This is a genomic window from Embleya sp. NBC_00888, from assembly GCF_045207655.1.
In the GTDB taxonomy this organism is placed as follows: Bacteria; Actinomycetota; Actinomycetes; order Streptomycetales; family Streptomycetaceae; genus Embleya.
In genome coordinates, this window is the sequence record NZ_CP108784.1 from 230685 (window position 1) to 288355 (window position 57671).

Here is a 57671-nt window from a genome sequence, read left to right on the forward strand (position 1 = left end):
GACCTGGATTGGGACCTGCTGCTGCGCGCGCACCGGGAGAAGCCGTTCGGGGATCGGGCCCGGTTGGCGCTGCTCGGTCATTCCGACTGTCCGCCGGAGGCACCGCCCGAGCTGCTGCGCGGCTTGACCCGATGGGACCAGCGGATCGTCGCCGCCCTGTACGCGGGCGTCACCACGGCGGCGGAAGTCGTCCGGCACGCCGCCCCGGCCTGGGGAATGCTCGGATTCATCGAGCGCCTCTCGCACCCCATCGACCGGGCGCCATGGGCAGGTTCGTCCTCCCCGTTCCTGTACGCGCTGCTCGACCTCGACCCGGCGGGCCTGCTCGGCGACGACGTCGACGCGTGGCTGCGGCTGCTGCGCATCGGTCCCCGGTTCGCCGGGACGATCGCCGAAATGATCGATCTGGCCCGGCAGCCGGGCCACGTCCCGGAGTTGGTGCCGAGGACGAGGACGCAGGCACGGCCGAAGGGCAACCCCGGGGCTCTGCTGCTCCTGCTGGCTCCGCCGTCGACGGCTCTGGAGGTCGTCGAACACCTCGGCTACGGTGAGTTCGTCGAAGCCGTGGAGGGGCGGCGTGTCCCACTGCATCCGGAGTTGGCGGCGGTCGCCGAGCGTCGGAGGGTGCCGCAACGGCCCCCGTCCTGGCGCGAACCGCCGGTGGAGCAACTCGAACTGCCCACCCGCGAACGGTGCCTGGCCAAGCTCCGGGAACACCCGCTCGACCTCGACGAGTCGCCGCGCTCGCGGCCCGGCGCCCGCTGGGTCTGGCCGGCGCTGGGCCTGCGCCTGATCGACGGCCGCGACCTGGTCGAGATCGGCCACCCGGCGGCGGCGGTCCTCACTCTCGTGGATCGTAGCCGGGTGACCGTCCCCGAGGCGCACGCGACCGCCACCGAGGCGATCCGCAACCTGGTTACGGGGCCGATGTCGGCACCCGACGCGGCCGACGCCTGGACCGTCGCCCTCACCTTGCTCGACGGCTTCGCCGGAACCGTCCCCGAACTGCTCACCACTGCCCGGGCCTCCACTTCAAGATGCCCTACTGCGTGATCACAGGTCTGTGACCGCCATCCGCCGCGTCGCCCCACGCGGTGAAGGCAACGCGTTCGCACGGTCACGCAGGGGGCGGCCGGCCCGATCCGAGACGCTCGAGCTCACAGGCGCCGCGCCGGTTCGTCCCGGGCCCAGTCGCAGACCGACCAGGGTGTGTGTGGTCTCCCTCCGTTCGGGATGAGCGAAGCCGCGCTCGGCGGGGCGCAGTAGTCCGGGCCGGCCGGCGTCGCGGCGGACTTCGAGGAGTCCGACTTCGTGGTCTTGTTGCCGCTCGAAGCGCTCGGCGTCTTCGCGGGTGAGGTGGCTCCCGCCGATGATTGGCTCGGCGAGGGATCCGAGTCGTCCCCGCTGCATCCGACACCGCCGACCAGGACGGTCGGTATCGCTGCCGTTGCGGCCATCTGTCGTTTCTGGATGGGGGCAGACTGGCACACGGTGGCACCGCCGGGCCACGAACCGCGGCTGCCGCTCCGCTGCGCGTCGCGGTCTGCTGCTACCCGGTCGGGTGGGGCAGTGGTGACGAGGCGGAGGCATGCATGCCGTGGCAGTCCGACGACACCACCCCCCGAGCCTCGGGCGGACTCTGGGCGCGCCGACCGTCGAGGCGGATCGTCCACGGCTCGACGCCGTCCACTCGAAGATGCGTCTCGCTCCACGGATCACGCGCGAGCATGGCACGCACGGTGTCCTGCGATTCGGCCTCGACGACGAGCACCACGCGATGCTCGTCGCCGAGTGGTCCGCCCAACACGACGACACCCGACTTCACGAGCTCGTCCATAAAGGATGCGTGGGCGGGCCAGTCGGACTGCTCCTGCATGGGGCGGGACGGATCCCACTGAGGACCGGAGCGGCGGAGGAAGACGAGGAACACAGCCACACTCGGACTCTACCGATGAGTCCGATGTGTTCAGTCGTTGTCGATGAGGTTGAGGCCGTGGTCGAGGTGGGCGTGGAATGTGGGCCGGGCGCCGGTCGGACCGCTCAGGACGAACTCGTAGGCGGCGTCGTCGGGGTCCAAGAGGTGTCCGCGGACTTCCGCTTCGTACCAGCCGGGTGGTACGGCAATGCGACGATGCCGGGGATGGTCGGGTGTCCACTTCGTGAGGTAGCCCAGGCCACACAGCAGCAGCTCTCCCGACCGGACGTGCAGAACCCACCCGGCGGATGTCACCTTGGGGTCCTGCCACGGTGAAGGGCTCCGGGCGTGGCGTACGAGCACGGTGTAGAAGCCGGGATCGATGTTCTGCGCGGGAATCGCGATGCCGTCACGTACGACCCGATCGCCCTGCTCACTCGTGCTGAACAACTGCAGCAGATTCCTGCCGACGACGAGGTATACGGAACGCCACTCCGGCAAGCTCGACCCGGGCGAGACGCCGACCGCGGCCTGCGCCCGCGAGGCGTGGGAGGAGACCGGCGTCATCGTCGACCCCGACCACCTCAGGCTCGCCCATACCGTCCACCACCACCAGGGCGACGGCGCCCCCGACCGCATCGGCTTCTTCTTCGAAGCCACCGCGTGGGAACACGAACCGGTCAACAGGGAAGCCGACAAATGCCTGCGCCTGGCGTGGTTCGCCGTCCACGACCTCCCTGACGACCTCATCCCCTACCCGGAGGCCGGCCTGCGCGCATACCTCGACGGCGACCCCGGCATCACCGTGCACGGCCGGCCGGACGACACCGAACGCGTTCGACGGACTGAATCACCGACCCGAGAGTGATTCGCACCGACAGCCGATGCGCGGGACTCTCCCGATCGACCGGCAGGCTTTGTGTGCCGCAACTGTGAACGGACGCCCCGAGCCACGGAGTTCGAGCTGCCCACGACGCGCAGGCCCTGACGCATCGTGGGCCGCCGGTTCGGGACGTTCGGTCGTTCAGTGCCCGGTGAGCACGATGACGGCGTCGGCGCCGAGGGTCCGCGTGATCCACTCGTGCGGTTACGGGAGGGCACGCGTCCGCAACGCGGCGCGGGTGGCGACTCGATCGGCGGCATCGACCGGGAGGGAAACCGGCTTCGAGGCCACCCGTACGGGTGAGCGGCTTCTACCCGCCGGCGACGGATGCGGCGGCCACGTCCAGGAGTTCGCCGAGTGTGCCGTGGAACTCCGGGGCGAGGTGCACCGCGACCGCCCACGCGTCGACCGACCTCCCGAGCCGCGCGCGCAGCAGGGCGCCGAGTTCCGCCGTCACCGGGTGGTCGACCTCGAACCGGGCAAACAATCGCAACGTGTACGGCACGAACCGGCATTCGTCGACGACATCGCGCACGGTCAGCCGCCCGTCCCGCAGATGCGCCTCCGGCCAGCCGCCGCCGTCCTCGATGCGGGTCCCGCGCCGCAGCCCCGCCACGCTCAGTTCGCGTGGGCAGTCGGGGTGGCGCAGCGCGCCCATCAGCGCGTGCGTCGGCAGCGGATCGAACGCCTGCTCGTGCTCCGCCGCGATCAGCGCGTCCCACGGCAGTGGGTCCCACTCCTCCAACACTTCCGCCGGAGCGTCCTCGCTGCGCAGCGCGGCGATCATCCGGTCGCGCGCGGTCGGCCCGGTGATCCAGGCCCGCAGGAGTGCCGGCCCGTCGGGCGCGGCGAGCGCCTGACGCGCGACGGTGTCCGCCCCACCCGGTACGGGGGTCCCCCAGCTGCCGCGGAGCGTGCGGAGGTCGGTCTCCGCGATCAGCGTCGCGACCTCGTCCCGCCCGGCGCGTTCCCACAGTACGACCAACGCCCGCAGCCTGCCGACCTCGGTGCGGGGGATGCCCTGCCTGATCGTCTCGCGCAGTACGCGCGGTTGGCCGGACAACGCCGCGAGCCGGAACCGCTCGTCGCGCCCCCCCACTTCGTAGCGCCGCAGGTCGGCCAGCACGTCCTCGGCCACCGGCACCGCGCCCGCACGGCCCGCGCGGTCGACGCCGGCGAGGACGCGGGCCCGCTGTGCGCCGGTGATCGGCCCGTACCGGAAGAGGGCCGCGTTGACGTCCGGGTCGTCCAGGTCGAGGAGTTCCGCGACCGCGTCGGCGGGTTGCTCGACGAGCGCGGCCTGGCCGAGGGCCGCCGTCTTGCCGTGCGTGTCCCGGATCCGCCGGCGCAGCCCGGTGTCGGCGGCGCTCGGCATGAGCAACTGCTGTGCGGCGCGCGGGTCCAGGATCGCCACGAGCGCGTCCCGGACGTCGGGTGCCGCGTGCGCGAACAGGACGAGGAACGCGAAGTCGCCCGGGGCGGGCGCGGTGGCGGCAGGGACGGCCGCCCTCGGCGGAGCCGGCTCGCCGGTCGAGGCGAGGACCGAGGCGACCAGGTCGACCGGCGTGCCCCGGGTGTTCCCGTGGCCCCGGCACAGCGCCGTCCACGCGGCGGGGGAGGCGCCCAGTCGCGCGGCGAGGCCGGCCAGCGCCGCGCGTACCGCGGGCACGTCGGTGGGCAGGCACTCGAACACCACGTGTGCGGGAGCCGCTTCGGCCAGCACCCGCACGGGGTCCAGGGCCCCGGCCCGCAGGCCCTTGGCCAGACCGTCGGCCCACTCCCCGCCGACCGGGTCCACCTCCGACGCAGTGAATACCTCGAGCGGCGGCACTCGGGGCGACACGTCGAAGACGGTGTACGGGTCCTCGCGCACCGCCGCGGCGTACAGGTCGTCGGGGCAGTCGGCGCGCACGGTCAACGCCGAGAGCGCGGGCCCCACGAACGGCCGACGGGCGTGCTCACCGCGGACCAGCTCCCAGTCGACCTCCGGGAGTTCGGCGAAGGCGGCGACAGCGCGGCCGGCGTACCCGTGGCCGAGACGGTCGACGCGCACGCGCGCGGCGTCGGCCGGACGCCTCTCCCACTCGCCGGCCGCGCGCCGTACGCCCGGCAGCAGCCGGTCGAGCGCGGTCGGCGACGCGGCGGCCTCCGCCGCGTCGCCCCACCGGCCCGCGAGCTTCGGATGCCCGAGAGCGTCGCGCTCGGCAGCCGCGACGGCGAACTCCGCGACCACGTCGTCGCCGACCCGGCGCAGCCGCCGGCAACCCTCGAGCAGCACCGCGGGCGGCAGATCGGGGCCGAGGGCGAGCAGCGTGCGGGCGAGCACCTCGGGGAACGGCGCCCGCAGCGCGGCGATCGGCCAATCGTCCGGAAGCCGATTGTCCGGACCGTCGGAGAGCAACTCCTCGACCAGGCATGCCGGCCGGTACCACCGCCTGTCGGACGCGTCCGCTGCGTCCAGCACCGCCGCGCGCACCGCGTCGGCCTCGGCGTCACCGGCCCGGCCCGCCCGCGAGTACAGCAAGGCGGACACCTCCGGCTCGCCCAGCCGCGCGAGCGCCAGACGCACCGCGAGGGAGGTGTGCGTGTTCCCCGCCAGCGCCTCCCACAGCCGGACCTCACCCGAGGCCAACACGGCGTCGGCCAACTCCGCCGGCATCGGTTCGTCCGCGCGAAGCCCAGCCTCGACCCGCCCCGCAAACCGGTCGACCAACGCCGAGTGACACACCGGATCGGCGGCCCGGAACACCACCACCAGCGACGCCGCGTCCGCGCCATGCGCCAAGACCCCCACGTCCCCCGCCCTTTCCTCCTCCGCCCGCACGACCGAGAGCGACCGCCGTGCTCGGGCCACCCGGCAATCCGCCCTCAGCGTGCCACAGCCCCCACGCTCCCTGCGTTTGCCCGCCGGGCCGCCCAACCGGGAACGCCCGCCGTGGCCGGGCCACGCGGCGATCCGCCCTCAGTGCCACCGCCGGCTGCGAGCCGTGACCCTGCTTCCGGCGAGCGAGCACGTACAACACGCCCCGGGCTGATCCGACGGACCCCGATCAGGGGGCCTGTCCGCCGAAGTCGGTGGCGTGGTCGGCAGCCCAGGCGGCGAAGTCGCGGGCCGGGCGGCCGATGACGTCGCGGATGGTGTCGGTGACCGGTGCGGGGTGGTCGACAAGGGCGGCGAGGCGGCGGATTCGGGTCTCGACGACCTCCGCGTCGGCCCACCGGCCCAGGCGCATCGCGCGGTAGTCGTCCGGTGGTTGCGTCAACATCGAGACCGACCGGGCCGAGGACATCCGATGAGCTCGGCCTGCCGGCGCGCGGTGAGGGATTCGGGCCCGGTCAGGGTGTGGACGGCTCCGTGATGCCCCGGCTCGGTCGAGGCGCACCGGCGACCGGCGCGATGTCGGCCTCGTGGATCAGCGCCGAGCTCGAGTCGGGAAAGGCCTCGTGGACCACGCCGTCACCGCGGATCGACTCGGCCCTCAGCAGCCGGTTGGTGGCGAACCCGCCGGAGCGCACGAAGGTGTACGGGATCGCCGAAGCGCGGACCGCCAGTTCGGCCTCGCCGTGGGACCACCGGCTGTATCTCACCCAACGGTGGCACACACGAGGACACAGCCTGGCAGTGGCCAACCCCAACCACACGTCCACGCAAGGGAGTTCCTGGAGACTCACCGCCCGGCCCGTGATCGTCCTCCCCGAAACGATCACCCTCGCCCGCGTCCTCGCACGCCGGCCACGGACACCCCGACCGAAGGCCACCCGGACGTGACCGCATTCCTCGGACACGCCGCCCACGCGCTCGGCTCCGGCCGCCTCGCCCCCGAACCCCGAAGGCCATTTCTTCTGCCGATTCGACGGGCCGCAGCACGCTGACCTGGGCTGTCTCACTTGGCCTTGTCCCTGACGTGCGAACCGGACGAGGTCAAGTGAAACGGAGGCAATGTCTCGTGCCGAGTAGCCGAGGGGAGTTTCACCCCTCGGCTCTCACAGAACCGTGCATAACAGTCTCCCGTTACACGGCTCTTGTCGTCCTGATCATCAGATCAGTGAGGCGTCCACGGTGAGGCGCCAGTGCGCGAACATGCGGGGGTATCGCCGGGCGATCTCCCGCAGTTTCGCGGTGGCCTTCCGCTTGGCCTTGAGCCGTTTGTACTTCTGGCGGATCCAGCGCACCAGGTAGGCGTTGATGCGCATCAGGAAGGGGTGCAGTTCCCACGGCCGGAAGCGGCCGAAGTAGTTGATCCAGCCCGCCACCATGGGGTTGACCCAGCGGGCGAGCTCGTTGAAGGACAGATCGGAGCGGGTGTGCAACTGCCAGGAGCGCACCTCCCGGCCGATCCTCGTCAGGGCGTCTCGGCTGACGGCCGGTTCGAACGACAGGAAGAGCCTGCCGTGTCGGTTCCGGTTTCGTCTGGCGCGGAACGTGTATCCGAGGAAGGTGAACGCCTCGTGCTCGAAAGAGCCTCGGCGGGAACCGTTCTGTCGGGTGGCCCGGGGGAATCGCACCCCCGGGCTCCCACAGATCCCGGCGTGACAGTCTCCCGTCACCGGGCTCTTACTGTCCTGGTCACCACACGCGCGGTACCGAAGGAACCCATTGCCAATGCACAAGCAGGCGAGGGTATCGCTTGACGATCCCTTGCCAGCTCTCCTGGGCCTTCTTCCTTGACCGCAGCCGTTTGTATTTCTGACGGATCCATCGCACCAAGTAGGCATTGATGCGCGTCAGGAGGGGATACAGCGCCGATCTGTAGAAAGCGCCATAATAGTTTATCCAACCCCGCACGATCGGGTTGACCTCCCGTACGAGGTCCATGAAGGTGTGACCAGTGCGTGAGTGCAGCCTCCAAGACCGCACTTCTGCGCTGATCCTGTTCAAGGCATCCTTACTGATCGCAGGCAGGAACGAGGTAAACATCCTCCCCTCCTTGTCCCGCGCTCCGCGAGCCCGGAACGTATACCCCAGGAAGGTGAACGACGTGTACTCATGCGAGCCACGCCGCGTCCCGTCCCGGCAATAGACGATCCTGGTCTTCTCCGGATGCAGCGCCAGCCCGACCTCATCCATCCGCTCCGTTAGCGCCTTGAGTACAAAACGTGCCTGGCGTTCACTGAAACAGTGCAACACTGCATCATCCACATAGCGTTCGAACCTGATGGCCGGGAACTTCCTGGCCATCCATGTATCGAAGGCGTAGTGGAGGAACAGGTTGGCGAGTACGGGTGAAACCGCAGACCCCTGAGGGGTTCCACGGTGGCGCTGCTGCAAGGTTCCGTCGGGTAGTTGCAGCGGGGCATTGAGCCACCGTCGCACATACAGCACCACCCACGGGAGGTCGGTGTTCGCCTCCACCGCTTTGACGATCAGATCCCACGGGACACTGTCAAAGAACTTCCGGATGTCGAGGTCGATCACCCAGTCGGCTTTCCAACAGCGTCGCCGGCAGACCTCGACTGCGTCCAACGCGGAGCGCCTCGGCCGGTACCCATAGGAGTCCGGATGGAAGATCGGTTCGACCTTCCGCTCCAATACCTGAGCCACTACCGTTTGCGCAATCCGGTCGCCCACAGTCGGCACCCCGAGAATCCTGGTGCCACCGCCATGCGTCTTGGCGATCTCCACCGCCTGCACGGGGGGCGGGAAATACGAACCGGAGGACATCCTGTTCCAGATCTTATACAGGTTTCCCTTGAGATCCTTCTCGAACTCCTCGATCGATACCCCGTCGACCCCCGGTGCACCCTTGTTCGCCTTGACCTTCTTGTATGCCTCCCAGACCGCCCGTTTCGAGATTTCGAACGGCTTGCCTGACGATTTCAACTCGTCCACGCGACTCCTCCCGGGCATCAGCCCGGTTGATCGAACGAACAACAGTCACGGACAGCCCGGCCCCTTCGCTCCACCCCCATTACAGGAGCTTCATCACTACTACGAACCGGTCCGCCGGCGGACCCCAACTCGGTACTCAGCTCCTTATGGTTCCTGCCACTTGGAGCGCTCCCTTTCGCCTACCCGAAGGTTGACGGCATGGGGCCCGCCTTCTCCCGTTCCATACGGAAGCGGCAGATCAGGATCACGTCGTCTACATGCCGGACACCGCCTGGCCAATAAACGGGCACCCGCCAGACTGGTCCCGGGATAACTGCAACATCCCGGTTTTGATGTCAGTTGTTCGTGTTACGACACGTCAGCAACGATTCGCTTGCGCTCGTCTTCCTGATCCCTACCTGACGCCTCACGGGCGCCTTTTCCTCATCGCTCACCACGACGGTCTTCAGCCAACGCAGCATGAGGCGGTTTCAAGCCTCCCCCCGCAGGGCGACTTCGAAGGGCCTTCCTTCATCTTCCGTACAGCACCGCGTCAAATAGCTCTACCTACATAAAGCTCCCCTTCGCGTTCGGGACACACTGCAGTACACGATCCGGGTCTTGTCCGGGTGCAAACGCAGCCCGACCTCGGCCATCCTGTCCGTGAGCGCGGTCAGGACCTCGCGGGCCTGGCGCTCGGTGACGCAGTGCAGCACCGCATCGTCCGCATAGCGTTCGAACCAGATGGTCGGGAACTCCCGGGCCATCCACGTGTCAAACGCGTAGTGCAGGAACAGGTTTGCCAGAACAGGAGAAACCGGGGCCCCTTGCGGGGTCCCACGTTCCCGTTCCACCAGGGAGCCGTCGGGCATGACGAGCGGGGCAGCGAGCCACCGCCGCACGTACAAGTTCACCCAAACGGCGTCGGTGTGCGCTTCCACCGCCTTGAGCAGCAGGTCCCAGGGCACGCTGTCGAAGAACCTGGCGATGTCGAACTCCACCACCCAGTCCCGCTTCCAGCAGCGCTCCCGGCATTTCGCCACCGCGTCCAAAGCGGACCGTCCAGTCCGGTATCCGAAGCTGTCCGGATGGAAAGCCGGCTCCACCCTCCGCATCAGATGCCGGGCCACCACGGTCTGTGCCACCCGGTCGGAGACAGCGGGAATGCCGAGCATCCTCGTGCCACCACCGTGCGGCTTGGGAATGGCCACCGCACGCACCGGCGGCGGAAAGTAGGAACCCGACGACATCCTGTTCCAGACCTTGTACAGATTGTTCTGAAGGTCTTTCTCGAAGTCGGCGATGCTCTGCCCGTCCACCCCAGGAGCGCCCTTGTTCCCCCTGACTTCCTCCCACGCCTCCTTGACTTCCCATTTCGAAATATCAAACGGCTTGACCTGAGACTTCAACTGGCCCATCGAACTCCTCCCGGAGAACATCCGGTTGATGCGATCAACACAGTCACGAACGACCCGACCCCTTCACTCCACCCCCGTTACAGGGGCTTCATCGCTACTACGAGCCGGTCCGCCGGCAGGACCCGCGTCGGTACTCGACCCCTTGCAGTGTCCGCTGCTTGGGGCACTCCCTCTCGCCCGCTACTACGCGGCGGGCAGTATCGGACCTGCCTTCTCCTGTTCCACGCGGAAGCCGCAGACCGGACTCACGTCACCTACATGCCGGACACCACCTGGCCAATAGGCGGGCACCCGCCAGGCTCATCCCGGAGTTCGTCTCACACCCCGGTTCCGATGTCATCTGTCTGTCTTTCGACACGTCAGCAGCGATTCACTTGCGTTCGTCTTCCCGGTCCCCACCTGACGCCTCTTACGACGCCTTTTCCTCATCGCTCACCACGACGGCCTTCAGCCAACGCAGCATGAGGTGGTTTGGAGCCTCCCCCGCAGGGCGACTCCGAAGGGCCACAAAACCTTCATCATCCGCACAGCACCACTCATGGAAGCTGTCCTACGACCAACTCCCTTTCATGTTCAGGACACAAGAAACGGGACACCTCCTCGCACGGCCGCAGGGTCAGCGCTGCATGTCCGCAGATTTAGACCCCGGATGACACTCGGATACCGCGAATCTCGGAACCGGCACCGAGAGGGCGACGCGTGCTCGGCCGTCCTCGCGGGTTCGGCGCGCCCCATATGCCGATTCGAACCCGCGTTCTGCTCGGCGGAGGGCTGCATCTGTAACACCTGCGCGGTCTGTGGGACGTGAAAGACACTGTCGAGTCGTTGACGGTGGTGGTCCGTCCTGCCTGGCAGACCGGACCGCGAGCTTCCTCGTCGACCCGACCGCATCCTCGGAAGCGGGTGTCTCGCTGCGACCGGGCCAAAGGCCGTGGAGCTTGCAGCGATCCCGGCGCCGAGCGGATGCCTCGCGAGCGCGTGACGACGGTGGTCGGCGGGGCCCGCCACAGAGTCCTGTCCGGGTCGGGCGGCGTTTCCGCCCGACCCGACCGGTGGCAATTCATACCTACGAGCCCTCGGCGGTCGGCGGGGCGCGCCGGACGGGTGCAAGAGGGTGGGGAGTCCGTCGAGGCGTGGGCGACCCGCTTGGTCGGCGCCGACGCTTCAGCAGGCAATGGTCCGCCGGCTCCAGGCGATGTGCTCCGCCTCAGCCACCGCTTCACGACGTACCTCGAACGGATCACGCCCGTCGGTCCGTTCGGGATAGCGGCGGGCCGGTGCGCGGCCTCGGCAAAGTACAGGGCCAAGCGGAGACGTTCGGGGCTGACGAAACGAGCGTCGAAGGTCTCCGAACTTCCGCCTTGAGGCATCTGGCTCTGGGTAAGGAACGCTCCCTCCAGCACCCGCAGATACGGAGTGGCAGGGGGCTTTCCACAATGCCAGCCGCCGGCGATGGGTGCCGTGTCCGGGCAGACTTTCGATGCCCACGGCACCCATGCCTGTCGCCCCCCACACGCGAGTCGCGAGCGTGTCGAGAACCGCGCGTTCGATCGCCTCGGCGTCTCGGCCCGTGGGGGTGCCGAAGTCGGCAAGGAGCCGCCCGCTCACGCTGCCCTGTACCGCGCCCTGCTCGACCACCGCGTGGACCCGAGCCCGGCCATGGTGCATCGCACCATGGCACTCGTGCGTGCCGCCGGCACCCGCTCCGCCGGCATCAACCCCGTCTACGCGCACACCCTCATGGTGGCCTGCTCCCACCCCCGCCACGCGCGCCTGTACGCCCGCATGGTCGTCGAGGCCGCCGACCACCGCGCCATCACCCGCCACGCGGTCCGCCTCCGACAGGTCGCCGCCGCGGACCTCGCCCGCGACGGTATCGACGACACCCTGGCCCATCACCAGGCCCTGCACACCGCCCTCGACGACCTCGCCCACCGCTGGGGCGAACCCCGACCCGCCATCACACCAAGCCCAATCCACCCAAACCCTCCTGAGTCGCCCTGCCCGCGTGTCCTGAACGAGGAACAGACCCTGATCGCCGCGCTGATCATGGACCCCACACCGCTGGACGACATCATGCGCTGGCTCCACCCCGAGGACTTCATCGACCAGACGCACACGGTCCTGTACGGATGCGTGACGGCCCTCGTCCGCCGCGGTGAGACCGTCGATCCCCTGACGGTGCTGTGGGAGGCCCAACGCCGCGGCCACCTGGCCGACGACAACCTCGATCCCGAACTTGTCCTGAACATAAGCGCATCCGGCGTCGCCGGGAGCAGCGACTACTGGGCACGGCGCGTCGTGCGCACCGCACTCCTTCGAACCGCCGTCGTCGGCGCCCGCGCCGTGCGCGCACTCGCCGACAACCCGACCCTGTCACCTCGGTCACTTGTTTGCGCAGCACGCGAAGCGCTCGCTCCGCTGGATGCGACCCGCGCCCGTTGGCACACCGCAACGCGGCTCCCCACGAAGGCTCCACGCCGTCACGCACCCGGGCGGCTTCGACCGCTGCCGACCGCTCGCCCACCACGAGTTTAACTCCCACGTCCCCACCAGCCCCGCCCCCCAGCGGGCCGAACGCGGAACATCCCTCGGCCACCGGGAGACGCCCATGACCGAAAACGCCTACCCCGTCTCATACCTGCGCCACCCACTCCACGTCGCCCAAGCGGTTGAACAGATCCGCCAAGCCCTCATCGACCCCCGTGCTGCCATCCTCACCGGCCGGTCCCCCGCCACCGGGGCACCTGGAACCGTCGCTCAACTGGCCTCGCTCCACGGCGTCCTGGCCTCCCTCGCCGCGCAGATCAGCGACGAGATCACCGCCCGCTCCGACGTCCACGCGCGCACGGCGGCCTCCCGGACCACGACCGACATGTTCGTCGACGCTTCGTAGTACGCGAGCGACGCCCTCGTCCACCTCGCCCAGGCCGTACGCCACGCCCAGGAACGGCAGGCCCTCGTCAACGGCGAACCCACACCCGAGGCCGATCCATCGCAGGCTCTTCCAGTACCTGGCCTACCGACTCACGGCCGCGACAACGGAACTGGGCCACCTCACATCGGCATTGCGCAGCGACCACCACGCGAGCGGCCACACCTACCCGTTTCCCACCAAGCGCGTGGTCGGCATCACCCCAATGGCCGGAAGCATCGTCGACGAGCAGTTCGCACTCGCCCACGCCCCCCACACGCGTGAGGCCGCTCTTCGCCGCTCGACGAGGCTCACCCCCATCTGCCCGACAACGGAACCGGGGCCGGGTGCGCACCCCGAACTCAACGAACCCCACCATTTGTTCCGAAGCGGGCACTAAGCCGTGCGGCAGGCCCTGATCTGGACTGATTTCGGGGATGCGCGAGGCACTTCGACAGCCGGTCGCCATAACGGCTGGGCGTCCATTGCACTTGGCTGAAACCGACAGTTGGGTATCCGTTGCATTTGGCGGAAACATGTCGGTTGGTTCGTCAATTGGCTGGAAGAACAGCCCCATTGTCAGCCCGGACCCCACAGCGTGCTGTCGACCCAAGCAAAAGGCCCCAGCATGCTGTTCGCCCGCTACTATTCCCCTTCAACGCCATCTGACCTGCGGTGGAGCAAGATCACCCGAACCTGCGCGCAGGGACCCGGCGCCCCAAACCCCGAGTGAAATACTTCATGGTTGGACGCAATTTCGGCATGTATCGCCGGTAGGCGAGTGCGTTGCATCACTTACTACGCACCCCGCGAATTACGGCCGATGATCGTGCCTGTCTTGATCCTTACTTACCTTCATCGCCATCCCCTGTGATTATTTTGTGTGTTCAACTTCGTTCGATATCCGCCCCGCCTGCCTTCACTGAAAGAGGTAATTTCGTGATGAAGCTCAAGCGTGCAGCAAAACTCGTGGCCGCGTCCGGTGCGCTGATCGTGGCGGTCGCCACCCCTGCAATGGCGACCATCGACTACCCCAGCGGCGGAACCTGGGACCACGGGGCCGGCACAGCCACCGTGTGGTCGCACTACCACCACCCGTCCGTCTGCCACGGCTCGACCTCGGTCGGCACCTACACCGAGCGCGCATCGGCGGGTGCCGGATCCTGGTCCTACACGAGCGCCACCGCCAAGGCGTGGGGCAACGAGACCTACTACAGGACCACCTGCAACTAGCAGTCAGCACGCGTAGCAGCCTCCGAAGGAGCCGTGCACCGCGGCCCCTTCGGAGGCATGCGCGCTTTCCCCATGGCCGGCCGATCCCTCTCATAGCCCTGTAGGACACGCATGCCGCATCGTGGCGTCAAGTTCGCGCACTTCGTCATCCTGGCGTTCTCCCCCCTGTTTTCCTTTCTGTTCCTCAAGAGCTTCGAAGAGCAGTGGACCCTGGGCTACGACACGGTCGTCCAGGTCACCGAGTCGCGGGACACCAGCACCAGCCAAGCCGTAGTGCAAGCCATCGAGACCTTCGCCCGCGACCATGACGTCACCGTGGGTCGGCAGGAGGTCGACCTGAAACAGCCGGACCGCAGCCGTGACCTCTACCTCACCGTGGCCGGCCCCCGCGCGAACTGGCTCGATGGCGGCTATCCGGCGTTCAACCCCGGACAGCCCACCAGGACCCGACCGCTCACCGACCTCTCCAATCGCGACCCGCAGGGCCTGTACTACCTCTTCGGCGATCCCAACGCCGTCGGACCCTTCCTCGAACTGCTGGAGCAGCACGGCCTCATCACACGGCACGTCGAGCCGACCTCCTTCGACCAGCTCTCCCTTGCCTACGACGGCAGCGCCCTGGTCGGATCCCTCGTCGTCGTCGCACTGGCCTGCTTCACCATGACCGGCGCCGGCGTTCTGCTCAGCGCCAAGTCCTACGGAGTGCTGCGTTTGCAGGGCATGTCCCTGCCCGCGATCCTGGCCCGCGACCTACGCCGCCTCGCGCGCTTCTGGACCACTGCCCTCGTCGTCGTGGCGGTCGCCGCAACCGGGCTGCTCGGCTGGTACAACCACCTTGCCTGGTTCGGCCTGTTCGCCATCGTCACCGCCGCAACGGCTGCGGCGTTCACCGCGCTCGTCCTCGCCGTCCACGCCGCGACTCTCGCACTGACCGCACGCATCGGTGTCCTGGCCGCCCTCAAGGGCGAGATCCCTGCCCGCGCCGCAGCCGTCGCGTCCTATCTCGTGCGTGTGCCCGCGCTCCTGCTCACCTTGGGAATCGCCGCCACGGTCCTGCAGGCCGGACAGGATCTGGTCCGCCGTGAGGACACTCTGGGCGTGTACGAGAAGGCGGGCGACGCCTCCTCCATCCGCCTCAGCGGCGCCCTCGGAGGCCCGGACGAAGTGACAAAGATGGAGGCGAAAATCGGCCCGTGGCTCCGTCAGGCCGACGCCGACGGCCGGATCGTTCTCGCCGGCCACATTGACCTTGCACGCTCAAGCGAAGCCCAGATGCTCCCTGCGAAACATCTGATGGTCGTCAACGAGACCTTCCTCGAACAGCAAAAGATCCTGGCCCCGGACGGCCACCGCTACCCCGCCACCAGAGGCCGCGACGGCCGCATCCTCCTTCTTGTCCCCGAGCACCTGGCGCCGTACACCGACAAGCTCACCACCCTGGTGCCGAGCATCGTCACCCCGTCCGATCCAGGCCGGATCACACCCGGGCAGATCGACGTTCGGCCCAGCGCAGACAGCCAGAAAATCTTCACCTACAACGCCCGCGGCGCCCGCCAAGCGGGGCGGGACCGGCCCTCGGACGCGTCCTTCCTCACCGACCCCGTCATCGTCGTCGTCCCCAACGGCACCGACTACATCACCGACATGGATTACACCGCCTACGCCTCCCAGCGCAGGATTGTCTTCCCGGACTCCGCCGACATCACCGCCGGCATCGACGCTCACGATCTGCGCGATGAAATCATCGGCACCAGCCCCGTCGCCGCCGACGCGGCCCAGGCCATCCGCGAAATCACCGCCGACTTACGCCTGAGAGTGTTCAACCTGGCCATCGCCCTCATGGTTCTGCTCGTCACCGGAATCGGCGTCGTCATCGTCCACACCCGCCACAACGCCCAGCGGATCTTCGCCCGGCACATCCACGGCTGGACATTCGCCGCGACCCACCGCACTCTCCTGGCCGCGGAAGCCGCGATCGTCGCCCTGCTCGTCTCCTGGATCCCCTACCAGGTCCACAAATCCAACCAGGGTCTCGAACGGTACAAGGCCATAGGCATCCCCCCACCCCGCGACCCCACGACCATCACCGGTCAGGACCTGACCGCCATCGCCTGCCTTGTCGCGGTCGAGATCACCGTCATCCTGCTTGTCCTGACCTTCTTCCACCGCCGTGTCGTCAAGGAAGGATCGACCGAAGCGTGATCGACCTGACCGGGCTGTCCAAGTCCTTCGGCCCCCGTACCCTGTGGCAGGACCTGACCTTCACCATCGAAACCAAGCGTCTCCTCGCTCTCACCGGCCCCAGCGGATCCGGCAAGTCCACCCTCCTCAACTGCCTCGGGCTCCTCGACACCCCCACCGTCGGCACAATTCGCCACAACGGCCAGGACATCACCAGGCTCAGCCACCGCAAAGCCCGCCTCTACCGCCGGGACACCCTCGGCTACCTCTTCCAGAGCTATGCCCTGATCGACAACGCCACCATCGCCGACAACCTCAGCCTCGCGGCCAAGCCCAGCCGCTCGCTCCGCGCCTCCCGCCCCACACTCGACCAAGCACTGGAGCAGGTCGGCCTGGCCGGCCGCGGAGACGACATCGTCCACCGCCTCTCGGGTGGTGAGCAGCAACGCGTCGCTCTCGCCCGCCTCATCGTCAAGCAACCCGCCCTCGTGCTGGCCGACGAGCCCACTGGTGCCCTCGACCCCGACAACACCCGCACGGTCATCGCCATCCTTCGCTCCCTGGCCGACACCGGCTGTGCCGTAGTGATCGCCACCCACGACCCCACCGTCCGGGACCTGTGCGACAGCGTCCTCCAAGTGGGCATCGACACCCATCCTCACCTCGTCAAGGAGAGCACCACTGCATGAATGCGCGTCTCTCCCGGCCTGTCGCCGTCGCCCTGGTTGTCGACGCCTTCGGTGCGTCCGTTGTGGTGGGCCAGGTGAGAGCCGCGCTGACGGCCTCATGGTCGAGTTCGAGACCGTTCGCGAAGGCGTGCAGGTGGGGAAGGCTGGATGCGCGGACGGCCTCGATCCACGTTGTCAACCCTGTGCCGTTGCCCGGATTGGGGACAACCCGTTTGGCGACCCCCTCACGAGAACCGCGATTTGCGTCATCTCGGGGCAGACGGCGGTGAGGTCTCGGATGAGTTCGGCATCGCTCTCGCGCAGGTTGCCGGGGCGCGTGAGGAAAAGCTGGGCGAAGCGCCTGGGCGTGGTCACGGGCCGGTCGCCTTCGGCGCGTCCTCGGGTGACAGAGCGGTGGAAAGGGTTGAACCTACCGGTGTAGCCGGCTTCCTCCGCCTGGCCTTCCTCACCCTCGCCACAGCCACAAACGACGACGGCAACTCACCACGTAGGACTCGCTCCAACCAAGGGCCATACTGCTGTCCGGTGTAGGCGTCGCAATCCACATCGAACCGGGAAGCCCTCGCTCGTTCAACCCCGCACCCCCATGCGATCCGCACCAACCTCCGCAGTCAGTACAACAGGCGAAACAGGCCGACGACCAGGACCACGCGACGAAGGCGACGTATGGCAGTCCGCGCAGCAACATCGTGGCGGCCATACGCCGCGTAAGGCCGCAGTGGCCGTGGCACCGGGTGGGCCTTTGATGGACCGCCTCCGCATCGAGGCCTCCGGTGGGTGAGTGTCGGCGGGTCTGGTGCGTTGGAGACCCCTGCGTGCACTTCCCTCCATTGCCCAGCCGACGGCCGAGTGAGTGAACTCCCCGTGTATACATCGAATGTATAGTCACGCCATGTCCATCGGCCATACCTTTCTGGGACTGCTCGAACAAGAGCCCCGCCACGTCTACGACCTCAAGCGCACGTTCGACAAGCGCTTCGGGAGCAGTCGCCCGATCTCGTACGGGCAGGTCCACGCGACGCTGTCCCGCCTGCTGCGCAACGGCCTCGTCGGGGTCGACGCCCTTGAGCCCGGCGCCGGACCCGAGCGCAAGCGCTACGCGATCACCGACGCGGGTCTGACCGACGTCGAGGAGTGGCTCGCCCGGCCCGAGAAGCCCGAGCCGTACCTCCGGAACACCCTGTACACCCTGTACACCAAGGTTGTCCTCGCCCTGCTCTCCGGTCGCGCCGCGGCCGAACTGCTGGACACCCGGCGCGCCGAGCACCTGCGGCTGATGCGCGAGCTGACCACGCGCAAGCACGCGGGTGACATCGCCGACCAACTCATCCGCGACCACGCGCTGTTCCACCTGGAGGCCGACATCCGCTGGCTCGAACCGACCCGGACAAGGCTCGACCGTCTCGCCGCGGAGGTGCAGGCGTGAACGGCACCGAGCCCGGGGCCCTGCTGGCCGCGGCGGACCTGCGCAAGACGTACGGCGCCACACCCGCGCTGAACGGCGCCTCGATCGAGATAGACGCCGGCGAGGTCGTCGCCGTGATGGGCCCGTCCGGATCGGGCAAGTCGACGCTGCTGCACTGCCTGGCGGCGATCGTCGCCCCCGATGGCGGATCGGTCCGGTACGCCGGGCAGGAGTTATCCACGATGTCCGATCGGGGCCGCAGCGCCCTGCGCCGGTCCGACTTCGGATTCGTGTTCCAGTTCGGGCAGCTCGTGCCCGAACTGACCTGCGGGGAGAACGTCGCGCTGCCGCTGCGCCTGAACGGCGTGCCGCGCCGCCAGGCGAACGCACGCGGCCGGGAGTGGCTGGAGCGGTTGGAGGTCGCCGAACTCGCCGACAGGCACCCCGGGGAGGTGTCCGGCGGCCAGGCCCAGCGGGTCGCGGTGGCCCGCGCGCTGGCCCCCGGGCCACGTGTGGTGTTCGCGGACGAGCCGACCGGCGCGCTCGACTCGCTCACCGGGGAACGTGTGATGCATCTGCTGACCTCGGCTGCCCGGGAGGGCGGCGCGGCGGTGGTGCTGGTCACCCACGAGACCCGGGTGGCCGCGTACTCCGACCGTGAGGTGGTCGTGCGCGACGGGCGCACGCCCACCGCGCGCCGTGTCCCGGCGGCGCGTCCGTGAGCCACCGGATCTCCCCCACCGCCCACCGGGGCGCGGCCTTCGGGCGGGCTCGCGCGACCGCGATGGGCGCGCGTTTCGCCGTCACCCGCGCGTCGTGGCCCCGGACGCTGCTGATGGTTGTCGGCATCGGACTCGGGACCTCGTTACTTCTGCTGGCGTCCGCACTGCCCGGCATGCTGGAAGCTCGCGAGCGGCGCGGCGCGGCGATCGTGGAAATCGCGAGCAGCCGGCTCACCGCCCCGGGCGAGAACACGCTCGTGATCGCCTACGCCAACACCGAATACCGCGACCGGGACGTGCGCGGCCGGCTGGTGCGTGCCGAAGGGTCGCGGCCACCGGTGCCACCGGGGCTGCGGGCGCTGCCCGGACCGGGCGAGATGGCCGTTTCGCCCGCGCTGGCGCGGCTGCTGGAACGGCATGATGGCGCGCTGCTGCGCGAGCGCCTGCCGTACCGGGTGGTGGCGACCATCGGCGACGACGGGCTGACCGGCCCGGCCGAGCTCTCCTACTACGCGGGCAGCGCCACGCTGGCCGTCGACGACGGCTCGCGCGTCGACGGCTTCGGCACACCACGGGGGTCCGCGAGGCTCGATCCGCTGCTGACGCTGCTCGTGGTGACCGCCCTGGTAGTGGTGCTGACGCCGGTGGCGGTGTTCGTGGCGGTCGCGTCGCGGTTCGGCGCGGACGCGCGCGAGCGGCGGCTCGGGGCCCTGCGCCTGGTCGGCGCCGACCTGTCCACCACCGGGTGGATCGCGGCCGGGGAGGCCCTCGCGGCGGCGGCGGGCGGCCTGACCGCGGGCCTGGTCCTGTTTTTGCTGGGCCGCCATGTGATCGGCTCGGTGGAGCTGTGGCGGCTGAGCGTGTTCCCCGCCGACGTGCAGCCCACCCCCGTGCTCGCGGTACTGGTCGTGGCGGCTGTGCCCCTGATAGCGGTGGCGGTGACCCGGGCGGGCCTGCGTAGGGTCGTGATCGAGCCCCTGGGTGTGGTGCGCCGGGCCCCGCGCCCGCCGCGGCGCGGGTGGCGGATCGTGCCCGGTCTCACCGGCGTCGTGCTGCTGCTGACCCTGATGAACGGCGGCGGCACGCGCGGCGGGGGCATGGCGCCGTGGCTCGCCGCCGCCGGGATCGTGCTCATGCTGGTCGGCCTCACCGCGCTGCTGCCGGGGGGTGTGAGTGCGGTCGCGGCCCGGGGCGGGCGCGGCCCGCTGCCCTGGGTGCTGGCCCGGCGCCGACTGGCCGCCGACGCGGCGGGCTCGACGCGGCTGGTCGGCGGCGTGACCGTCGCGGTGGCCGGCGCCATCGCGGTGCAGATGCTGCTGGCCGGCCTCGCCGGCACCTTCACCACACCGACCGGCCAGAACCCGGACCGCGCCGACCTGTTCGTGAGCACGAAGGGCGATCCGGCCGGTGCCACCGCGCTCGCCGCGACCGTCGGCGTACGCTCCGCGTTCACATTCACCGCAACGTCCGCGCGCGTGCGCGGGGCGGCCGGGGGCAACGAGATACCACTGGTCGTCGGCACGTGCACGGCACTTCGCGAACTCGCCGCAGTGGGCGCGTGCGCGCCGGGTGACGTGTTCACCGTGGCGTCGCCGTACGGGGAAACGCGGGTCGGGCCGGGCAGCGTGGTGGAGCTGACCATGACCGGTCGCGACGGCCCGGTGGCGTGGACCGTGCCGCGGTCGGCCACCGAGGTCGCCGCCGCGCCCGATCCGGTGCGCCAGTCGCGATACGGGCTGTTCCTGACGCCGGAGGCGCTGGGGGCCGCCGGCCGGTCGGCGGCGGGACGGCTGATCGCCTTCGTGCGCCTGGACCCCAACCGCCACGACGCCGCCGACCGGGTGCGCAACACGGCCGCCCGGATCGACCCGTCGGCGTCGATCCTTCCCGTGACCGCGACCACCGAGGATCGCATGTTCGCGAACATCCGCCGCGGGCTCCTCGCCGGGGCAACGCTGACGCTGGGCCTGGTCGCCGCCGGCATGCTCGTGTCGTCGCTGGAGCAGATGCGGGAACGACGGCGCCCGCTGGCCGCGCTTGCCGCGCTCGGCACCCCGCGCCGCACCATGGCGCTGTCGCTGATGGCCCAGGCCGCGGTGCCGATGGTGCTGGGACTGGCCCTCGCGCTGGCCGGGGGCCTCGGGCTCGGGTCGCTGCTGCTGGCGGTGTTCGGCGAACGCCCGCGCCTGGACCCGGGATTCGTCGCGTCGGTGACCGCCGCAGGCTGCGCCGCGGTCGTGGCGGTGACGGTGCTGAGCCTGCCCGCTCTGTGGCGCCTGATGCGACCCGAGGGGCTGCGCATGGAGTGACCGCCCGGAGGCGGGCCGAGTGCCGACGCCCCGCCGGAAGGTGTACGCGGCACGGGAGTCGGGGCATGGCCCCGGCACCGTGCCGTTCGCTCGCTCGCTCGCTACCTGACCGTCCCTCAGGCACCGTGTATCGCCGGGGAACCGGCGGCCGGGGGCGCTGGACTGCCGACCGCGCCGCGTTCGAGCGCGCCGCACCAGCGAGCGCCCACCCCGGCCGGCGTCCTGCGGACGCCGGCCGCGATCCACCGCCACCACCCTGGCGCTTGCCGCCACGTGCGTTGAAGAACCCGACGCGCGACCGGACTGTGTCACGTTGCGTGAGATGGCCTAGTACTCCAGACGCACTTGCCGATCTTGGTTCGAGAGTGCGGGAACCAGAGCAGCCACCGCGTGATCCAGGTGAGGTGTGTGGACTCAAAAGGATCGTGCGGTGGCTGCGGGTCACAGGATAGACCTCGACCGTTGGGCGTCGCTGTTCGGTGTGGTGATGTTGCGGGTCGGGGGTCGGTTCGTCCGAAGTGAACCCCGTTCGGCAGCGAAGGACTTCGTTGCCGGCTTGCTGTCGACGGTCGAGCGCAAGAACTGCTGGAACCTCGCCGAACATGCGGGTCACGGACGGCCCGACGCGATGCAGCGGCTGTTGCGGTCGGCCCGCTGGGACTCCGACGCGGTCCAGGGCGACCTCGTCGCCGAGCGTCTCGGGGTTCCCGACGGAATCCTGATCGTGGACGAGACCGGATTCCTGAAGAAGGGCGTTCACTCGGCCGGCGTCCAACGGCAGTACTCCGGGACCGCGGGGGCTTGTATCTGAATAACTGTCAGAGTTGATCCGCCGCGTGGACTTTGTCAGGCAGGTGGGATCGAATCTGTTCCAGGCTGCGAGCCGGCGATCCGGGCAGTGGTGTGACGACGATGCGGTGCAAGTCCAAGAGGCGGTGGCCGTCCTGGAACTGGTTGGAAAGGTTGGTGCGGGTGACGCCGAGCAGCTCCGCGAGGAGGGTGCTGGTGATCACCCTGCGGCGGCGTAACAGCGCTGCCAAAAGGCGGTGGTAGTGGTCCAGGCTGCTGGTCTGCGGGTGGAGGTAACTGCGTGGCCGGTGAAAGCGTCGTTGGAAGGCAGCCTCGGCCATGGCGTCCCAGTACGGTTCGGAAACTGCCACCAGGCGTTCGAAGTCGGACCTCGGCATGCCGGTCAGGGCCGGATCGGTGAGCATCGTGGTCAGGGCGGGGTCGATCCGGCGGGCGGTGATCGGCATCTCCGGCATTCGGGGCGGGACGGGCGCCAGGGTGTAGTTCCAGTCGCCGTGGAACGCGTCGGGCGTGATCGGCAGGGCTTGGAACTCGGCGGCGGTGACGGTCGCGCCCAGGAGGTAGCTGCCGGTGTCCAGCTCGGCGCCGATCGTCAGCCCGGTGCGGGTGGTCGTCGCGGCAATGGTCTCGATGACGACCTGGTAGCTGGTCAGCGGTCGGCCGCGCCAGTTCGCGGTGATGTGGCAGAACATCCGGTGTTCGATCTTGTTCCACTTCGACGTGCCGGGCCAATGCCGTTGCTTGAGTCAGTGAACTATCGCTGGGTGCAAGGTGATGACCTTCGCCGATGCCTTGCGGGTGGGCAGGAGCACCTGCCCTTTGGTCCGGTAGGAGTACTTTGAATCGGGCCGCTCGATCAGGCGGTCGGCCTCGCGTCTGCGTCGGGGGCCCCTGTCGAGTTTCCGGCGCGGTTTGGATGCCGGCATGGCCATGAACCGGCCGATCTTCACCGCGGTGGTCGTGGTCTGACTGACCACACTGCGCCGCACGTGCTTGAGCACCTTGAGGAAGGAGACCCGGTCCGGGTCGATGTTCCCGCCGTCGGCCTGCTCCATGATGATCCCGATCAGGCAGTGGTGGACGACCAGGTGCGCCCACGCCTCCTGGAACGCCAAGTCCGGGTCGGCCGAGCGCAAGACCTGCTGCGGGCCGCGCTGAAAAGGTCTTGACCTGGCGATATGAAGATTCCGCTTCCCACCTGTCGCGGTACGGGGCTGCGAGTTCGGCGGCCGGGTACTGCCCGGGGTCGAGCAGATCGGTCAGCGGCCGGATGACCTCGCCGCCGTCGACCCGGTACTCCACCACGCGTAGGACGACGTGGCCGGGTGCCGCGCGTTTTTGTCCCGCCGGGTTCATCCGGGCCGGATACGTGCCGTCGCCCAGGTGCTCGATCGGCCGGGTGGCGATGCACGATTTCGCTCGGATCAGCAGGTGGGCGCCGGCGTCGGTATAGGCGCGCCACAGGGCAACCCCCGCAAAGGCCCTGTCCATGACGACGAGCATGCCGCCGGCCGATGGGGCGAGCTTGATCGCCGTTTCCGGTTCGCCGTTACAGAACCCGCCCATGGCCGCACCGCCCATGGCCGCGTCGATCTGCGCGTGGGTGCCGGTCTCGGTCGACGTCACCACGCGTACCCGGGGGAAGCCCGCATCCTGGCTGCGCGCGTCCTTCATCCCGCCGAGCCGCCGCCGGTTCGCCTCCGCATCCGGAGCATCCAGTACAAAACCATCCACCGCGGCCAGACGCATCCCACGGTGGAAGGAGCCCTCCAGGCCGACGGGAGCCAACGGGCCGGCCAGCTCCCGGAAGATCGTCTCCAAGACCTGCGGGCCCAGCCGCCCACGGGCCCGCGTGAACGAGGACTTGTTCGGGATGCTTCCGCTCAACTCCGCGATACCGCCGACCAGTTGCTCCGCCACGTCATCGTAGGAGTCCTGCTGGAACAGGGCCAGGGCGAGTGTGAAATAGACCATGAACCCGGCCGGCAACGCACCGGGCTTCTTGTCACGGACGCCACATCTCTCCAACACCCCGGCGACGAGTTCGGGTGTCACCCATCGGGACACCACACCCAGCCGCACATCATCGGACAACCCCACCCACGGATGCATGCCGGGCTCAACGACCCCACTGCTCCGGCGTCACGAAACTGCCTGCCCTGCTCAAGCAACGGCATTGGGTGCCGCGCGGGAAGTGGCAGACCGTAACCATCAGGCCGGCGTCGGCGGCGAACGCGGCCAGCTCGGCCTTCCACAGCCGGTAGCGGTAGCTGTTGGAGCCGCCGGCGTCTGCGGTGATCAGCAGCCGGGACGCCGCGGGGTAGTCGTGCCGACCACGCGCCTGCCACCAGCGGCGGATCGAGGCGGCGGCGAACGCGGCGGTGTTGTGGTCGACGCCGACGTTCACCCAACCGGTATTCGCGGTCATGTCGTAGATTCCGTACGGGATCACCGTGTCCACGTGCGGGCCGGCGAAGAAGCCGTGGTCCTCGACCTCGACGGGCCGCCCGGCCGGCCGCCATTCGCGCCCGGGCATCGGCAGCTGCCCCAGCTGTTCCTTCTTCTTCGCGTCCACGCTGATCACCGGCTCGCCCGCGGCCTGGTGTTCTTTGACCTGCTCGTTGATATAGCGGAACTGCGCGTCCCGGTCGGGGTGTTGATCGCCTTCCAGGGTCTTGGCGGTGCCCTGCAGGCTGAATCCGTGCTCCTTGAGCAGCCGGCCCACCGTGGGCGCGGTGACCCGATGTCCCTGCCGGGACAGCTCGGCGGCCGGCTGCCGCAGTGACTTCGTCGTCCAGCGCAGGGGCGACATCGGATCACCACGCTCGTCCGGCTCGACCAGCGCCATCAGCGCCGGAACCAGCTCAGGGTCGACCGCCTCGGCCCACATCCGCCCGCCGCCGGGACGCCGGACACGTCCTTCGGGCAGCGGATCGACCCCGGCCTCGAGTTCGAACACGCCCTTGCGGACCGTTGTCTCGCTGACCTCGGCTATCCGCGCAACCACACCGACGCCTCCATGCCCGAGCAGCCGGGCCTCGGTCGCCAGCGCCAGACGCCGTTGACGCTCGTTCAGGTGCGGGAGCAGAACGTCGAACCGTCGCGCCAACTGGCTGCGGGCCTCGTCGGGTATGCGCATACCACATCAACGAGTTCGTCTCCGCGAAGCAACGCGTTGTTTCTTGACGGCTTCACCTGTTGCGGGCCTCGTTCCGATACGCGGCCCGCCAGGACCGGGACAAGATCGCGAAAGCTCGCAAGCGGGCGTATCAGGCGCCCCGCCGGGACGGATTCCCGTGCCTACGGCCTGTCCGCGCGCACGCTGATCTCGAACCAGGTCGTCTTGCCCCGTCCCGCGGGCGAGCTGCCCCAGGCCGTGGCGAGGGCGTCGACGATCAGCAGGCCTCGTCCCGACTCGGCCTCCACATTGCGTGCGTCGTCCTGGAGCAGCGTGGTCGGAACGGGGGGATACGGATCGCTGTCGCGTACCTCCACCCGGATCCGGTGCCGATAGGCACGCAGTCTCAGGTCCACCTCGCTGTGGGCGTGGATGAGCGCGTTGGTCACGACCTCGGAGACCAGTACCTCCAGGTCGTCGAGCATGGGTAGCAGCGACCACCGTTGCAGCACGTCCCGCAGGAAGCGGCGGGTCTGGGCGACCCCGAGCAGGTCGTGCCGTTGCACCGACATGCGGGCGACGCGCGCCGTCTCGTGCGGCCGCGCGCCTTCGAACCGCATCAGGACAAGGGCTGCGTCATCGCTGCCGGCCTCCCGCGCCGAGCCGGCGTGGACCATGGCGTCGGCCAGCACTTCGAGGTCTTCGCCGCCCTTGTCGGCGAGCAGACCGGTCAGTCGCACGACCGCGTTGTCGAACCCCAGCCGGCGTTCCTCCAGCAGGCCGTCGGTGAACAGTGCCACCACCGATCCCGGGCGCAGATCGATCGCCGTCTCCCGGTAGACGGCCCGCGTGTCGACCCCCAGCGGCGGCCCGACCGCGAGTTGCGGCTGCGCCACGTCGGGGCCGTCACCGACCAGGGGTCCCGGGTGCCCCGCGCTCGCGATGGTGGCGGCGCCGGCCGCCACGTCGACCCACATGCAGCAGCACGTCGCGAACAGGTTGGCGTCCAGGCCCGACAGCACGCTGTTGCTCCGCTCCAGCACTACGGCGGGGCCATGCCCCTCCGCGGCGTACGCCCGTACGACGCTGCGCAGTTGGCCCATCACCGCTGCGGCGGCCAGGTTGTGGCCCTCCACGTCGCCGATCACGAGCCCGATACTTCCGTCGGGCAGGTTGAGCACGTCGTACCAGTCACCACCCACCGCCACGCCCTCGGTCGCGGAGAAGTACCGGGCGGTGGTGACCGCTTCGGGTATGTGCGGCGGGCTCCCGGGCAGCAGGGTGTGCTGGATCCTGCGGGTGAGGGCGTGCTCGACCTCCTGCGACCGGGCACGGGTCAGGGACTGGGCCACCTGCTCCAACAGGAGGCTCAAAAGCGTGGTTTCCGTGGCGGACAACGGCTTCCGCGAGCCGGTGAACTCGATGGTGTAGCAACCCATCGCCCGGCCGCTGTGCAGCAGGGGGAAGTATCCGCGCGCTCCCTCGCCGGGATCCACGGTGACGCCCGGATAGGCACGCTCCACCTCTTCGCCCGAGCCGAAGATCCTGGCCCTGGCCGTGGCAACCGTGTCGGTCTCCGGAGTGCGCCGGGACAGCGGCGTCCCTTCGATGTCGCGGACCGCTTCGCGGGGCAGACCGGCTGCCCCCGCCACGTGCAGCCGCTCCCCCTCGACGACGGACAGCGCCGAGGCCCTGCCGCCGAAGGCCTGGACAACCCTGGTCTGGGCGAGTGCGAGGATGTCGGAGACCTGCGCCGCACCGGCCAGCTCCCTGGCAAGCCGCTGGATCTGGTACAGGTGGCTGCTGCGGACCGTCGCCGACGCCACGGCCTCCAGCAGCCTCGGCTCGAGGTCCGGGTCGCCTGCGGCGGGCTCCGGTCCCGCGGGGATGAACACCGGAACGGCGGGAGCCGTGACGGCCTCTTCCCCCCCGGTCAACTCCTCAAGGTCGGCGGCCAGCCGGTCTGCGACCGCCTGCATGTACTCCCGCTCCTCGGTCGTGACCGACCTCGGCGGTACCAGACGTATGCCGATGGTCCCGAACCGGTTCCGTGAGGTTCGTATCGGCGCAGAGACGACCGCCATGGAGAAGGTGATGTTGGTCGGGAACCGATGCGGCGATCGACGTACCCCCTCCCATACGTCGACCTCGTCGAAGGCCACCAGGTTCCCCGTCCGATACGACCGTGTCGTCGGCCACGAAAGGTCGTCGATGTCGAAACCGGACGGAATGCCGAAGCCCAGAGGAGAGTCCACGATCATGGACGCGGCCAGTGTCCGGCGGCTTTCCGTCGGGAGATAGGCGGCACAGGTGCTCGCTCGCAGCCGGTGATACACGTCCAGCAGGGCGGAAGCGACCAGCCCGCCCTGGCGCGTCCCCGGGTCGATGACGCCGTAAGGCGGCTGGGCAAACAGTTCCCGGTCCATGAGACCTACCGTCGCTTGGGTAAACGAAAGCCCCTCTTATTCCCTGCATAAATATTCATTCATTATCAGGTCCATTGTAGACAAGCCAGATCAGAGCGCCATAAGCATTGTCGGAGCCACCGAGGCGGACTGTGTCGAACTCTCTGAACCTCGGCTCCGGATGATCGTCGAGCATGCCCGAATCCTTCTCCTCGACCGCGGGAGGACCCTGACGCCGCGGGGCCTCCCGCTGGGATTGCGCAGGGTCGGGGACCGTCGACCCGGCGACCGCATCAACGGCCAAGCCGCTCGTGCCGGTTTCGCTTTCGGGTGCGAGTGGGGGTTGGCTCCGTGGGCTTTTTGGAGTGGGGGCTCGAGGGAGGGCTATGGCTATGGTGAGGCCGCCATGGTGGTTGGCGGTGGTGGTGATCCAGGCGGCGTGGGCTTGGACTATGGACAGGCCCAGGCCGGAGCCCTTGGACGAGCCGGGGCGGTCGGGGCGGAAGCGGCGGAAGAGTTCGAAGAGTTCGGGGATGTGGTCGGCGGGGACGATCGGGCCGGTGTTGCGGACGCGGAGGGAGCCGGCCGAGACGCCGACCGTGAAGAAGCCGCCCGCGTGGTTGTGACGTACCGCGTTCTCGACCAGGTTGGTGACCAACTGGCGCAGCAGCAGCGGGTCGCCGAACACCACGCCGACGGCCAGGTTCGCGTCCATCCGCACACCCGCCTGCTCGGCCGCGGACCGGGTCCGTCGGAGGACGTCGGCGGTCGACTCGTCCAGCGCGACCGCGGACGCCTGGACGTTGCCGCGCTCGCCCAGCGCGAGGCCGAGCAGGCCGTCGATCAGGCGCTCGGTGCGCCGATTCAGCGCCAACAACTGTTCGCGCGTCTCGACGATGTCCTGGGGCGAGTGCGGGTCGGCCAGGCCGATCTCGATCGCCGTGCGTTGGACGGTGAGGGGGTGCGCAGCTCGTGTGAGGCGTTGGCGACGAACAGTTGTCTGCTGTCGAAGGATTTCTCCGGCGATCGAGCATCCCGTCGAACGTGTCGGCGAGTTGTTCGCCGTGCTCGCGACCTTGATGGCCGCCGACGGCACGGCGGTCAAACACTGGGTTCTGGCCCGCCGCAGCGTGAACCGTCCCGACGAGATCACCCACTACATCGCCTGCTGCCCCGCCGAGACCACGTTGGACGAGCTCGTACGCGTCGCGGGCAGACGGTGGAGGAATGCTTCCGGACCGCGAAGCAGGAATGTGGCCTGGACGACTGCCAGGTCCGCCGCCACGACGGCCGGCACCGCCACATGACCCTCGCCATGGCCGCACACGCCGCACTCACCGTCGCCCGCGCCCACCACCTCGACGACACCGAGCAGAAACGGGTCCTCCGACCTCGTCCACCTCAGCCTCCCCGAGATCAGGCGCCTGATCCACCGCCTCAACCACCGCCGACCCGCCCCCGTCGACCACATCCTCCACTGGTCACACTGGCGACGACGACGCCAACACCAAGCCCGGATAAGCCACTACAACGAGGCGACCCGCTCCACCCTGACGGGCAAACACCGTTGCCCTAGGAGCCCGAGCGCCGCTGTGCGACCAGCGCGGCGATCTGTGGGCGGTTGATCTTCCCGGTGCTGCTGCGGCCGACGGAGTCGACGAAGTGGAACTCGCGCGGTGTCTTGAACCGCGCCAGACGGTCGGCCAGGTGACTGCGCAGGCGGGTGGCAGCCGGCTCGCCGCCCTCCTCGCCGCCCTTCAGCTGCACGACGGCGACGACGCGCTGCCCCCACTCGTCATCCTGCACGCCGACAACCACGGCGTCGGCGACCGACGGCTCCGTCACGAGGGCGGCTTCCACCTCGGCCGGGTAGATGTTGACGCCCCCCGAGAGGATCAGATCGGAGCGTCGGTCGCCGACGTAGAGATAGCCGTCCTCGTCGAGGTGGCCGATGTCGCCCGCGGTCCGGAACGGGTCGTGGGTGTCCGATGCCCCGGCGGGGATCGAGTCCCCGGCCGCACCGCTGTAGGTGAAATCGAAGCCACCGCTGACGTAGATGGTGCCGGGCTCGCCTGCGGGGAGCGGCCGTCCGTCGCTCCCGCGGATCTCGAGCCGGATGCCGGGTGCCGCGCGGCCTGCGGAGCCTGGTTTCTGCAACGCCTCCTCGGAAGTGATGATCGTGGCGATGCCGAACTCCGTGCACCCGTAGTACTCGGTGAGGACCGGACCCCACCACTGGATCATCCGGTGCTTCAGCTCCGGCGGGCACGGTGCTCCAGCGTGGGTGACCAGCTGGAGCGAGCGGCCTGAGAAGGAGTCGCGGATCGACTCGTCGAGGTCGAGGAGCCGATGAAACATGATCGGGACCATGAACGTGGTCGTGACGCCGAATCGGTCGATGAGCGAGAGCGTCTCGGCCGCGTCGAACCGTGTGGTGATGACGAGTTCCTGCCCCAGGTGCAGGGCGCAGAGCGCGTTCAGATTCGGTGCCGGGTGGTAGAGCGGGGCGACCACCAGGTGCACCTGGGGGAGCCCGGTGTCGGTGTCGTACTGCGCGAACCGCTGCCGAGCTCGGGCATCGGCAGCCTCGTCGGGGGTCGTCGTCGGCAGCGCCCGACGGACACCCTTGGGGCGCCCGCTCGTCCCGGAACTGTAGTACTGCACCGAGCCCGCGCTCCGCTGCGTCGGCGCAGAGGCAGGATGCCGTGCGAGCAGGTTCTCGGCCGAGAGTCCGTCCGACGCGCCTGCGACCACGACGACACGGTCGGGGGCGAGGCCGCCACCCAGGCGAGCTCCCTCGACGGCAAGCGACTCGAGGGCAGACTCGGTCACCACGGCGCGAGCCCCGGAATCCCCGATCAGGTAGGCGGCCTCGGAGGCGGTCAGGTGCCAGTTGACTGGCACGAGGTATAGGCCGATCTGCTCCGCCGCGAGCTGTGCGGCGATGAAGGTCGCACTGTTCCGCAGGACGAGGGCCACGGTCTCGCCGCGCTGCAGATCCAGGTCGTCCTGCAGCAGGCGGGACCAACGGTGGGCGTCATCGAGCAGGTCGCCGCGCGTGACGGTCTCGGACCCGAGCCGCAACGCGACGGAGTCGCGGTCGCAGGCCGCGATCTCGAAGAAGCCCCGAGCAGGCGCGGCCGCCGGTGTTGTCATGCCGACACCTCCTGGTTCGAGAGCACCAACGTCGCCGCCTCCGAGAAGAAGTGTCCGACACCCTGGACCACACTGACATTCACGTCGGGCACCTGGGCGAACGCCTCGCCCCGGAGCTGGCGGACAGCCTCCTGGATCGCGAACATCCCGTACATGCCGGTGTGGGTGTAGCGAAGGCCGCCGCCGTTGGTGTTCATCGGCAGGTGCCCGCCCGGGGCGGTGTTACCGTCGGCGACGAACGCGCCGGCCTCCCCGCGCCCGACGAAACCGAGCGCCTCGAGGCCGTACAGCGGCACGTGTGCGAACGCGTCGTAGACCATCAGGTGATCCACGTCGTTGTGGCTGATGCGCGCCTCGGTGAAGGCAGCCGCGGCCGACCGCTCGAACGTCTCGGCGCGTGTGAGGTCGGGCATCTGCGACACCAAAGGGCTGTCGGCCGCCTCGCCCGACCCCCACAGATAGACGGGGGTGCGGCGCAGTTCGCGGGCGCGCTCTGCCGACGTGACGACCAGTCCACCGCCTCCGTCGCTCACCATGCAGCACATGAGCTTGGTGAACGGCCAGGCGATCGGCGTCGATGCCAGGACCTCGTCGACGCTCGCGAGAGAGGGGCGGGCGGCTCGGGTGTTTCCGTGCGCCCACTCGCTCTGTCGAGCCGGCACGGAGGCCAGCTGCTCGAGCGTCGTCCCCGTCTCGTGGGCGTAGCGGAGGTAAGGGAGCGTGAACATCGTGGGTGGGCCGTTGACGCCGAACGGTAGCTCGAACTGACCGAGCATCCCGTCGGCCGGCATCGGACGCGGATGGCGTCCGACCACCGACCGACGGGATTCGCCGTGCAGCACGAGGACGACTTCGGCCTGTCCAGCGGCGATCGCGGCAGCAGCGTGACGCACGTGCACCAGAAACGACGTTCCGCCCACGCTCGTGCCGTCGAACCACGTCGGACGGACTCCCAACGCGTGAGCGATCTCGACCGGGTTGTGCACGGCGCTCGTGATGCCGTCGACATCGTCGAGGCTCAGGCCGGCGTCGGCGAGAGCGAGCAGCGCGGCATCGACGTGGAGGTCCAACTCGGACATGGCGGGCAGTCGTCCGAGGCTCGTTTCGGCGGCGCCGGCGATGGCGGCCACGGGGCGACTCACGCGGCGTGCCCCTCTCGGGGGGCGAACACCGGGACCACCTGGCCGCGCCGGTCCTCGAAGGCGACCTGCAGCGGCATGTCGATGACCAGATGGTCGGGCACAGCGTCGTTTCCGATGATGTTCGTCATCATGGTCGGCCCTTCCTCCAGCCGGACGATTGCGATGACGTGCGGACCGACTGCTTCGAATCCGGGGGCGGGGAGGTGGTTGACGACATAGCTCAGCAACGTCGCGCGTCCGCTCACGTCAACCCACGACACCTCGCGGGAGCCGCAGGACGGGCACGCGATGCGGGGGTAGAAGAAGTGCGTTTCACAGGAGCCGCACTGCTGGACCGCCAGGCGGCCCTCGGTCGCGGCGTCCCAGAAGGGGCGGGTGGTCGGTGTCGGCAGCGACTGCGCGGCGCCTTCGCCAGGGGTGATCCCGGACGCAAACATTGGTACCATGAGCGGTACTATACAGGTCGTTATGATACCGTCCAGTCGTTGTCGGCACTCGGCGCGACGGAGCGGAAGGAAGATTCGTGGGCACTCGAACGATCTACACGGGCGCGTTGGTCCTGGTGGGCGACCCCCGCAGCGGCAGCTTTCAGCGAGTCGACGTCGAAGTCGTCGACGGCCGGATCGGTCGGCTTGCCGAGAACCTCGGGGCCACGCCCGAAGGTGCCGATGTCGTCGATGCGTCCTGGGCTTGGATCATCCCGGGGTTCGTGGACGCGCACCACCACATGTGGCAGGCGACGATGCGCGGCCTCACGGTGGACTTCACGCTGTCGGACTACGTGTGGACGATCCGGCGCAACCACTCCGGCGTGCACCGCGCGGTCGACATCTACAACGGGACGCTCGGTGCGGCCGTGGGGCTGCTCGACTCCGGCACGACCTGCTCGGTCGACTACTCCCACAGCATCTTGACCCCTGAGCACGCCGACGCGGGCGTGGCGGCCATCAACGAGTCCGGAATCCGTGGTGTGTGGTGCTACGGGCTCTATGACCCCCACACGGCGAATCCGTACTTCACGTCTGTCGAGTCCCGTCTCGAGGACGCGCGACGCGTGCGTTCATCGTTGTTCGAGACCAGCGGCGGGCGGGTGCGCTTCGGGATCGCCCCGACCGAGATGAGCCTGAACGGCATCGAGCAGGCCGCCCAGGAAATGGTGCTCGGGCGCGAGCTGGACTGCCTGATCCACACTCACACCAACGCCCGGTGGAAGCCCGGATACCGGTCGGAGATCAAGCAGTTGGCCGAGGCTGGGCTCCTCTGGTCGCACCAGCTCCACTCGCACTGCAACACCTCCGACGCCGAGGACTTCGCAATCCTGGCCGATCATGGGGCCAAGGTCTCCTCCACCCCCGAGACCGAACTCAACATGGGGATGGGGTTCCCGATCGCCGCCGTCGCCGACCGCGCCGGTGTCGTGGCGGGGCTGGGAGCGGACATCCAGTCGAACAACTCTCCCGACATGTTCACGGCCATGCGCCTGATGCTGGCGGGGGAGCGCGCGCGGGCCAATCAGCGCGCGCTGGAGGAGAAAGGCATTTACGACATGGGCGGCCTCGAGTTGCGTGCTGCCGACGTGCTGTACTTCGCGACGCTCGGCGGAGCCATCGGTCTGGGCCTGGAGGACGAGTGCGGTTCGATCGACGTCGGCAAGGCCGCCGATCTCCTTTTCATCCGCAACACATCCCTGAACCTGACACCGGCGGTCGACCCGATGGGTGCGATCGTCATGAGCGCTCGAACCTCCGACGTCGACACCGTCCTCGTCGGCGGCGAGGTCGTGAAGCGGGACGGCGCGATGCGTGCCGACCTCGTCGAGAAGGCGATCCGAGGCCTGCAGGAGTCGGGCACCCACATCGTGAACGAGTCGCAGGCGTACGGAGGCATGATGCCTCCGCAGCCCGAGTGGTGGGGCGCCGCGACCGCAGCGACGGGCTCGCCGTCATGACCCGTCGGCGGCCTCCTTTCGAGCGCCGGGACGGCGAACCCCAGGAGACGACATGCGGTGGGTGACATGCCGGCACGGGCACGGTCTGCGGGTCGGTCTGATCGTCGACGACGCGGTGCATGTCTTGGACGACGACCGCACGCTGATCGACGTGATCTCCGCAGGCCAGGTCGCAATGGAGCGCATCGCCGAGACGGTGCGGCGATCGCCCGCGACCGTCGTCCCACTCGAGTCGATGGTGCTGCACTCCCCGATCCCGCAGCCGCCCTCCGTGCGCGACACGGTCGGCTTCCTCGACCATGTCCGCGGGTGCCGAAGGGCCTACGGCCGTGACCCGGAACTCGGCGAGGTCTGGAGCCGTGTTCCCGCCTTCTACTTCGCCAATCCGGCCACCCTGTTCGGCGCTCGCGACGACGTCGCGATCGCGCCGGGCTCACGCTGGTTCGACTTCGAGCTCGAAGTCGCAGCGGTCATCGGCACGCCCGGCTCGAACCTGGATCCTGTCGCCGCCCAGGACGCGATCGCGGGCTACATGCTCTTCTGCGACTGGACCGCCCGGGATCTGCAGCAGACCGACATGGCGCTCGGCATCGGTCAGGGCAAAGGCAAGGACTCCGGCATGACGTTCGGTCCGTGGCTCGTGACCGCCGACGAAGTCGCGAACCGGCTCGTCGACGGTCGCCTCGACCTCGAGGTGGCGGTCGAGGTCAACGGCGTCGAGATCGCCCGCGGGACGACCGGTGCGATGGACTGGACCTTCGGAGAGATCGTGTCGTTCGTGTCGCGCGGCACCCGTTTGGTCCCCGGCGACGTCATCGGGTCCGGCACGATCCCCGGCGGTTGCCTGCTGGAGCACCTCGTCGGTGACCCGGAGACCTACGACGGATGGCTGAAGCCAGGCGACACCGTCTCACTCAACGGTCGCGCCCTCGGACGCACACATCAACGCATCGTCGACGGCGCCCGCCCTCACCCGCTCTCGAGCGGCTACTGATCCCGACCGACACGAGGAACCTGTGACGAACACCTACACGCGCGGCCTGCACGAGATCGCCGCGGGAATCTGGGCCTGGCTGCTGCCCGACGGCGAGTGGGGCATGAGCAACGCGGGGCTGGTGCAGGGCGAGGGGCAGAGCTTCCTCGTCGACACCCTCTTCGACCTCACCCTCACGAGCGAGATGCTGGACGCCATGGCGGACCTGACCGCCTCCACGCCGATCCAGGGCGTCCTGAACACCCACGCCAACGGCGACCACTGCTTCGGCAACCAACTCCTCGACGACACGGCCACGGTGTACGCGACGAGCGAGACCGACCACGAGATCCAGCACGGCACGACCCCCGAACGGCTCCACATGTTGGCGACATCGGACTTCGGACCGGTCCTGTCGCCCTTCCTGCGGAGCTGTTTCGGAGCGTTCGACTTCACCGGCATCACTCTGCGAAACGCCGACACGGTCTTCGACGACTCTCTGACGGTGACAGTCGGCGGTCGCGATGTCGAGCTGTTGCGGCTGGGCCCGGCGCACACTGCCGGCGATGCCATCGCCCACGTGCCCGATGCCGGGGTGATCTTCGCCGGCGACCTCCTCTTCATCGGTGGGACGCCCATCATGTGGGCCGGCTCGCTCACGAACTGGCTGCGTGCCTGCGACCGGATGACCGCGCTCGATCCGACGGTCGTGGTGCCCGGTCACGGACCGCTCACCGACGTCGGCGGGGTCGCGGAGATGCGGGGCTACCTGGCCCACGTCAAGGACCGCATCGCCGACGGGGTGGCGGCGGGTCGACCGTGGCGCGAGACCGCCGACCGGATGGATCTGGACCGATACGCCTCCTGGCCGCAGGCCGAACGCATCGTCGTCACGACCTACCAGGCCTACCGGCAGGCTGCGGTGGACACCCCTCAGGAGGACGGCATCGACCTCTTCGGCGAGATGGCCGCCTGGCAGCAGCGCCATGCAAGGAAACGCTGACGCCCCGGCGCCGCGGCCGACGACGGATGGTTCGGCCGATCTCTCGGCAGCGAGGCGGGCCCGTGGTCTCGCGACAGTCCGACGTGCTCGACGCACTCGAAGCGGCGTTCCTGGACGAGTGTCGGCATACAGCAATGTGGCTCTGACACGAAAATAGAATTCTCCGTGCCTTCGTGGTCCGCTACCACCTCGACGAGATCGACCGCCTGCGATCCACCGCCGCCGCGTTCGACACGCGCATCGCCACGCCGTTGTCCGAGCGGGAACGCGACCTGGACCTCCTCGACACCATTCCCGGGGTCGGCCGGCTCGCGGCCGAAGTGATCCCCGCGGAGACGGGCGGGGACATGGCCCGGTTCACCACCGCCCAGCACCCCACCTCCTGGATCGGCGTCTGCCCGGGACAGAACGCATCGGCCGGGGTGAACAAGTCTGGGCGAACCCGACACGGCAACGGCAACCTCAAGCGCCTGCTCGGAGTCGCCGCCATGGCCGCGATCCGCAACAAGGACTCCTCTCCGTCGGTGTTCTTCGCCGCGTCTTCGCCCGTCGGGGCGGGAAGGCCGAGCTGCTCGGCGTCGTGATTCGCAGACTTCGGGACCCCGAGGTGCTGGCCCGGCTCTGTGCCGCACGAGGCGAGGCGTTGGAGCGGTTCGGGCATCTCTGCCGCCGTGGCCTGTCCTGATCGGGCGTCGCCGAGAGCCGGCGGGGGGAGCACATCCACTTGTGCGGTACCAAAGAAGCATCTATAGTACCAGAAATGTTACCAGCATCACGCGCTGGTCCGCGGTGTGCGCGGTGGAACGGCGGTGGCGCTCTTGGCGCCGCTCAGATCGCTGACGACCCCGCAAGGATCTGCGTCGACGTGCTCTTCATCGTCGGAAGGACCTGTCAATGACCGACACCCCATCGGTGTACGTGGTGACCGGAGGTGCCGGCGGACTCGGCGGCGCCACGGCGAAGCTCTTGGCGGAGCGCGACGTGTCCGTCGTGGTGACCGACCTGGTCGACGCCGACGAGAGCGAGCTGCGCGCGCGGCTCGGTGAGCGCGTGACGTTCGTCCGCGGCGACGTCTGCTCGGAGAGCGACCTCGGCCAGGTGCTCGACCACGCCTCCGAACGCGGCACGATCCGCGGGCTGGTCCACTGTCCGGGAAAGGGTTTCCCCCGCAGGATCGTGGACCGTGCCGGGACGCCATTCCCGCTGGACCGATTCGAGACCGCTCTGAGGCTGAATCTGGTGGGCACCTTCAACGCCCTGCGGCTGACGGCCGCACGCATGGCCACGAACGACCCCGACGAAGGCGAACGCGGGTCGATCGTCATGACCGCGTCGGTCGCCGCCTGGGACGGGCAAGTCGGACAGATCGCCTACGCCGCCGCGAAGTCCGGCATCGTCGGCATGACCCTGTGCGCCGCTCGTGACCTCGCCGACCTCGGCATCCGCGTCAACACCATCGCTCCTGGCATCTTCGATACCCCGCTGCTGGCCCGGTTCTCCCAGGACATCCGCGACGGCCTCGCGGAATCGGTCACCTTCCCGAAGCGCCTCGGTGCCCCGGAGGAGTACGCCTCACTCGCCGACCAGCTACTCCACAACCGCTACCTGAATGGCGAGGTCATCCGGCTCGACGGCGGCATCCGGATGGCGCCCCGATGAGCGCCGCCGGCGCCCCGGTCTTGTTCGAGGAGACCGACGGTGTCGCGACGATCACCCTCAACCGTCCCGCCGTGCGCAACGCCGTCGACGCCTCGATGGCGGGAGCTCTCGCCGAGATCGTCGACCACCTGGACGATCGCAGCGACCTCCGCGCAGCCATCCTCACCGGTACCGGCGGCAGCTTCTGCTCGGGCATGGACCTGAAGGCCTTCGTCCGTGGCGAGAAGTCCTCGATCCCGGGCCGCGGGTTCGCCGGATTCACCGCCCGCCCTCCTGCCATCCCCGTGATAGCCGCCGTCGAAGGTGCCGCCGTCGCCGGCGGCTGCGAGCTCGTGCTCGCCTGCGACCTGGTTGTCGCGGCCGAGTCCGCACGCTTCGGGGTGCCAGAGGTCAAGCGCGGATTGGTCGCCGTGGGCGGCGCACTCCTCAAGCTGCCGTCGAGGATCCCGTACCAGGTCGCAATGGAGTGGATCCTGACCGGCGACCTGGTCGGCGCTCGTCGCGCCCACGAGGTGGGGCTGGTCAACGCGGTGGCACCCCACGGTGAGGCACTGGCGGTCGCCCGGCGCCTGGCAGACCGCGTCGCCGCCAACGGCCCGCTGGCGCTTCGCGCCAGCAAGCAGATCGTCGCGGCGTCGTCCTCGTGGAGCCACGAAGAGGCGTACGAGCGTCAGCTCGAGATAGCGCGCCCGGTGACGGAGTCGGCGGACGCCCAGGAGGGCGCCCGTGCCTTTGCCGAGAAGCGAAGCCCCGTGTGGAGCGGTCGATGAGCGCGGGGCCGCTGGAAGGCGTGCGTGTCGTCGAGCTCGGCGGGATCGGACCGGCGCCGTTCGCGTGCATGATGCTCGCCGACCTCGGCGCCGACGTCATCAGGATCGACCGGCCGGGAGCCGAGCTCCACCCGGTGATGCACCGCAATCGCCGCTCGATCGCGCTCGATCTCAAGCCTCCGAAGGGCCGCGCGATCGCGATGCGGCTGATCGCGGCCGGCGACGTCGCCATCGAGGGCTTCCGCCCAGGGGTGGCCGAACGCTTGTGCCTTGGGCCTGACGACGTCTCGCGCGAGGCGCCGCACGTCGTGTATGGCCGGATGACCGGTTGGGGACAGGACGGCCCCTGGGCACAGCTTCCCGGGCACGACATCAACTACATCGCCCTGACCGGTGCCCTCCATGCGATCGGCCCCGCCGACGGGGACCCAGTGGTGCCACTCAACCTCATTGGCGACTTCGGCGGTGGCGGCATGCTGTTGGCCTACGGCGTCCTCGCGGCCGTCGTCAGCGCTCGCACCACAGGGCGAGGGCAGGTCGTCGACGCCGCGATGATCGACGGCTCGGCGGCCCTCATGGCGATGCTCCACGGGTACCTCGCCGAGGGGCGATGGGTCGACGAGCGTGGGGTGAACCACCTCGACGGCGGCGCTCCCTACTACCGGACGTACGCGTGCAGCGATGGTCGGCACGTGGCGGTCGGCTGCATCGAGCCACAGTTCTACGCGAGCCTGATCGAGGGGCTTGCCCTGGGCGACGATCCGGACTTCGCGGCCCAGGACGATCGCTCGCGATGGCCGTCCATGGCGCACCGCCTGCAGGCGATCTTCGGTTCGAGGCCGCGTGATGAGTGGGCCGAAGTGTTCGCCACGAGCTCGGCCTGCGTCACCCCGGTCCTGTCGATCGGTGAAGCGCCACTGCACCCGCACCACGTCGAACGGCAGACCTATACCTCGCTCGGCGACGGTCACATGGCGCGACCCGTGCCTCGCTTCGCAGGAACACCTGCCGCCGAGCCGCGCCCGGCACCCGTGGTCGGTGGCGACGGCTTGGCGCTGCTGGGGGAGCTCGGCCTCGAGGCAGCGGAGGTCCGGAGTCATCTTGAGGCGGGGGTGGTCGTGCTGCCGCCGAGCGCCACCGACGAGGGGGGACCGAGGTGACGACGGCGCGCGAGCTCGTGGCTCGTCACGTGTTCGACGGCATGACGATCGCCGTCGGGGGTTTCGGCCTCTGTGGCAACCCGTTCGACCTGATCGAGGCGGTCCGTGACTCGGGCGTGACCGGCCTGACGATCGTCTCCAACAACATGGGTACCGACGGCAAGGGCCTCGGCGTGCTCCTGGAGGGTCGGCAGGTCCGCAAGGTCGTGGCGTCCTACGTCGGTGAGAACCGCCGGTTCGCCCAGCAGTACCTCGACGGGCAGCTTGAGATCGAGTTCACCCCACAGGGCACCCTGGCCGAACGGCTCCGCGCGGGCGGGGCGGGGATTCCCGCCTTCTACACCCCGACCGGAGCCCACACGATCGTCGCCGAGGGCAAGCCGACCACACGGATGGGCGGCCGTACCGTGATCCTGGAGCACGCGATCGTCGCGGACCTCGCGCTCGTGCGCGCCCACCACGCGGACGCGGCGGGCAACTTGACGTACCGAATGACAGCGCGGAACTTCAATCCCGTCGTCGCCACTGCGGGGCGGGTCACGCTCGCGGAGGTCGACCGGGTGGTGGAGGGGTACCTCGACCCCGACCTCGTGCAGACGCCGGGGATCTACGTCGACGAGGTGGTCGTCGCGTCGGCGCGAGCGCCGGAGATCGAGCAACGGACGACGCGGCCGCGGCAGTCCGAAGGAGGCGCCCATGTGGAGGCGTGAGCAGATGGCCGCCGTCGCGGCGCGCGAGCTGGTCGACGGCGCATACGTCAATCTCGGGATCGGCATTCCGACGTTGGTGGCGAATCACGTGCCGGCGGGCATCCGGGTGACCCTGCAAAGCGAGAACGGCATGCTGGGCATGGGGAAGTTCCCGCTCGAGAGCGACGAGGACGCCGACCTCATCAACGCCGGTAAGCAGACGGTCACGATCGAACCGGGTGGCAGCTTCTTCGGGTCCGACCAGTCCTTCGCAATGATTCGCGGCGGCCACATCGACCTGGCGATCCTCGGGGCCATGCAGGTGTCGGGGTCGGGCGACCTCGCCAACTGGACGATCCCCGGTGTGCTCGTCAAGGGCATGGGCGGCGCGATGGACCTCGTGGCGGGAGCCCGGCGGGTCGTCGTCCTGACCGACCACACGACGAAGGACGGCCGGCCGAAGATCGTCGAGACCTGTGACCTGCCCCTGACCGGCCGCAGTGTCGTGAACCGGGTCGTCACCGACCTGGCCATCTTCGACGTGACGCAGGCAGGTCTGACGCTGGTCGAGCTCGCCCCCGAGGTGACGCTGGAGGAGGTCCGCGACCGCACGGGCTGCCAGTTCGACGATCTCCGAGAGGGTACGGCGCACGGCATCGACTGACGGTGCAGCCGCCCGACCACGACTCCAGGCCCAGGAAGCGGTATCGTTCGCGACCTCGGAGTACCGTGAATCGGGCCGGCCCAGTCCCGGCGACGACGCAGTGAAGTGAGGTGGACCATGCCAGGCGTCAGGTCGAACGCCCTTTCCGGGCGGCAGTCCGACGTACTCAACGCCCTTGAGGAGGCCTTCCTCGCTGAGGGCTTCCGCCATCTCACGATTGGTGACATGGCCGCCCTCGCTCGCACCTCCCGCCGCACGATCTATCACCTGGGGCAGAGCAAGGACGAGGTCGTGGTCGGCGTCGTCGACCGCTACTTCAACTCGATGGGCAAGGAGGCGCTGCGCCGCGCCCACGACACAGCGAATGTGCACGACCAGATCGAGGCCTACCTGTCAGCCTCCGTTGAGCGCAATCGTCGAGCCAGCCGTCAGTTCGTGCACGACGTCGAGAACTATCTGCCTACGAGCCACGTCTACGACCGCCATCAGGAGATCGCGATTCGGGAGCTGGAGACGATCGTGCGAAAGGCGATGGAGCGGGGAGAGGTCACCGGGGGGTCGCCGGCCTTGTGGGCCGAGATGCTCGGCGCCGTGATCCGTCATCTGCGGAACCCCGATGTGCTCGATCGAGTGGGCGCCACCCGCGGCGACGCACTCGAGTTGTTCGGGCGGTTCTGCCGCCGCGGCCTGGCCTGAGCTTGACTCTGCCGGGGATCTTGGATGGCCGGACTCGACTACCGAGGGTGCGCCAGGACTTCGGCCTGGGAATCTCGTTCTCATCCAGGAAGGTCTGGAAGGCAGTCGGCGGTCTCGGTGGAGAGGCTTCCTCGGTCACTGACCGGCCGCTGAGGCGTTCGATGTTCACGGCGATGGCCGTGAGTACGTGTTGCAGGTGGGCTTTCGGCTGTCCTCGGTAGTGGCAGCGGCGCATGCCGTGTCCGTGGGCGAACTCGTCGATGGTGCCCTCCACTCCGGAGCGGACCGCGTGGCGCGCCTCCCACTCGGGTGTCTGCTGCTCGCTGCGGACGCGGACTTGCAGGAGTTCTCGCGGAGGAAGCCCACCTTCCGGGCGCTATCGGGGGAGCTGGTGCACCGCGTGCCGGCCCTGACTGACCTGGCCTCGGGGGCAGGTGACCTGTCGGCGGTCGAAGGCGGTCGGCGCGGTCGTCCCGGGCCAGGCGCTCGCGGAAGTCGGCGAGCACACTGTGGTGGAAGCCGGGATCGTCCGGTTCCAGGGCCAGGGCATGTGAAGTCGATGCGGCGTCGGACCGCTTCCGCTATCTGACGGTCCGACAGACCGAGCAGGAACTGCGGTACACACGCCTGGCCAGTTGGGCGGGCGAGATGCCGGGGCGTCCGTCGCGCGGGTATCCGCGCGCGAAGTTTTCGTCGCATCACAGTCCGTCCAGCCGGTCTCTCACCCACATCGCCGTCGTTCGGATTGCTCGCGCGCGATCTGCGCGGTCAGAGACGGGACTTGCTCACCGGATCGGGGACGGAGCGAACTCCAACATCCCCGGCAGAGTCAAGCTGAGCCGCGATCGTGTAGCCGCTCGATAGGCGGCACCGGCAGGGACTGAACGGCATGGGATCGCATTTGATGTAGCCGCCCCTGCCGCCCTGCCGCCGTGGTCCGGCCGTGTGACGCTTCTGCCGCCGTCCTCGGAGGACCCCCGAGGGCAAGGTTCGATGACGACCTTGACCGGTACCAAAGGTGCGCTTACGATACCGAAGACAGTACCCAATGTGGGCTGGGTCACTCGATCCATCGTGATCGTCAGCGCAGTTCCGTAGCCTGCGAGCTGCTCCCCCGAGCGACTCGTGTGGTCATCGAACTGCCGCAGGACGGCGCGGACACCTGGTCCGCGCCGACGTGAAGCTGAGGGAGGAGAAGGTATGACGAGAACTCGCATCGCGGCGGTGTGCGGGGCGCTGCTGGCGCTCACGCTGTCGGCGTGTGGCAGCTCGTCGTCTCACGGTCCCACCGGGTCGACCAGCGACGACGTCATCAAGCAGGCGAAGGCCTCGACGGAGCAGGCGTTCGCAGGCACCGATCGTGCCCTGCCGACCGGCGGTCCCAAGGCGCAGGCCGGCAAGACCGTGTGGGCGCTCGCCTGCAGCACCCAGGCGGCCGGCTGCGTTGTGCCGGCCCAAGGATTCGTCGACGCCTCGAAGGCGCTCGGGTGGGACGTCAAGCTGGTCGACGGGAAGGCTGACCCGGCGGTCTACAACTCCCAACTGCGGGCCGCTGCGGCTGCGCACGTCGATGCCGTTGCCTTGTTCGGCGTCGATTGCTCCGTGGTCAAGGCCTCGATTGAGGTGGTGCATACAGCCGGCGTCAAGGTCTACGGCGGCAACGCGCTCGACTGCGACGACAAGTCCAGCAACGGTGGCAAGCCCCTGTTCGACGAGCACCTGCGGTTCAACCAGAGCCTGATCTCGTACGAGGACTACATGAGCACCTTCGTCGGCCCCACGATCGCCGACTGGGCCATTGCCAAGACCGACGGCACGGCGGAGGTCATCCTGATGCGCCAGGACGACAATGCCACCCTCCGGATGGTCGGAGACGCCCAGGCCGGCCGCCTCGCCAAGTGCGACGGATGCGTGGTCCATGAGGTGACGTTCACTTCCGTTGACCTGTTCGGCGGGAAGCTGCAGGGCAAGGCCGCCGCCGCGCTCCAGCAATTCCCGAACGCGGACGTCGTCATGGTTCCCGCCGACTCGGCGATCACCCTCGGAGTGGGGGCGGCTGTCAACCAAGCGCGCCAGGGCGGGCGTAAGGACCTGCTGCTCGCGGGCAACGAGGGTGTTGCCTCGTCGATCACCCTGATTCGCAACGGGACGCAGTCCTACGCGGTCGGCCGGCCGCTCACCTGGACCGGCTGGGCTGCGGCGGACGGCCTGAACCGGCTCTTCGCCGGCGAAAAGCCGGTCGATTCGGGCATGGGCATCGGCAGCATGGACGCCGAGCACCTCCCCCGCGGCGACGTGTACGACGGCAACCCGGCATCGTCGGGCTACCGAGAGAACTACAAGAAGATCTGGGGAGTGGCCTGAGTGGTCGACGCCACCTCCGGGAGACGGGCGAGCGCTTTGGGGATCGCCCGCCTCTCCAAGAGCTTCCCCGGCACGCGAGCCCTCGCGGACGTGAGCCTCTCGGTCGACCCCGGCCACTTCCACGCACTCGTAGGCGGCAACGGCTCAGGAAAGTCCACGCTCATCAAGATCCTCGCCGGCGTCTACAGCGCCGACCGGGGTGGGTCGCTCCACCTGGGTGACGCGAGCTTCGACGTCGAGCAACTGACGCCGCGCTGGTCCCGGGAGGCAGGCATCAGGTTCGTCCACCAGGACCTCGGCCTGTTCCCGGAGCTGACCGTGACAGAGAACGTCCTCGCCGGCAGTCCGTTCCCCCGACGGCTCGGCGGCATCGACTGGTCCGAGGCACGCCGATCGGTCCAACGACTGCTGGACGCGCTCGAGATCCCTGTCCGCGCGCGGTCTCTCGTGCGTGACCTGCGACCTGCCGACCAGACGCTCATCGCGGTGGCGCGCTGCCTGCGCGACCGCGACTCCGGCGGCGTCGGTTTGCTCGTCCTGGACGAGCCGACGACGCGCCTGCCCGCCGACGAGGTGGACGGCCTGCTTCAGCGGCTGAGTGCCTACAGCAGTCGGGGCCAGAGCATCCTCTACGTCACGCACCGGCTCGACGAGGTTCTCGGCTACGCCGACACCGTGACGGTGCTGCGCGACGGCCGCCACGTCGACACCCGCCCCGCGGCCCAGCACGATCGCGAGAGTCTGGTGGCGCACATAGCAGGACACGCGCCCGCGGAGCGACAGCGCCGGCCGCGGACTTCCTTCGGACCAGCCGTGCTCTCGGTCGAAGGCCTGCGGGGTGGTCCCCTGGAGAACGTCACCTTCGATATCCGCGCCGGGGAGGTCGTGGCCCTGGCCGGGTTGGTCGGCAGCGGCCGGACCAGCGTGATGCAGAACGTCATGGGAGCGGTCAAGCCGCGGGGAGGCTCGGTCTCAGTGAGCGGCCGACGGCTCCGGTCCGGGCACGTCGCCGAGGCGATCTCGCGTGGCCTCGCGCTCGTCCCCGAGGAGCGGGCGCGCGACGGTGCGTTCCTGTCCCTGTCGGTGACCGAGAACCTCTCGGCGTCGACGATCCGTCGGTACCGGCGCGGCGGCTGGTTGCGACGCACCGACGAGCGCAGGGATGCCGAGCGCGACATCGACACTTACGGCATCAAGGGAACGGCGGACGCACCGATCGCTCGGTTGTCGGGCGGAAACCAGCAGAAGGCCGTGCTGGCGCGGGCGATGAGGTCCGCCCCGGTCGTCCTCCTCCTGGACGAGCCGACGCAGGGGGTCGACGTCGGTGCACGGGCCGACATCTACGCCCGGATCGACGCAGCCGTCGCCGGCGGTGCGGGAGTGCTCCTTGCGACGTCCGACCTCGATGAGTTGCTCCATCTCGCCGACCGGGTGCTCGTGCTTGCCGACGGCCGCATCACAAGCGAGGCATCGGGGCCGGATATCACCCGCACATGGATCTTCGACAACGTCTACCAGCACGAAAAGGAGGCATCGACATGACATCCCAGGACGTCCGTACCACCCTCGAGATGCCGACCGAGAAGCCACCCGCCGAGGACAACGCCGTGACGACGACGAATGGATGGCGCCCGTCGCTCCTGCGCCTGACCGAGCGTTTTGGACTCGTGATGCTGCTGCTGGGCGTCGCGATCTACTTCACCGTCGATCCTGCCACGTCGGCGACGTTCCCCACGGTGTCGAATCTCCGCAACATCGTGGCCAACGAGTCGGTGCTGATCCTGACGGCGCTCGCCGCCCTGATCCCCTTGGTGGCGCATCGCTTCGACCTCTCGGTAGGAGCGATCGTGGCACTGACGTCGATCGCCGCGGCCAAGGCGACCACCTCGATGGAGCTGCCGATCCTCGTCGGCGTGGTCATCGCCGTGGCGATCGGTGCGCTGGTCGGGCTGGCGAACGGGATCCTCATCGCGTACTTCCGGGCCAACTCGCTCGTCATCACCCTCGGCATGGCCACCCTGCTCGGGGGCGTGGCGTCCGCGTGGTCCGGCCATCAGACCATCGTCGGCGTCCCCGTGACCCTCACGAACTTCGGCAACGGCCTGTGGTTCGGCGTCCCGCGGCCGGTGTACCTCGTCATCGTGGCCGCACTGGCGGTGTCCTTCCTCCTCGGGCTGACGCTCTTCGGGCGGCGTCTGTTGTCGGTGGGCGTCAACGAGACGGCGGCCCACCTCGTGGGCCTGCCGGTCCAGCGCACGGTCGCCCTGGCCTTCGTCGCCTCGGGCGCGCTTGCCGGTCTTGCGGGTGCCCTGCTCCTCGCCCGGACCGGGAGCGCGGCCTCCGGGGTCGGGGTGGGCTACCTGCTTCCGGCGCTCGCTGCGATCTTCCTGGGGTCGACCACCATCCGCCCGGGGCGCTATACCGTCGCGGGCACTCTCGTCGGCGTGTTCTTCGTCGCCATCAGCATCAACGGCTTGACCCTCGCAGGAGCGGCCGACTGGGTCGAGCCCGCGTTCAACGGCGCCGCCGTCATCGTCGCGGTAGCGGTCTCCTCGCTGCTGACCCACCGTCGCCTGACGGGTGCATCGCGATGATCGCCTCATACGAGCTCGACGCGGAGGAGACCGCGATCGTCGCCGTGGTCCGCAACTGGGTCGACCGCAAGGTCAAACCCGTGGTCCAGGAGCTGGAGCACGCCGACACCTACCCCGAGAAGCTCATCGACCAGATGAAGCAGATGGGCATCTACGGCCTGGCCATCCCCGAGCCGTGGAACGACGCCGCGGTGAGCACGCCGTGCTACGCCGCGGTCACCGAGGAGCTCGCCCGCGGATGGATGAGCCTCGCCGGTGCGATGGGCGGCCACAGCGTCGTGGCGAAGCTCCTGATCGACCACGGCACACAGGAGCAGAAGGACCACTACCTGCCACGCATGGCGACCGGTGAGATCCGCGCAACGATGGCGCTGACCGAGCCGGGAGGGGGTTCTGACCTGCAGGCCATGCGCACGACGGCCCGCAAGGAGGGCGACGACTACGTCGTCAACGGCTCCAAGACCTGGATCACGAACGCGCGGCGCTCCCAGCTCGTGGCGCTCCTGTGTCGCACAGACCCGGACGCGGAGCCCGTGCACCGGGGCATCAGCATCCTGCTGGTCGAAAAGGGTCCGGGCTTCGAGGTCTCCCGTGATCTGCCGAAGCTCGGCTACAAGGGAGTCGAGAGCTGCGAGCTCTCCTTCGACGGATACCGCACCCGGCAGAGCAGCCTGCTCGGGATCCAGGAGGGCCAAGGGTTCGCGCAGATGATGCGTGGTCTCGAGATCGGTCGCATCCAGGTCGCCTCGCGTGCGCTGGGCGTCGGCGCCGCAGCCCTCGAGGACGCGCTGCGCTACAGCCAGCAGCGCGAGAGCTTCGGCAAGCAAATCTGGGAGCACCAGTCGATCGGCAACTACCTGGCCGACATGGCCACACAGCTGACCGCAGCCCGTCAGCTCGTGCAGTACGCAGCGCGGCGCTTCGACTCCGGTGAGCGCTCCGACATGGAGGCCGGCATGGCCAAGCTCTTCGCATCCGAGGTGGCCATGAAGATCGCCCTCGACGCGGTGCGCATCCACGGCGGTTACGGCTACTCCACCGAGTACGACGTGGAACGGTACTTCCGCGACGCGCCGCTCATGATCGTCGGCGAGGGTACCAACGAGATCCAGAAGAACGTCATCGCCCGCCAACTCGTCAAACGGAACCCGGCCTGATGGGCGCGAGCAACTGCACTTGGTTGTTCGTCCCCGCCACGACCCCACAGCGGTTCGCCGGCGCCGCCGCCTCGGGTGCCGACACCGTGATCCTCGACCTCGAGGACGCCGTCGGTGTCGATGCCAAGGACTCGGCCCGTGGGTCGGCTGCGGCGTGGCTCGCGAACGGAGGCCGGGCCTGGGTGCGGGTCAACGCGACCGGCACGCCATGGCACGACGACGACGTCGCGGCACTCGCCGGGCTGCCCGGCGTGCTGGGTCTCGTGGTGCCGAAGGCCGAGGACCCGGTGGCGCTCACGGAGCTGGCCGGACGCCTGCCGGCCGGGCGGGGTTTGGTCGCGCTCGTGGAGTCCGCACTGGGCGTCCACCGGTCCGTGGAGATTGCCGAGGCCCCCGGCGTGGAGCGGCTGGCGTTCGGCTCGCTCGACTTCGCGGTCGACGTGCGGGCCGAGCACGTCGACGACGCGCTGCTGCAGGCGCGCAGCACCCTCGTGCTCGCCTCCCGCGTCGCGGGGCTGCCCGCACCGATCGACGGCGTCACGACCTCGGTCTGCGACACCGACCTCGTCGCCGCAGAGGCCCGACGGTCCCGCGCGCTCGGGTTCGGCGGGAAGCTCTGCATCCATCCTGCCCAACTGGAGGCGGTGGCGCGGGTGTTCGCGCCGACCGCAGAGCAGCTGGCGTGGGCTCGCGGCGTCGTCGAGGCAGCCGCGGCCGCAGGTGGAGGCGTGGTCGCCGGTCCCGATGGTCACATGATCGACAAGCCCGTGATCGATCGCGCACGCGCGATCCTGCGGGACTGAGCAGGAGGGGATCCCGCATGCTTCCTCTGGAGGGACTCACCGTCGTGTCGCTCGAGCAGGCCGTGGCCGCACCGTTCGCGACCCGGCATCTCGCCGACCTCGGCGCCCGCGTCATCAAGGTCGAGCGACCCGGCGCGGGCGACTTCGCCCGCGGCTACGACCGCACCGTGCACGGAGACTCCAGCTACTTCGTGTGGCTCAACCGCGGCAAGGAGTCGATCGAGCTCGACATCAAGGCGCCCGAGGACCGCGCTGTGCTCGACGCAATGATCGCCTCGGCCGACGTCGTCGTGCAAAACCTTGTGCCCGGTGCCGTGGAACGTCTCGGCCTGGACGCGGCGAGCCTCCGAGCACAGCGCCCGGAGCTGATCCACTGCTCGATCTCGGGGTACGGCACCGCGGGACCGTACCGGAGCAAGAAGGCCTACGACCTGTTGGTGCAGTGCGAGACCGGGCTGCTGATTGCCACAGGAACGCCCGACACCCCCAGCAAGGTCGGCACTTCGGTCGCCGACATCGCTACGGGGATGTACGCGTACTCCGGCGTTCTCGCCGCACTGCTGCAGCGCGCGACGCAAGGAACCGGCGCCACGATCGAGGTCGCAATGATCGATGCGCTGGGCGAGTGGATGAGCCAGCCCGCCTATCACGCGGTGCACGGAGGCGCCGAGACGCGTCGCACCGGCGCGAAGCACGCCTCGATCGCACCGTACGGCCCCTACCCCGCCGCCGATGGAAACCTCGTGTTCGTCGGGGTCCAGAACGACCGCGAGTGGGCGAGGTTCTGCGCCGATGTCCTGCACCGGCCGGAGCTCGTCACGGACCCGAGGTTCGTCGGCAATCCCGAGCGCGTGGAGAACGACGAGCAGATCACTCCGGTCATCGCCGAGACGTTCGCCGGTATCGATGCCGAGGAGATCGTCGCGCGCCTCGACGCGGCGGGCATCGCCTGCGCGCGCTTGCGGGCACCCTCCGAGCTCATGGCCCACCCACAACTCCAGGCTCGCGACCGATGGCGCGAGGTTCGGACCCCGGGTGGCGTGATTTCCGCGATGCTGCCGCCGGTGTCCATGGACGGTCAGGAGTCACGCATGGGTGACGTCCCACGCCTTGGTGAGCACAACGCGGCGCTACGCGCCGAGTTCGCAACCGGATGTACCGAGGTCTCCGCGTGAGCGAGCACCCGACCCACATAGAGCGCCGCGAGGTGCTCCGGCCAGAGCCCGCGCTCGCGCTGACCCGCCTGCTGGAGGTTGGTGAGCCCGACTTCGATCGCGACGGTCTGCCGCTGCTGTGGCACTGGCTGTACCTCCTTGAGCGGCCGGCCCAGGCCGATCTCGGCACCGACGGCCACCCCGTCAGCGGCGTGATTCCAGCGCCGCCGGAGCCGGGGCGGCGTCGCATGTGGGCAGGCGGACGGGCCACGAGCCTGGCGCCGCTGCGCCTCGGCGTCCTGACGACCCGGCGCACCGAGATCGTGTCGTCGACCGACAAGGACGGCCGCAGCGGACGGCTGACCTTCGTCGTGGTCCGCCACACGATCGAGCAGGATGACTCACCCGTCGTGGTGGAGGAGCAGGACATCGTCTACCGCGACGCCGTGGCGCCGGGGGCCTCGGCGCCGGTCGAACAGGTCGAGGACATCGGACTGGAGCCAGGGGAGTGGCGTCTGCTGATCGATCCGGCGCTGCTGTTCCGGTTCTCCGCCCTGACCTACAACGCTCATCGCATCCATTACGACCGTGACTACGCGCGCGAGGTGGAGGGGTACGCCGGGCTTGTGACGCACGGTCCGCTGCAGGCGATCGCGATGGCCGAGGCCGCGCGCGAGCGGGGAGCGGACCGACGGGTCTCGATCGACTACCGACTGGTGTCCCCGCTGTTGGACCACCAGGGGCTGGTGGTCTCGGCGATCGCCGATGGTGCGAGCTGGCACACGGGCGCGCGTGACCTTTCCGGCCGCGCGACAGCTCGCGGGCGAGTCACTCGAGGCGGGCTCGTGCAACCCTCCTGACCCCTCGACGCGCCCGGGCATCCGAGGAGATGGCACTGGGTCGGCGGCGACCTGACCGATCTGGCGATCGAGAGCTGCCGCCGCAACCTCGGCCTCGAACTGCCCCCGGCGTCGCCAAGGGCGCTGTACCGGGCCGGACATCCGATCCGCTTTGCCGCCGGTTGACGGCTGAGGCACACCGTCCGCATCGGTTGCAGGTTCGGTGCGCCGAGGCGCGGCCGTCCCGGCCTTGCCGACACTCGATCGTCGCTGGCCCCTCCGGGTGAACGAGCGCTTCGACGCGGCAGAATTCAGACGCCGGCCGGGGCACCGACCCTAGCCTGCGGGACATGGACCCCACCCCGATGCCCGACGCGCTGCGTCGGGTGATTCTGCAACGCGCCTCGGAAGCGATCGTCGACATCCGGGACGTGCTTCGTTACGGCGAACCGAACGTCACCCGCGACGCGAGAAGAATGACGTTGTATCGGGCCACCGACGCGGCGGACATCATGAACGAGATCGCCCTCCTGATCGCCGCGTTGTGGCAGACGGAAGGAGCCTCCGAATCGACGCTGCAGAGATATCTGCAAACCGATCAACAACGCGACCGCGGACCGGGCCCCCAGGCGCAGGACCGGGCGGAGCTCGCGGCCCTGTTGGCGCCGTCCGAGGACGCGGTCGACGACCCGAGCCTGCGTGTGTTGCGTGTGATGGCGGACGCGGCGGCGGACGGCCCGCGGCATCTGTCGACCCTGGCGTGCGTGTACGGCCTGCACGCCCGGCTCCACGACGATGTCGAGGCCCTCGACGACTACCTGCCGCCGCAGGTGGCGGCCATGGCCCGCAAGGTGGCCGAGGTCCTCGAGGAGCCCCGACCTGCGGTCGTGTGACACCACCCCTGTTGGGCAACGGCACGCGGACGTCCGCGCTTTCGGATGGTTTCGGGGTGGGCGACCGCCGGTCGACGGTCGCCCACCCCGGCCGATCCGCGCCGTCCACGGCGAGTCGCTTTCGGCGGGCCGGCCGGTCAGTGGGCGGTCGGTGCCGGTGTGGGGATCGGCCACCGGTGACCGCCGGCGGCCTCGCCCGCCCAGAGGTACTGCTCTTCGGCGGTGATCGTGATGCCGTGGTCCCAGCGGCGGATCCGGCCCGCGCGCTCCCATGCGTCCCAGGCGGCCTCGATCTCGTCGATCAGGCGCCGCGCTCCGCCCTGCCCCGCGCGGACCCGGCCGTCGGGCAACGTGGTCGCCACCGCCCACGATCCGGCGCCGTCGTGGACCCACACGTTCACACCGTCCTCGTCGGTGTCGGTGGCGTACACGACATCGGGGAGCGCCACGCGCAACGCCCAGAGCAGATCGCGGTCCGTGTGCAACGGCGCCACGTCCCGCGCGAGCAGGCGTTCGTCCTCCGCGGCACGTTGCGCCCGGACCTCGTCGAACTCCGGGACCACAGCGACGTCGCGGGCCGGCATGAACTGGGCCAGGCCCTGCAACCACCCCGTCGCCGAGCGGCCGTCCTTTGCGACCGTCACCGCGAAATGCCCCAACCGGCCCCAGGGGAACACCAGATCCCCACCCGGGCGCAGCTGCTCGATCCACGTCCAGGGGACGTGGTCGACGGCGTAGGTGGCGATCACGCGGTCGTACGGGGCGGTTTCGGGCCGGCCGAGGGCGCCGTCATCGAGGACGACCGTGACCGTCTCGGCGAGGCCCGCGCGGGTCAGGGTGTCTCGGGCGCTCGCGGCGAGGTCGGGGGCGGTCTCCACCGTGGTGACGCGGCCGGTGGGACCGACGCGGTGCGCGAGGAGTGCGGCGCTCCAGCCGGTACCCGCACCCAGTTCCAGGACCCGGTGGCCGAGTTCGACGTCGAGTACGTCGAGCATGCCCGCCACCACCGACGTGCACGACAGACTCGACGACGGGCGGCCGGCGGTGATCTCGGTGATCGCCGCGTCGTAAGGGCCGGCGTACACCAGGCGTACCCACGCCTGCGGATCCGTGCCGCGGTCGACGGGCACGTACGCGTGCCCGTCCCAGTCCCACAGGCGCTCCGGCGCGAACACGTGGCGTGGGTGCGCCTCGACGGCGTCGCGCACCCACGGCGCGTGCCTGGGCCACGCCCGGTGGGTGTCCATCGCCTCCAGAGCGCGGCGACGTTGCCTGTCGAGGTCGTCGGTCACGGCTTCGGTTTCCGGTGTTGGCCGTCCGGCTCCGGCTCCTCCGGGACCTGACCGTCCTTGTTCCCCGGCGGCGGCCTGCCCTTCGACGGGTCCGGATCCGGCTTGTTGTGCTCGCCCACGCCCCGCCCCTTTCCCTCACGTCACGGTGCGAAGTTCCATGATGACGCGCCGTCGGCCGGGGAGGGAACCTTTCCCGGAGGTTCGGCCGCTGCCGACGCCACCGAACCCGACGCAGCACTCCCTACACCCGCTCACTTCCCGTGTTTCCACCAAGGATTCGGGCCCGAGCTGGTCACATCGACCGGACGGGTCCTAGCCGTTGCTGGCGGCTTCGTCGATCCATTCCTGAGGGATCAGCTTCTCGCCATGGCGCCAGTTGTGGACGACGGATTCTTGGAACCAGTCTTCGGCCAGGTTGGCGTGGTCGCAGACGATGATCTGCATGTCGGGGGCGAGTTCGCGCGCGACGTCGTGGATGAGGCGGAAGAGTCTGCTGACTGCTTCGCGGTCGGTGTCGTCGCTGGGGGCGCCGGAACGCTGGTCCACTTCGGAGCGGTACCAGACCTGGGTGGGCTGGTCGAGCATCAGGATCCGTGGGACCGGGCGATGTTGGCGGACGAAGTAGCGGTGCAAGGCGAGATGGGCGACCAGGTGGTAGCCGACCCAGTTTTCCCCGCTGCCGATGCGGAAGAGGGGCGCCGGCCCTTGTTCGGTGTCGGCGACCACCGTGAGGCGACTGAGGTCCAGGCGCACGCTGCTGTCGCCGTGCTCGAGTTCCAGCCGGTTGGACCACGCGGTCATGTCCTGGCTGATGGCGACCAGGCGTGAGGTCACCTGTTCTCGCTCTTCAGCGGGGTCGAGTTCGGCCTCCAGTGTGCGGACGTGGACGAGCGCGAACTCGAACAGTTGCCCCAGGCGGTGCAGTTCCGCGTTCGCTGTCGAAGGAAGCGTGGCGAGGGTTGCGTGGATGCGGCCGCGGGTGAAGTCGTGACGCGAGTCCTGCGGAAGCTGGTCGCCTGCGGTGGTCGCCGCTGTGATGGCGCGCAGCGCTGCCTCGACGTCGCGGAGTTCGGTACGCAGGGCGGTGCTGCGTTCGTCCAGGTCGGTGAGGGCGGAGCGGCGCGCCGGGCGCGCGGCGTCGATGTCCTGTAGTTGATCGCTCAAGTGGCGCAGGCTCTGGTCGAGTTCGGTGACCGAGGGGTCCGGGTGGGTGAGATGGTTGCCGCAGAGCGCGCATGTGGTGGTGGCGTCGTTGCCGTCGGGGGTGAGTGCAAGCAGGTTCAGGCTGGTCAGGCGCGCGGCTTGGGTACGGACTGCGCCTTCGTAGCCGACTTCGCTGGATTCCTGTTGGAGGAGGATCTCGCGTTCGGCCGCGGTGGCCCTGAGTTGATTGCGCAAAGAATCGCGCCGCTGCTCCAGCTCGTGGTTGCGGGTGGCGGTTTCGCGGTCGGAGCCGACGTCGCTGGTGGGCGCTGTGGGGGCGATGGCCGCCTGTAGGGCGGCGACTGCGGTGGGCCTGTCCGGCTCCTCCAACCTGTCGACGAGGCCGAGCGCGTAGGCCTCGCGCCAGAGCACCGACAGGGTCACGCCCGACTGTTTGTCTGCGTCCATCGCGCGCCGGTATGCGGTCTCGGCGTTCTTCAGTTCTCGTTTGGCGGCGCTCAGTTGGGCGCGTCGCAGGGCCTGGTCGCGGGGAACGGCGCCGAGGAAGTAGGGGATGGTGTCCTTGAGGGTTTGCGCCATGCCCTGCTCACCCTGTCGGTGGAACAAGAGGTTTCGGTCGGCGATCTCGCTCTGCCGCTGCAGGCACAGCATCGTGGCGTGACCGAGGTGGGCCTCGACGTTGTGGCGCGCCGACCCGGCCGGGGGTTCGTGCAGGTTCTCCTCGATACCGATTCTGCGGCCGAGTTGCTCTCGGACCGCGTCGGAGTCCAGGTTGGCCTCGAGTTCGGTGTAAGGGAGGGGCGCCAGGTTCGAGCCGAAGCGGAGCATTGCCCGCTGGGTCGAGCTCTTGCCGGGAAGGGGCGCGGGGCGTGCGACGAAGGCCTGCCCGCCGTTGAGGTCGAGAACGGCCGCGTACCAGGCGACGGTCCGGGTGATCGGGCCGATGGGCATCTGAAGGCTGTCGCGGCCCAGGCAGTATTCCAGGATGTCCAGGAGGGCGCTCTTGCCGGTCTTGGACTCGCCGGTGACCACGTTGAGCGAACCCGGCTTGAACTCCAGGACCCGCTGGGCGCCCGTGGTGCTGTAGAGGATGATCGCGAGCAGCTGCACCGAATCAGGGTGCCACGCCCAGCAGCGCGAGGACAGTTGCCGGGCTGTCGGTCTTCGAGAGCCAGCGGCCGACCAGGTTGGCCTTGCGCAGGATCAGATCCAGCTCTCGGGGGCTGCGAAAGCCCTTGGGCCGTCGGCGGGGAACGGCGGCGAGCCGGTCCTCCTCCAGGCGGAGGATTCCGTGGGCGAGGCCGAAGCGCAGGCCGGCGCGCACGGGTTCGACCAAACCGACCGCGCGTTGGGGCAGGCCCGCACGCAGTACCGGATTCCGCGACACCCAGGTGGCCAGGTGCGTCGCGGTGGACGCCGGCAGTGCTTCGCGGGTGCCGCGGTGCAGCACCATCGGCGCGGCGACGAACGACAGTACCCACGGCACGCCCGTGCCGGCCTCTTTCGCGTGTCCGTCGGCGGTGGTGGCAAGCACCGCGGCGATGAGCGCGGGGTTGAGCATCGTCGCGACGACGGACGGCCGCTCGCTCCACGTCGTCACGATGTCTCCTCGTGGTCCGGGCGGCGTTCAGGCATGGACGTGCAACAGCTGCTCGATCCGGTCCTTGAAGTCGGCATGCCAGCCGATCCTGCCGGAGTCCGCCAGCGCGTGCCGGTGGCCGCGGGCGAAGAACGGGTCGTTGTAGCGGGATCGCACGGTGATCCCCGTCTGCGCGAGCAGAGTACGCAGGAGCGCCTTGCCCGCGTCCTGCTTGGCCTTCTCGTCGGTGTCGGAGTCCAGGCCGTCGAGCATCCACTCGAACTCGCGCTCCCACTCGTCGATCAACTCGGCTTCGAATCGGCTCAGTTCGGAAACCCCGATGAGGTCCTCGTCGACCCACTGCACGGCCTGGGTGTATGCGCGGTAGTAGTCGACGATCGCCTTCTGTAGGTTCCGTGGGGGGTAGGCCACCCACTCCATCTGCTGGACGAACGGTCGGCCGCGGTACCGGGCGCCGATCGAGTCCTCGTCGACGTCGGCGAGATGGACGAGAGTGGGCACGTTCTCGCGGGTGAACCGGTCACGGATCTCGGCGATGGCAGCCTGCGCGGCACCCACGTCCAGGCCGCCCAGGCGGCCTTGCAGCAGCGCCAGGGACTGCTCGTCCCACCACTTCCACACCATCGCGAGGAACATCTCCTCGTGGCCGGTGGGCAGCGTCCACTGCAACGCCGCACGCACCGCCTGGTGCACGTCCTCGGCGTGCGGCGACCCGTCGGCCACCCGGATGCGATGCAGCAGGGTCCGGCGCTCCGACGGGGCCAGAGCGAGGAATTGGCGGCGGGTGTCACGCGTGTCCTTGGCCCCCTCCTCGTCGGCCGTCTCCTCCAGGATCCTCAAGGCCTGCACCTCGTCTCGGTCCACCGAACGCAAGAGCGACATCGCGCTTCCGGTGGCGGCGACTTGCGTGGTGACCAGGATCAGATCGGGGCCGTTCGGGTCGCCGGGATTGGCCGTATCCAGCCACACCTGGACCGTCTTCCACACGTCCATGGCCCGATCGGTGAGCCGGCGAGTGCTCAGCTGGTGGTGCTTGACCTGCAACAGCTCGGTCGGGGTTCCCGCACGGTCCCAGGCGATGTCGTCGTACAACTCCAGGGTGAGAGCCGAGTCAGGTCGCTGCGGGCCGGCCCGCAGCAATTCGACCAGCGCCCACCAGGTCTGATGCTGGTAGCCGACGGCATTGGGGGCGGCATCGTGGGAACCCTTGGCCATCGCTCGAGTCTCCACCGGAGCAAACGATCACGTCCAGACGACAAACCGGACTCCGCCTTTCGCAAATGTGTTCGCGACGACATGGTCCGCGTGGCGGACACTTCCCTGTGGGAGTGGTGCCGGCGATGCTCCGGCTGCAGGAAACGTTTCGGGCGGACAGGCGGGAGTGCCCGCTGGGACCATGGGTCCCAGCGGGCACTGAGTCTTCTCTCGGCGCGAACCTGCGGCGCCGTCTACCGCATCTGCGCGGCGACCGCGATGGCCGCCGACACGATTGCCGAGGCACCGACGATCAGGTGCCACAATCGCCCGAGCCGTCGGTGCTGCCGACACGCCGGCGCCGCGTGGATCGACGACCATGGTTCGGAGGGTATGCCGAGCCCGTGGTCCGCGGCGTGCGGAGCGTGGATCGTCACGAACGCGTTGTCGCCGGTGTGGATGTGGTACTGCGCGGCAACGGGCTCGGGGTGTGCGGGTACCTCGGTGACGTGCGCGAAGCAGGTGAACCGGCATGGGCCCTGTTCGTCGACCGGTGGGTTGTGTTGCGGGCCGAGTCGGCCGGTGTTCGTGGGGATGATTTCGTGCACGGCGGGGTCCTTCCACTGTCCCGGTGCCGCCGACCGGCATCGGGTGAGGAACACATCCGGCCACCCGCCGGTGATGTTCGGCGATCGGCCTCCCACGCCGAACGGGGCCTCTACGCTGGTCGGACCGGATCACGAGCCGTTCGGCGAACCGTTCGGCGCCGAACATCTCTGGGGGTGGGATGGCGCCCGAGTCACGATCGGCGCGTGCGGAACTCGCGCGGGCATTGCGGGCTCTCAACGAGGCTGCGGGTTCCCCTTCCGGAAGGGTCCTGAAGAAGGAGGGCGAGGGGGCGAGACCTCGGGTGGGGTTGGCGCCGTCCTCGATCTGCGAGTGGTTG

The 57671-nt window shown here is 69.2% G+C and carries 48 protein-coding genes and 6 pseudogenes (2 of these 54 cut by a window edge); 31 read left to right on the plus strand and 23 right to left on the minus strand.

Features of this window, described 5'->3' with window-relative positions; genetic code table 11:
- Positions 1 to 1053 carry the 3' portion of a hypothetical protein gene (locus OG948_RS00960; protein WP_406292951.1) on the plus strand. It extends 720 nt beyond the left edge of the window, so the window shows 1053 of its 1773 coding nt (coding positions 721–1773); its start codon lies off the left edge, out of view; it ends in the stop codon at positions 1051 to 1053.
- 496 nt (positions 1054 to 1549) lie between these two features.
- Here the strand turns inward: OG948_RS00960 and OG948_RS00965 are convergent, their stop codons facing one another.
- Positions 1550 to 1876, minus strand: a complete 327-nt coding sequence (locus OG948_RS00965) for a YciI family protein (protein WP_406300160.1) — start codon at positions 1874 to 1876, stop codon at positions 1550 to 1552.
- 90 nt (positions 1877 to 1966) lie between these two features.
- Entirely contained in the window at positions 1967 to 2365 is a 399-nt protein-coding gene (locus tag OG948_RS00970) for a hypothetical protein (RefSeq protein ID WP_406292953.1), read from the minus strand.
- On the opposite strand from OG948_RS00970, the gene OG948_RS00975 reads away from it, so the two are divergent.
- On the plus strand, positions 2355 to 2783 hold the full coding sequence (locus OG948_RS00975; RefSeq protein ID WP_406292955.1) for an NUDIX domain-containing protein: 429 nt from the start codon (positions 2355 to 2357) through the stop codon (positions 2781 to 2783). The two genes, OG948_RS00970 and OG948_RS00975, sit on opposite strands and share 11 nt — an antisense overlap.
- Positions 2784 to 3108: 325 nt before the next feature.
- On the opposite strand, the gene OG948_RS00980 is transcribed toward OG948_RS00975, so the two are convergent.
- From OG948_RS00980 to ltrA (OG948_RS01005), 6 genes are all read right to left on the minus strand, one after another.
- Positions 3109 to 5592, minus strand: coding sequence for a hypothetical protein (locus OG948_RS00980; protein ID WP_406292957.1), 2484 nt, complete (start codon positions 5590 to 5592; stop codon positions 3109 to 3111).
- Between the two features lie 256 nt (positions 5593 to 5848).
- On the minus strand, positions 5849 to 6064 hold the full coding sequence (locus tag OG948_RS00985; protein WP_406292958.1) for a hypothetical protein: 216 nt from the start codon (positions 6062 to 6064) through the stop codon (positions 5849 to 5851).
- A gap of 70 nt (positions 6065 to 6134) precedes the next feature.
- The gene (locus OG948_RS00990) at positions 6135 to 6386 is read right to left on the minus strand and encodes a hypothetical protein (RefSeq protein ID WP_406292960.1); all 252 of its coding nucleotides are present in this window, start codon (positions 6384 to 6386) and stop codon (positions 6135 to 6137) included.
- Between the two features lie 450 nt (positions 6387 to 6836).
- Positions 6837 to 7304, minus strand: coding sequence for a group II intron maturase-specific domain-containing protein (locus OG948_RS00995; protein ID WP_406292962.1), 468 nt, complete (start codon positions 7302 to 7304; stop codon positions 6837 to 6839).
- Between the two features lie 61 nt (positions 7305 to 7365).
- Positions 7366 to 8628, minus strand: a complete 1263-nt coding sequence (gene ltrA / locus OG948_RS01000) for a group II intron reverse transcriptase/maturase (protein WP_406292964.1) — start codon at positions 8626 to 8628, stop codon at positions 7366 to 7368.
- A gap of 542 nt (positions 8629 to 9170) precedes the next feature.
- Positions 9171 to 10025 (minus strand): group II intron reverse transcriptase/maturase, encoded by an 855-nt coding sequence (gene ltrA / locus OG948_RS01005; RefSeq protein WP_406292966.1) that lies wholly within the window; start codon positions 10023 to 10025, stop codon positions 9171 to 9173.
- Between the two features lie 1674 nt (positions 10026 to 11699).
- On the opposite strand from ltrA (OG948_RS01005), the gene OG948_RS01010 reads away from it, so the two are divergent.
- The 9 genes and pseudogenes from OG948_RS01010 to OG948_RS01050 form a co-directional block, all read left to right on the plus strand.
- Positions 11700 to 12563: a DnaB-like helicase N-terminal domain-containing protein gene (locus OG948_RS01010; RefSeq protein ID WP_406292968.1), complete on the plus strand. Its 864-nt coding sequence runs from the start codon at positions 11700 to 11702 to the stop codon at positions 12561 to 12563.
- A 73-nt stretch (positions 12564 to 12636) separates the two neighbouring features.
- Positions 12637 to 12921 (plus strand): hypothetical protein, encoded by a 285-nt coding sequence (locus tag OG948_RS01015; RefSeq protein WP_406292970.1) that lies wholly within the window; start codon positions 12637 to 12639, stop codon positions 12919 to 12921.
- Between the two features lie 960 nt (positions 12922 to 13881).
- Entirely contained in the window at positions 13882 to 14172 is a 291-nt protein-coding gene (locus OG948_RS01020; protein ID WP_406292972.1) for a lactococcin 972 family bacteriocin, read from the plus strand.
- A 111-nt stretch (positions 14173 to 14283) separates the two neighbouring features.
- Positions 14284 to 16374, plus strand: coding sequence for a bacteriocin-associated integral membrane family protein (locus OG948_RS01025; RefSeq protein WP_406292973.1), 2091 nt, complete (start codon positions 14284 to 14286; stop codon positions 16372 to 16374).
- Positions 16371 to 17042, plus strand: coding sequence for an ABC transporter ATP-binding protein (locus tag OG948_RS01030; RefSeq protein WP_406292975.1), 672 nt, complete (start codon positions 16371 to 16373; stop codon positions 17040 to 17042). The genes OG948_RS01025 and OG948_RS01030 overlap by 4 nt, the downstream gene beginning before the upstream one ends.
- 892 nt (positions 17043 to 17934) lie before the next feature.
- Positions 17935 to 18468, plus strand: coding sequence for a PadR family transcriptional regulator (locus OG948_RS01035; RefSeq protein ID WP_406292977.1), 534 nt, complete (start codon positions 17935 to 17937; stop codon positions 18466 to 18468).
- A complete protein-coding gene (locus OG948_RS01040; protein WP_406292978.1) occupies positions 18465 to 19169 on the plus strand; it encodes an ABC transporter ATP-binding protein in 705 nt (234 codons plus the stop codon). The genes OG948_RS01035 and OG948_RS01040 overlap by 4 nt, the downstream gene beginning before the upstream one ends.
- Positions 19166 to 21478 carry an FtsX-like permease family protein gene (locus tag OG948_RS01045; RefSeq protein ID WP_406292979.1) on the plus strand — a complete coding sequence of 771 codons (2313 nt, stop codon included), beginning with the start codon at positions 19166 to 19168 and terminating at the stop codon, positions 21476 to 21478. Before OG948_RS01040 ends, OG948_RS01045 begins: the two co-directional genes overlap by 4 nt.
- A gap of 487 nt (positions 21479 to 21965) precedes the next feature.
- Positions 21966 to 22277, plus strand: a pseudogene (locus OG948_RS01050) (transposase); the annotation flags it as partial.
- A 47-nt stretch (positions 22278 to 22324) separates the two neighbouring features.
- On the opposite strand, the pseudogene OG948_RS01055 reads toward OG948_RS01050, so the two are convergent.
- The 6 genes and pseudogenes from OG948_RS01055 to OG948_RS01080 all read right to left on the minus strand — a co-directional run.
- Positions 22325 to 23016: pseudogene (locus OG948_RS01055) on the minus strand (ISAzo13-like element transposase-related protein); the annotation flags it as partial.
- Between the two features lie 18 nt (positions 23017 to 23034).
- Positions 23035 to 23424, minus strand: a complete 390-nt coding sequence (locus OG948_RS01060) for a hypothetical protein (RefSeq protein WP_406300396.1) — start codon at positions 23422 to 23424, stop codon at positions 23035 to 23037.
- A 31-nt stretch (positions 23425 to 23455) separates the two neighbouring features.
- A pseudogene (locus tag OG948_RS01065) lies at positions 23456 to 24400 on the minus strand (IS4 family transposase); the annotation flags it as partial.
- Positions 24401 to 24467: 67 nt separating this feature from the next.
- Positions 24468 to 25427: pseudogene (locus tag OG948_RS01070) on the minus strand (ISAzo13 family transposase); the annotation flags it as partial.
- 161 nt (positions 25428 to 25588) lie between these two features.
- Positions 25589 to 27832: a SpoIIE family protein phosphatase gene (locus OG948_RS01075; protein WP_406292980.1), complete on the minus strand. Its 2244-nt coding sequence runs from the start codon at positions 27830 to 27832 to the stop codon at positions 25589 to 25591.
- A gap of 55 nt (positions 27833 to 27887) precedes the next feature.
- Positions 27888 to 28907 carry a sensor histidine kinase gene (locus tag OG948_RS01080; RefSeq protein WP_406300161.1) on the minus strand — a complete coding sequence of 340 codons (1020 nt, stop codon included), beginning with the start codon at positions 28905 to 28907 and terminating at the stop codon, positions 27888 to 27890.
- A 7-nt stretch (positions 28908 to 28914) separates the two neighbouring features.
- Here OG948_RS01080 and OG948_RS01085 point away from each other — a divergent pair.
- Positions 28915 to 29239 (plus strand): annotated as a pseudogene (locus tag OG948_RS01085) (IS701 family transposase); the annotation flags it as partial.
- A gap of 144 nt (positions 29240 to 29383) precedes the next feature.
- Here the strand turns inward: OG948_RS01085 and OG948_RS01090 are convergent.
- The 3 genes from OG948_RS01090 to OG948_RS01100 are packed head-to-tail and all read right to left on the minus strand — an operon-like array spanning position 29384 to position 32555.
- Positions 29384 to 30967, minus strand: coding sequence for an AMP-binding protein (locus tag OG948_RS01090; RefSeq protein ID WP_406292982.1), 1584 nt, complete (start codon positions 30965 to 30967; stop codon positions 29384 to 29386).
- Entirely contained in the window at positions 30964 to 32109 is a 1146-nt protein-coding gene (locus OG948_RS01095) for a thiolase C-terminal domain-containing protein (protein ID WP_406292983.1), read from the minus strand. Before OG948_RS01095 ends, OG948_RS01090 begins: the two co-directional genes overlap by 4 nt.
- Positions 32106 to 32555 carry a Zn-ribbon domain-containing OB-fold protein gene (locus OG948_RS01100; RefSeq protein ID WP_406292985.1) on the minus strand — a complete coding sequence of 150 codons (450 nt, stop codon included), beginning with the start codon at positions 32553 to 32555 and terminating at the stop codon, positions 32106 to 32108. Before OG948_RS01100 ends, OG948_RS01095 begins: the two co-directional genes overlap by 4 nt.
- Before the next feature lie 116 nt (positions 32556 to 32671).
- Here OG948_RS01100 and OG948_RS01105 point away from each other — a divergent pair, with 116 nt between their 5' ends.
- The 10 genes from OG948_RS01105 to OG948_RS01150 all read left to right on the plus strand — a co-directional run bounded on the left by OG948_RS01105 (position 32672) and on the right by OG948_RS01150 (position 41671).
- Positions 32672 to 34057, plus strand: coding sequence for an amidohydrolase family protein (locus OG948_RS01105; protein WP_406300162.1), 1386 nt, complete (start codon positions 32672 to 32674; stop codon positions 34055 to 34057).
- 124 nt (positions 34058 to 34181) lie between these two features.
- Entirely contained in the window at positions 34182 to 35051 is an 870-nt protein-coding gene (locus tag OG948_RS01110) for a fumarylacetoacetate hydrolase family protein (RefSeq protein ID WP_406292986.1), read from the plus strand.
- A 22-nt stretch (positions 35052 to 35073) separates the two neighbouring features.
- Positions 35074 to 36033 (plus strand): MBL fold metallo-hydrolase, encoded by a 960-nt coding sequence (locus OG948_RS01115; protein ID WP_406292987.1) that lies wholly within the window; start codon positions 35074 to 35076, stop codon positions 36031 to 36033.
- A gap of 173 nt (positions 36034 to 36206) precedes the next feature.
- Positions 36207 to 36617, plus strand: coding sequence for a transposase (locus OG948_RS01120; protein WP_406292989.1), 411 nt, complete (start codon positions 36207 to 36209; stop codon positions 36615 to 36617).
- Between the two features lie 310 nt (positions 36618 to 36927).
- On the plus strand, positions 36928 to 37692 hold the full coding sequence (locus OG948_RS01125) for an SDR family oxidoreductase (protein WP_406292990.1): 765 nt from the start codon (positions 36928 to 36930) through the stop codon (positions 37690 to 37692).
- On the plus strand, positions 37689 to 38462 hold the full coding sequence (locus tag OG948_RS01130) for a crotonase/enoyl-CoA hydratase family protein (RefSeq protein WP_406292991.1): 774 nt from the start codon (positions 37689 to 37691) through the stop codon (positions 38460 to 38462). The genes OG948_RS01125 and OG948_RS01130 overlap by 4 nt, the downstream gene beginning before the upstream one ends.
- Positions 38459 to 39622, plus strand: coding sequence for a CaiB/BaiF CoA transferase family protein (locus tag OG948_RS01135; RefSeq protein ID WP_406292994.1), 1164 nt, complete (start codon positions 38459 to 38461; stop codon positions 39620 to 39622). The genes OG948_RS01130 and OG948_RS01135 overlap by 4 nt, the downstream gene beginning before the upstream one ends.
- Complete coding sequence (locus OG948_RS01140) at positions 39619 to 40332, plus strand: CoA transferase subunit A (protein WP_406292996.1); 714 nt, start codon at positions 39619 to 39621, stop codon at positions 40330 to 40332. Before OG948_RS01135 ends, OG948_RS01140 begins: the two co-directional genes overlap by 4 nt.
- A 4-nt stretch (positions 40333 to 40336) precedes the next feature.
- Positions 40337 to 40975, plus strand: a complete 639-nt coding sequence (locus OG948_RS01145) for a 3-oxoacid CoA-transferase subunit B (protein ID WP_406292998.1) — start codon at positions 40337 to 40339, stop codon at positions 40973 to 40975.
- A gap of 117 nt (positions 40976 to 41092) precedes the next feature.
- Positions 41093 to 41671 carry a TetR/AcrR family transcriptional regulator gene (locus OG948_RS01150; protein ID WP_406293000.1) on the plus strand — a complete coding sequence of 193 codons (579 nt, stop codon included), beginning with the start codon at positions 41093 to 41095 and terminating at the stop codon, positions 41669 to 41671.
- Between the two features lie 163 nt (positions 41672 to 41834).
- Here OG948_RS01150 and OG948_RS01155 read toward each other — a convergent pair.
- Positions 41835 to 42014 (minus strand): annotated as a pseudogene (locus OG948_RS01155) (transposase); the annotation flags it as partial.
- A gap of 857 nt (positions 42015 to 42871) precedes the next feature.
- On the opposite strand from OG948_RS01155, the gene OG948_RS01160 reads away from it, so the two are divergent.
- From OG948_RS01160 to OG948_RS01195, 8 genes are all read left to right on the plus strand, one after another.
- Positions 42872 to 44035 carry a substrate-binding domain-containing protein gene (locus tag OG948_RS01160; RefSeq protein WP_406293002.1) on the plus strand — a complete coding sequence of 388 codons (1164 nt, stop codon included), beginning with the start codon at positions 42872 to 42874 and terminating at the stop codon, positions 44033 to 44035.
- Complete coding sequence (locus OG948_RS01165) at positions 44036 to 45577, plus strand: sugar ABC transporter ATP-binding protein (protein WP_406293003.1); 1542 nt, start codon at positions 44036 to 44038, stop codon at positions 45575 to 45577. It begins immediately after the preceding gene.
- Positions 45574 to 46629 carry an ABC transporter permease gene (locus OG948_RS01170; RefSeq protein ID WP_406293005.1) on the plus strand — a complete coding sequence of 352 codons (1056 nt, stop codon included), beginning with the start codon at positions 45574 to 45576 and terminating at the stop codon, positions 46627 to 46629. Before OG948_RS01165 ends, OG948_RS01170 begins: the two co-directional genes overlap by 4 nt.
- Positions 46626 to 47786, plus strand: a complete 1161-nt coding sequence (locus OG948_RS01175; RefSeq protein ID WP_406293007.1) for an acyl-CoA dehydrogenase family protein — start codon at positions 46626 to 46628, stop codon at positions 47784 to 47786. Before OG948_RS01170 ends, OG948_RS01175 begins: the two co-directional genes overlap by 4 nt.
- Positions 47786 to 48589, plus strand: a complete 804-nt coding sequence (locus tag OG948_RS01180) for an HpcH/HpaI aldolase/citrate lyase family protein (RefSeq protein WP_406293009.1) — start codon at positions 47786 to 47788, stop codon at positions 48587 to 48589. Before OG948_RS01175 ends, OG948_RS01180 begins: the two co-directional genes overlap by 1 nt.
- Positions 48590 to 48606: 17 nt before the next feature.
- Positions 48607 to 49764 carry a CaiB/BaiF CoA transferase family protein gene (locus OG948_RS01185; RefSeq protein WP_406293011.1) on the plus strand — a complete coding sequence of 386 codons (1158 nt, stop codon included), beginning with the start codon at positions 48607 to 48609 and terminating at the stop codon, positions 49762 to 49764.
- On the plus strand, positions 49761 to 50603 hold the full coding sequence (locus tag OG948_RS01190; protein ID WP_406293013.1) for a mesaconyl-C4 CoA hydratase: 843 nt from the start codon (positions 49761 to 49763) through the stop codon (positions 50601 to 50603). Before OG948_RS01185 ends, OG948_RS01190 begins: the two co-directional genes overlap by 4 nt.
- 329 nt (positions 50604 to 50932) lie before the next feature.
- Entirely contained in the window at positions 50933 to 51475 is a 543-nt protein-coding gene (locus tag OG948_RS01195; protein WP_406293015.1) for a hypothetical protein, read from the plus strand.
- Positions 51476 to 51612: 137 nt separating this feature from the next.
- Here the strand turns inward: OG948_RS01195 and OG948_RS01200 are convergent, their stop codons facing one another.
- From OG948_RS01200 to OG948_RS01220, 5 genes are all read right to left on the minus strand, one after another.
- Complete coding sequence (locus tag OG948_RS01200; RefSeq protein WP_406293017.1) at positions 51613 to 52767, minus strand: methyltransferase domain-containing protein; 1155 nt, start codon at positions 52765 to 52767, stop codon at positions 51613 to 51615.
- Positions 52768 to 53079: 312 nt separating this feature from the next.
- Positions 53080 to 55041, minus strand: coding sequence for a DUF3732 domain-containing protein (locus tag OG948_RS01205; RefSeq protein WP_406293018.1), 1962 nt, complete (start codon positions 55039 to 55041; stop codon positions 53080 to 53082).
- A 4-nt stretch (positions 55042 to 55045) separates the two neighbouring features.
- Positions 55046 to 55531 (minus strand): three component ABC system middle component, encoded by a 486-nt coding sequence (locus OG948_RS01210; RefSeq protein WP_406293020.1) that lies wholly within the window; start codon positions 55529 to 55531, stop codon positions 55046 to 55048.
- 27 nt (positions 55532 to 55558) lie between these two features.
- The gene (locus tag OG948_RS01215; RefSeq protein WP_406293022.1) at positions 55559 to 56746 is read right to left on the minus strand and encodes an ABC-three component system protein; all 1188 of its coding nucleotides are present in this window, start codon (positions 56744 to 56746) and stop codon (positions 55559 to 55561) included.
- A 233-nt stretch (positions 56747 to 56979) separates the two neighbouring features.
- Positions 56980 to 57333, minus strand: coding sequence for a hypothetical protein (locus OG948_RS01220; RefSeq protein WP_406293024.1), 354 nt, complete (start codon positions 57331 to 57333; stop codon positions 56980 to 56982).
- 302 nt (positions 57334 to 57635) lie between these two features.
- Between OG948_RS01220 and OG948_RS01225 the strand changes: the two genes are divergently transcribed.
- On the plus strand, positions 57636 to 57671 hold the 5' end (the start) of the coding sequence (locus OG948_RS01225; protein ID WP_406293026.1) for an NACHT domain-containing protein. It continues 3924 nt past the right edge of the window; the window shows 36 of its 3960 coding nt (coding positions 1–36); it begins with the start codon at positions 57636 to 57638; the stop codon falls past the right edge of the window.

Excerpts from the sequence above, each read along its gene's own strand:
- OG948_RS01150 (WP_406293000.1), top strand. The coding sequence starts at position 41,093 with ATGCCAGGCGTCAGGTCGAACGCCCTTTCCGGGCGGCAGTCCGACGTA.
- OG948_RS01145 (WP_406292998.1), top strand. The coding sequence starts at position 40,337 with ATGGCCGCCGTCGCGGCGCGCGAGCTGGTCGACGGCGCATACGTCAAT.
- OG948_RS01020 (WP_406292972.1), top strand. The coding sequence starts at position 13,882 with ATGAAGCTCAAGCGTGCAGCAAAACTCGTGGCCGCGTCCGGTGCGCTG.
- OG948_RS01195 (WP_406293015.1), top strand. The coding sequence starts at position 50,933 with ATGGACCCCACCCCGATGCCCGACGCGCTGCGTCGGGTGATTCTGCAA.
- OG948_RS01215 (WP_406293022.1), bottom strand. The coding sequence starts at position 56,746 with ATGGCCAAGGGTTCCCACGATGCCGCCCCCAATGCCGTCGGCTACCAG.
- OG948_RS01075 (WP_406292980.1), bottom strand. The coding sequence starts at position 27,832 with ATGGACCGGGAACTGTTTGCCCAGCCGCCTTACGGCGTCATCGACCCG.
- OG948_RS00985 (WP_406292958.1), bottom strand. The coding sequence starts at position 6,064 with ATGTTGACGCAACCACCGGACGACTACCGCGCGATGCGCCTGGGCCGG.
- OG948_RS01185 (WP_406293011.1), top strand. The coding sequence starts at position 48,607 with ATGCTTCCTCTGGAGGGACTCACCGTCGTGTCGCTCGAGCAGGCCGTG.
- OG948_RS01130 (WP_406292991.1), top strand. The coding sequence starts at position 37,689 with ATGAGCGCCGCCGGCGCCCCGGTCTTGTTCGAGGAGACCGACGGTGTC.
- OG948_RS00965 (WP_406300160.1), bottom strand. The coding sequence starts at position 1,876 with ATGCAGGAGCAGTCCGACTGGCCCGCCCACGCATCCTTTATGGACGAG.
- OG948_RS01100 (WP_406292985.1), bottom strand. The coding sequence starts at position 32,555 with ATGGTACCAATGTTTGCGTCCGGGATCACCCCTGGCGAAGGCGCCGCG.
- OG948_RS01090 (WP_406292982.1), bottom strand. The coding sequence starts at position 30,967 with ATGACAACACCGGCGGCCGCGCCTGCTCGGGGCTTCTTCGAGATCGCG.
- OG948_RS01015 (WP_406292970.1), top strand. The coding sequence starts at position 12,637 with ATGACCGAAAACGCCTACCCCGTCTCATACCTGCGCCACCCACTCCAC.
- OG948_RS01170 (WP_406293005.1), top strand. The coding sequence starts at position 45,574 with ATGACATCCCAGGACGTCCGTACCACCCTCGAGATGCCGACCGAGAAG.
- OG948_RS01025 (WP_406292973.1), top strand. The coding sequence starts at position 14,284 with ATGCCGCATCGTGGCGTCAAGTTCGCGCACTTCGTCATCCTGGCGTTC.
- OG948_RS01180 (WP_406293009.1), top strand. The coding sequence starts at position 47,786 with ATGGGCGCGAGCAACTGCACTTGGTTGTTCGTCCCCGCCACGACCCCA.
- OG948_RS01035 (WP_406292977.1), top strand. The coding sequence starts at position 17,935 with ATGTCCATCGGCCATACCTTTCTGGGACTGCTCGAACAAGAGCCCCGC.
- OG948_RS01125 (WP_406292990.1), top strand. The coding sequence starts at position 36,928 with ATGACCGACACCCCATCGGTGTACGTGGTGACCGGAGGTGCCGGCGGA.
- OG948_RS01135 (WP_406292994.1), top strand. The coding sequence starts at position 38,459 with ATGAGCGCGGGGCCGCTGGAAGGCGTGCGTGTCGTCGAGCTCGGCGGG.
- ltrA (WP_406292966.1), bottom strand. The coding sequence starts at position 10,025 with ATGGGCCAGTTGAAGTCTCAGGTCAAGCCGTTTGATATTTCGAAATGG.
- OG948_RS01010 (WP_406292968.1), top strand. The coding sequence starts at position 11,700 with ATGGCACTCGTGCGTGCCGCCGGCACCCGCTCCGCCGGCATCAACCCC.
- OG948_RS01160 (WP_406293002.1), top strand. The coding sequence starts at position 42,872 with ATGACGAGAACTCGCATCGCGGCGGTGTGCGGGGCGCTGCTGGCGCTC.
- OG948_RS01175 (WP_406293007.1), top strand. The coding sequence starts at position 46,626 with ATGATCGCCTCATACGAGCTCGACGCGGAGGAGACCGCGATCGTCGCC.